Source organism: Streptomyces chryseus (assembly GCF_014650755.1).
GTDB lineage: Bacteria > Actinomycetota > Actinomycetes > Streptomycetales > Streptomycetaceae > Streptomyces > Streptomyces chryseus.
In genome coordinates this window covers 166,410-222,888 of sequence record NZ_BMVO01000008.1, presented here as the reverse complement: position 1 = coordinate 222,888, position 56,479 = coordinate 166,410, and the positions used below count along the sequence as shown (strand labels likewise).

Genomic DNA, 56,479 nt, shown 5'->3' with positions numbered 1-56,479 from the left:
AGTGCGCCATGGCGAGCGCCGGGCACCCCCCGCCCGCCCTGCTGGCCCCCGACGGGACCGCCCGGTACGTCGACGTCAGCCCCGGCCCGCCCTTGGGCGTCGGCGGACTGCCGTTCGAGCCCGTGGAGCTGGAGATCGAACCGGGCAGCGTACTGGCGCTCTACACCGACGGCCTGGTCGAACGGCCGCGGGCCGATCTCGACGAGGGAATGGCGGCGCTCAAGAAGCGGCTGACCACCGCGAACGCCCTGGACCGCCCGCTGCGGGACGTCGGCCGCGAGGTGGTGGCGGACCTGGCCCCGAGCCCGCTGTCGGACGACGTGACACTGCTGCTCGCCCGCACCCGGGCGGTGTCCGCGCAGGACAGTGCGCGGTGGGTCCTGGAGCCGGACCCCGCGGTGGTCGCCGACGCCCGCGCCCTCGTGGTGCGCCAGCTGTCCCGCTGGGGACTGGACGAACTCGCCTTCACCACCGAACTGGTGGCGAGCGAGCTGGTCACCAACGCCATCCGGTACGCGGGCGGCGGCCCGGTCGAACTCCGGCTCATCCGTACGTCGACACTCATCTGCGAGGTGTCCGACCCCAGTAGTACGCAGCCCAGGATGCGCCGCGCACGGGCCACGGAGGAGGGCGGACGCGGGCTCTTCCTCATCGCGCAGCTCACCGAGCGGTGGGGCAGCAGGTACACACGCCACGGGAAGACCATCTGGACGGAACAGCCGCTGCCGGGCTCCTCATGAGGGCGAAATGTCGGCGAAACAGTGTGGCGCCGTTACGGCCGGGTACCCAGATGCCCGGACAAGGAGCAGACACCCCGCGGGAAAGGAACAGCGCATGTCCGAGGAAGCCGCGCGCGGCGACGACGTGTACCAGCCCGAGAACTCCGACGCGCAGAACCGGCCGACCGACGACCTCGACCTCGAGAACGCGATCGGGGAACGCGACCTGGACGAGATGCTGGACGAGGGGTACTCGCCGCCCGAGCGTGCCCTGGGGGTGACGAAGCACGGCACCACGGGTGAGGAGCAGCGCGAGGGTGAGTCCCTCGACCAACGACTGGCCCAGGAGACCCCCGACGTACGCCCGCCGGACGGCGACGACGTGGGTGACCTGCCCGGGGGTGAGGGCGAACCCCTGGAGGAGCAGGCGGCCGACACCCGCGCCGGCCGCATCGCCCCGGTGGCGGAGGAGGCGCCGCGGCGCAACATCGGCGTACTGGGCCGGGACGTGGGCATCGACGGCGGCGCGGCGTCTGCCGAGGAGGCGGCGATGCACGTCGAGCCGCCGGCGGACGAGGACGAGGTGTTGTAGTCCGCCGGTCCGACGGCACGGCACAACAGGCGGTCCGACGCGCGGAGATGCCACGGCTGATGGCACTGCACCGAGTGAAACCGGGCGCCTTGCTCGACACCATACGCAGGGGTGATGTCGAATGGTGGCACGCACGTGGTTCTGCGTGGACGACAGATGTGAGTAGCATCCGCCCCCAACAGTCGTGCAAGGAAAGTGAGCTGTCATGGCAGAGGACAACCCCTCGCTGCAGTCCCAGTACGCCGGCCAGGTCGACGCCGACCTGGAGCGCAACACCGCCGAACAAGAACGCATCCGGTCCGAGGTGGACGCTCTGCGGAGCCGGCTCGAGGCGCTGGAGAAGGACCACGAACTGCTGGTGAGCATGCGCGCGGCCCTGGGCGCACCGGCGGCGAGGAAGACCAAGCAGGTCAGGCAGACCAGGACCGCCGCCCCGACGGTTCCCGGTGCCAGGCGCGCGAAGGCGGCGTCCACGGACGACAAGAGCGCCGCCAAGCGCACCGCCGAGCGCACCGGTGGGACGGCGCCGGCGAGCACCGTGGCGAAGGCGGGCCGTACCGCGCCCCCGCTGCGTGAACTCGTCGTAGCCGTCCTCGCCAAGCACGACGAACCGCGCTCGGCGGCCGAGGTCACCCAGGAACTGACCGAGGCACACCCCGGACGCACGCTCAGTGTCACCGTGGTGCGCAACGCGCTGGAGGCCTCGGTCGCCAAGAACCAGAGCGAGCGGACCAAGCAGCAGAAGTCCGTGTACTACCGGGCCGTCAGGAACGACGGTGCGAACGAGGAGGCGGCCGCCGCGCCGTCCGCCGTGGGCGCGTAACGGACCGCGCGAAGACCGGCAAGCCTCGAACACGCGCTGAACATGCCGCCCACACCGTGCGTACTACGGGCTACCTGCGCCCGAGCCAGGTGTGGCGAAACGTCTCTGTGTCGACGACAGGAGCGGACATGACTGATCGCGTGGAATCGATGATGCAAGGTCTCCCCGGCGGCGGCGCCGAGCTCTCGGTGGTGCTGACCCTGCGATGGGACGACGTGGCCGCGCTCGGCCGGGAGGCGAGCCGGCTGGCCGAGCAGCGCGGGGCGCCCGTGACGCTCGACGAGGCGGCCAGCCACCGGCTGCGTACCTGGTCGTCGGTCGCGAACGCGCCGGACGAGCGCAAGAGCACGGTGTCTCCACCGGGTCCGCCGCCCGCCGCGCTCACCGGCACTCCCGCCGCCGACCGGGCCAGGCCGCACGTGGGCCACCTGAGCGAGACCGCTCCGGTGGCCTCCATCCCGCAGCACGCCGCCCCGTCGTCGCACACCCCGGTGGGAGCGGGCACCGCCGCGCAGAGGTGAACACCGCCCACGTACAGGGCCGTGCGCCGGTGGTGGGGCGCCCCGCACCACCCGCGCGGACGGAAGGGGGCCGGCGTCCGTCCCGGGACGCCGGCCCCCTTCGTCGTGTGCGGTCGCGCGGGCGACCAGTGTGCCGCTGCCCGGCCTACCGGGCCGCGGCGGACGCCCCCGTGCCGGCACCGTCCGCTCCCGGCAGGGTCCCCGCCATGTACGACGACCACACCCGCAGCGGCAGGAAGTCCCCCCGCTCCACGCCCGGTCCGCCCGCTCCGGACAACGGGAGCAGGGCGGCCTCGCCCGGCCGGGTCCGGAAGACGGTCACGGCGGTCGACAGTTCCTCGGTGTAGCCGACGAACCACGCGGCCCGCAGCCGGTCGTCGTCGCCGGTCCGCCCGGCGGCCACCGGCCCCAGCGCGCGCAGTGTGCCGGGTTCCAGGGCGTCCACCGCGACGTCCCGCATCGCCCGCGACACCTCGCGGGCCACCTCCGTGTCGAGCACCTGCCGGCCGGGCGGCCGCTCCAGCCCCTCCAGGCGTGTGCCCCGGTAGGTGACCGACGTGACCGAGTACGGGTCCGTACGCTCGCCGTCCTGCGCGAAGGTGGCGTATGCGTCGGCCATCCGAACGGCGCTGGGCGTGGAGGTGCCGGCGGAGAACCGCCGCTCCAGGGGCGCCATGCTCTGCGGCAACAGGCCCGTGCTGACCGCGAGATCGCGTACCTTCGCCAGGCCGACGTCCTCGCCGAGGCGGCTGTAGACGCTGTCGCCGTCCCCCACCAGCGCCTCGCGCAGGGTGGGAAGACCGGTGGCGAAGGGCAGGACACCGCCCGGGAACGGGCCGGTGCCGGCGCCCGTCCGCTCCTGGGGCGACAACGGCGTCCCGGAAACCAGTGCCCCCGTCCCGTCGTAGAAACTGTCGGTGGACACCGGCGGCGGGGGCACGGCGTTCCCCGCCGACCGCACACCGTGCTGGAGCGCCGCCGCCAGGACGAACGGTTTGAAGGCCGGACCGACCGGCACGCCCGCCGTGTCGGCGTTGTTGGTGAAGTGCCGGGTCGCGTCGGGACCGCCGTACAGCGCCAGGACCGCTCCGTCGCCCGGGCGGACCGACGCGGCGCCGACCTGCACGTCGCGGTCGGTGCTCCGGCGTTCGGGGTCCAGTGTGCGTGCCGTGACACTGTCGACGGTCTGCCGCAGCCGCTCCACCTTGTCGCGGTCGAAGGTGGTACGGATCCGGTACCCGCCGCGCCCCAGGTCCTCGGCGGTCAGCCCGGTGCGTTGCGCGATGTACTTGTTCGCCACGTCCACCAGGTAACCGGTCTGCCCCGAGAGGCCGGTGGGAACGGACTGCCGGCGCGGCTCCGGGAACACGGTGTACTTGGCCCGCTCCTGCCGCGACATGTGACCGAGCTCCACCTGCCGGTCCAGGACGTAGCGCCAGCGCGCCTCCGCCCGGCGGTGGTTCGCCTCGCCCAGGGACGGGTCGTAGTCCTGCGCCCCCTTGAGCAGCGCCGCCAGCAGCGCGCCGCGGCCGGGGTCGAGGTCCCTGGCGTCCATGCCGTAGTACGCCCTCGCGGCTGCCTGCACCCCGTAGGCGTTGCGTCCGAACCAGCTGGTGTTGAGGTACCCCTGGAGGATCTCCGCCTTGGACAGGGAGCGGGAGAGTTTGACCGACAGGCACAGTTCGCGCAGCTTGCGGTCCACGGTCTGTTCCGGCGTCAGGTAGGTGTTCTTCACGTACTGCTGCGTGATGGTCGAGCCGCCCTGGACCTGCCCTCCGCGCGCCATGTTCACCACCGCCCGGCCCACGCCCGCGACGGAGAAACCCGGGTCGCTGTAGAAGTCCGCGTTCTCCGCCGCGATCACGGCGTTCTGCAGGGAGGGCGGGATGTCGGACAGCGGGACCGCCTGCCGGTTGACCGCCCCGACGACGGCCATCTGCGTGCCGTCGGCCCAGTAGTACACGGTGGCCTCGGCGCGTGCGGAGGCGTTCACGTCCTCGATGCGCACGGTGGAGTACACGTAGGCGACCAGGGTGGCGACCGTGCCGCAGCACAGCAGCAGCAGAGCGAGCAGCTGGCGCCCGGACGGGACCAGCCGTGCCAGGCCGCGACGGCCCCGGCGCGGGTAATCGACGCGCAACCGCCGGCCGATGCCGGAAAGCCGGCGCGGCGGCACCCCCACGTTCCGTCCCATTCGACGCATCACAGATGCTCGCCCCTTTTCTGTACGATCACGGTCACCCTGCCGCTCCCTACTACGCGGAAAGGCCACCCACCGTTCAGGAGGCCCCGGGGGCCGGCCGGGCCAGCCAGTCAGCCACGGCGCCCGCGATCGGCTGGCCGGTCTCCAGCTCCACGAAGCCGAACTGCCCGCCCTGGTTGCACTCCAGGAACCACCACACGTTCTCGGCGTCCTCGGCGAAGTCGAACGCGGCGAACGCGAGCCCCGCCAGGTCGGTGTACTCACGTACGGCCCGGGCGATGCGGTCGGGCACACCGACGGGCTCCCAGGCGCTGCCGGTGTCGCCGTAGCGCCCGTCGACCTGCCCGGCCGCCGCGGCCTTCCGGGCGGCGAACATCCGGCCGCCGACGCTCGTCAGCCGGATGTCGGCGCGCTTGGGCACGTACCGCTGCAGCAGCGTGGGGCAGGCCGTGACGCCGCCGAAGTCCGTGCCGGGCTCGACGAGGGCGGTGGGCAGGGCGATCGCGCGGTCGCCGCGCGGGGGCCCCGAGAGGGACTTCACCACGACCGTGCCGTACTGCGCGGCGAACTGCTCGGCCACGCGCGGGAAGGTCGTGACGACGGTGGGCGGCACGGCGAAGCCGCTCTGGTGGGCGAACCGCAACTGCCAGGGCTTGAGCCGGGCCTGTTCCGCCTGGCGGGGGTGGTTCATCCACCGCGCGGTGGTGGAGTACAGCACGCCGTACAGCGCCTGGCCGGTCTCGGCGGTGAGCCAGCGCGACGGCTCATCGGCGTGCGCCGCGGGCTCGCCGGGCCGCCGTACCCAGATGGAGCGCAGCGCCTCGGAGCTGACCACCCGCCCGTCGACCGACAGGTGGCAGTGGAAGTCGCCCCGTACGTACTCGGCCGACAGACCGGCGTCGCCGGGCAGACCGGCGGGGTCCAGGCGCACCAGCGGGACTCCCCGTTCGTGCAGTCCGGCCACCACCATGTCCGTCGTGACGTCCTGGTGGCACGTCAGGATCAGTACGGTCATCGCGGAACGCGCCGGACGGTCAGTCGTCGAAGTGCGTCTGGGAGCCCGCCGTCGACGTGGTGGTGCCGACGGACAGGAGGAGGGCCCGGTCGCTGATGGCGGGACGCCCGTCGGGCAGCAGGTTGAGCTGGAGCGCGCTGCTGTAGTCGTACGGAACCGGTACGTCCGGCACCGTGTTCTGCTGGGCGTAGTGCAACACGAACGGTCGCATGGAACGGGCTCCTCGTCGCCTGATCATCGAGCGGTGTACAGAGGGCTGTACGCACGGGCAAGGCCGAGGATTCAGCATCGGCGATGTGATCCGCGTCAGTACGCCGCCCTACGCCGCCCTACGAAACCCTGCGATCCGCCGCGGGCGGCCGCAGCCTGAGGAAACCTTCGGGGCCGGGCTCGGGCTCCAGGCACGTCCCGAACGGCTGCCCCGCCCTCGTCAGGGCCTCGCACAGCCAGTCGGCGTCGGCCGCCGGCGCGCGGCGCAGTGTCAACCGGCGGGCCAGCAGCGGGGCGACGCGCAGACCGGTCAGCTCGCCCGTCCGCGCGTCGAGCGACGGGAAGTACAGCAGACGCAGGTCGTCCCGGTACCGCTCGTAGCCCCTGATGCCCTCGTAGTCGTCGACGAGGTCTCCGCAGCCGTACAGCACGAGCCTGCCCCGGTAGACCTCGATCGGGCGCGGATGGTGCGAGGAATGGCCGTGGACGACGTCCACGCCGCCGTCGACGAGCCGTCGGGCGAAGGCGGTCTGGGAGGGCGGCACGGCGTACCCCCAGTTCGACCCCCAGTGGATCGAGACGACCGTCAGATCGCCGTCCCGCCGCACGGCCCGCAGCCGCCGTACGAGGGCGTCCGCGGTGCGCCGGGAGAGGTCGGGCAGGAAGTCGACGCCCGGCCGGTCCGTCCCGGCCGCCCACCGCGCCGGAATCCCGCTGGAGGCCGTCCCGCACGACAGCACGAGCACCCGTCCGCCACCCCGCGTGGCGACGGCCGCCGGCCGCCGTGCCCCGGCCGCGTCCCGTCCCGCCCCGGCGGAGGTGAGACCGGCGGCGCGCAGGACGTCCAGGGTCTCCTCCAGGCCGCGGCGGCCGAAGTCCAGGACGTGGTTGTTGGCGAGCACGCACACATCGGGCCGCGCCGCCGTCAGACACGGGACGTTGTCCGGGTGCATCCGGTAGTTGACGGCCTTGCCGGGGGCGAAATCGTCGCTCGTCGTGACACTCGTCTCCAGGTTCACGACGCGGGCGTCCGGCGCCACGGCGTCCATCACGTCCAGCGCCGCGCCCCACGGCCAGGTGAAGTCCACCGGCCGCCCGGGGACCGTGCCGTGGGCGGCCTCGGCGAGTGCGACGTAGTCACGGGCGTCGCGGATGTACCCCTCCCGCAGCGCAGGGTCGCCGGGGTGCGGAAGGATCTGGTCCACGCCCCGGCCCGTCATCACGTCGCCGCTCAGCGCGAGCGTCACGGGAGTACGGCCCACGCGGCCCATTCTCGCACCGCGGGGCCCGTCCTCACCGGGCCGCTCGCCCCCGCCTCACTGCCCCGGGTAGGGAGGCTGCTGCGCGTACGGATGGGGCTGGTACGGCGGCTGGTCGGGCTGGTTCTGCGGAGCCTGGGGGTAGGGCGGGCCCGGTTGCGCCCGCTGCGCCGGATGCTGGTGCTGGTACCCGCCGTACACGGGTGCCGGAGCGGCGTTCCTGCGGTTGCGTGCTACCAGGATCACCGTGACGACGAGGCCGAGGACCACTACGGCCAAGATGCCCGCACCGATGGCAATCAGCATTCCCATGGACTGTTTCCATCCTGAAGTCGCTGGTGAGAGGGGTGGCCGGGGTGGCGGTGCCGACCCGGCGCCCGGCTCAGCGTACGTGATCGTCCTCCACCGGCCGGCCGGGCCCGGTGCCTCAGCGCCGGTAGCGGCCGACCAGGGTGCCCTCGGCCAGCTGCCGCCCGTCCACCGCCGCGTGCACGTCCTCGGCGCCCACCTCGTCGGCCAGCTCGACGGGCTCCGGGAGCGCGTACACACGGAAGACGTAGCGGTGCGCGTCGTCGCCGGGAGGGGGCAGTGGACCGCCCCAGCCCGACTCGCCGAAACCGTTCATCAGGGGCTGCCCGCCCTCCGGCGTCCGCCCTTCCGCCACGCCGCCGGACGCCGGGTCGATGCCCGTGACGATCCAGTGCACGAAGGTGCCCGACGGCGCGTCGGGGTCCTCGCACAGCAACAACAGCTCCGCCGTGCCCTGCGGCACGCCGGACCACGACAGGTCGGGGGAGACGTCGTCACCTTCCTTGGCGTAGCGGCGCGGGATGAACGCACCGTCGTCGAACGCGGAACTCCTGAGCTCGATACCGGCCATGCCCGAAGTGCTACCCCGCCCCGGCGCCCCACCGGCGAGCCCGTCCGCAAGATGCACCGGGTGGCGCAGCGACGGCTCTACCCCGGTGGCCCTGCCGCCCCGGGCGGGCCCGCGAGGGGTTCGGCGACCGCTGTCTGAGCGGGCCGCAGCAGGTGGCCGCCGACCCGGTAGCCCGGCCGGAGAACCGCGGTGCAGGTCGGCTGTTCGACGGTGTCGGTACGCCGGTACGAGACGGCCTCGTGCACGGAAGGATCGAAGGGATCGCCCGCCGCACCGAACGACTCCAGCCCCAGGGCCGCCAGTTCCGCCCGCAGCGCCCGGTCGACGCGCGCGAGGCCGTCGGTCACCTCGCCCTGCTCGGCGGCCCCGGCGAGGGCGTCGAGCACCGGCAGGAGCCGGCCGAGCACGTTGGCCACGGCGATCTCGCGGACGGCGAGCCGGTCGCGGCGCACCCGCTTGCGGTAGTTGTCGTACTCGGCCTTCAGCCGTTGCAGGTCGGCGGTGCGCTCCCGCAGTTCGGCGTCGAGCGCCTCCTCGCGGGAGGGCCGCGGCGCGTCGCCCGGGCCAGGTCCGGCCGGCCCGCCGGCGGCCCGCCGGGCCGGTTCCTCCGGCCGCGCGGCGTGCTTCGGCAACGCGCCGGGGGAGCCGCCACTGTGCCGCCCGTCCCGGACGAGCTCCAGCGACGGCGCCCGGTGGCCGGCCCTGCCGGTCGGGCGGTTCATCCCGCGCCTCCCTGCTGCTTGTCGTCGTCGACGATCTCCGCGTCGACGACCTCGTCCTCGCCCCGCGCCCGCGCTCCGCCGTCGCCCGGCCCCGTGGCCCCCTCGGCCCCCCGGGCGGGGCCCTGGGCCTGGGCGTCGGCGTACATCGCCTGGCCGAGTTTCTGGGAGACGGCCGCGACCTTCTCGGCCGCCGTACGGATCTCCGCTGTGCTGTCGCCCTCGGCGGACTCGCTCTTGAGCCTCTCCTTCAGTTCGCCGACCGCGGTCTCCACCTCGCTCCTCACGTCACCCGGAACCTTGTCCTCGTTGTCCTTGAGGAACTTCTCCGTCTGGTAGACGAGCTGCTCGGCCCGGTTCCGCGTCTCGGCGGCCTCGCGGCGCCTGTGGTCCTCCTCCGCGTACTGCTCGGCGTCACGGACCATCCGCTCGATGTCGTCCCTCGGCAGCGACGAACCGCCGGTGACGGTCATCCGCTGCTCCCTGCCCGTCCCCAGATCCTTGGCCGTCACGTGCATGATGCCGTTGGCGTCGATGTCGAAGGCGACCTCGATCTGCGGGAGACCGCGCGGGGCCGGCGGCAGACCGGTCAGCTCGAACACGCCGAGCTTCTTGTTGTACGCCGCGATCTCGCGCTCGCCCTGGAAGACCTGGATCTGCACCGACGGCTGGTTGTCCTCGGCCGTCGTGAAGACCTCCGAGCGCTTCGTCGGGATCGTCGTGTTGCGCTCGATGAGCTTCGTCATGATGCCGCCCTTGGTCTCGATACCGAGGGACAGCGGCGTGACGTCGAGGAGCAGGACGTCCTTGACCTCGCCCTTGAGCACACCGGCCTGCAGCGCGGCCCCCATCGCGACGACCTCGTCGGGATTGACGCCCTTGTGCGGTTCCTTGCCGGTGAGCTCCTTCACCAGCTCGGTCACGGCCGGCATCCGGGTCGAGCCGCCCACGAGGATCACGTGGTCGATGGCGGAGAGCTCGATCCGCGCGTCCTTGACCGCGTTGTGGAACGGCGCCTCGCACCGTTCCAGGAGGTCGGCGGTCAGCCGCTGGAACTGCGAGCGCGTGAGCTTCTCGTCCAGGTGCAGCGGCCCTTCGGCCGACGCGCTCAGGTACGGCAGGTTGATGTTGGTCTCGGTCGCGGCCGACAACTCGATCTTGGCCCGCTCGGCGGCCTCCCGCAGCCGCTGGGTGGCCATCTTGTCCTGGGAGAGATCGATGCCGTACGCGTTCTTGAACTGCTTGGCCAGGTGATCCACGATCCGCTGGTCCCAGTCGTCCCCGCCCAGGTGCGTGTCGCCGTTGGTCGCCTTCACCTCGACCACGCCCTCACCGATCTCCAGCAGCGAGACGTCGAACGTGCCGCCGCCGAGGTCGAACACGAGGATGGTCTGGTCGTTCTCCTTGTCCAGGCCGTAGGCGAGCGCCGCGGCCGTCGGCTCGTTGATGATCCGCAGCACCTTCAGGCCCGCGATCTCCCCGGCCTCCTTGGTCGCGGTGCGCTGGGAGTCGTTGAAGTACGCCGGAACCGTGATGACGGCGTCCGTCACGTCCTCGCCCAGGTAGCTCTCCGCGTCCCGCTTGAGCTTCTGGAGCACGCGTGCGGAGATCTCCTGGGCGGTGTAGCGCTTGCCGTCGATGTCGCCGCGCTCCGGGAAACGCCACTGCGCCTCGCCCATGTGGCGCTTGACCGACCGCGCCGTGCGCTCGATGTTCGTGACGGCCTGCCGCTTGGCGATCTCACCCACGAGGACGTCGCCGCTCTTCGCGAAACCGACCACCGAAGGCGTCGTCCGGGCCCCCTCGGTGTTGGTGATGACCGTGGGCTCGCCGCCCTCCAGGACGCAGACCACCGAGTTCGTCGTACCAAGGTCGATACCCACTGCACGTGCCATTGCCTTCTCCTCACCCTGCTCATCCGCTCACCCCGCGCTCCACCGGGTGGGGCCCACTCGCAGCGGAGGCTCGTCGTACCGGGGCGCAGGAGCGGGGCGCAGCCTCACTCGCACCGGGCGCGCGCCCCCGCCGCGGCCAGGACCGAGCCGGGCGTCGTCGTACGCCGCGCGCAGGACGGGGTCGTGCAGAGTCGTGTACGCCGCCACGACGTCCCTGAACCGTTCGCCCGCCTCCGAGTCGGCCGGACCGGCGTCGGGGTGCAGCGCGCGCACGAGCCCGCGGTACGCCGAGGTGATCTGCCCGGCCGAAGCGGTCGGCTCCACGCCCAGTACCGCGTAGGGGCCGGGTGCGCGGCCGGACGGGCCCAGCCCTGCCACTGCCCTCACCTCCCCCGCTCTGACCTGCGGAGATGGAGGAAACCCTCTTCAGAATCCTGGATAGAACGTGCCGACCCGCTTGTCAAGGCGTACGACGGGTGGACAGTGCGCCCGGTCGGGCGTTCCCTGGAGACAGGCCCACCGGTCCACCCCGCATCGTGAGCGAAGGGGGCGCCGTGAACGACACGTTCCTGGTCGGTGTTCACGCCACCGGCCCCGACAGCTGCCGGATCACCCTGGCGGGGGACCTCGACGTCGTCAGCGCGCCGGATCTCAGGCAGGCCGTGCAGGCGGCCGTGGCCGGCCATCGCAGCGTCCTCGTGGACTGCCGGGGCCTGACGTTCTGCGACTGCTCGGGGCTCAACGCGCTGCTGGGTGCGGCCCGGGCGGCCAAGGCCGGCGGAGCCGACCTGCGGCTGTGCGCCGTCCCGCGCGCCGTGGCCCGGCTCCTGCGGCTGTCCCACACCGGGGGCGCGTTCACGATCGAGCCCGAGCGGGCCGAGGCCCGGTAGGCGGGCGGCGGCGCCTCGCCGGACTCCGGCGAGGCGCCGCCGCTGCCGGGCGGGCGATCTGTCAGAAAGCGCCGTAGTTGACCTGCCACGTGGGCAGTCCCATGCGGCGCCACAGGGCGACCACACGGTCGCGGTCGTCCAGAGACACCCGCACCGCGTACCGATGACGCACGTGCCGGTCGAACAGCTCGGCCTTCACCACGTCGTCGCGGCGCCCGTCGCCCGCCGGGCGCATCCACAGCTCGTCGTACGGCACGTCGTACCGCCGCAGCCACGACTCGGTCTGTGCGCGGTACTCCTCACCGCGCCCGGACAGCAGCACGATCACGTCGTTGTCGGCGCGCCGGAACGCGTGCAGCGCCCGCCGTACCGCGTCGTTGAGCAGGTCGACCTCGCACCGGGTGAAGTCGTACGGCCCGCGGTCCCCGGTCAGGGCGAGCGTGCCGTCGATGTCGCACATCACCGCGGCCGGCAGCGACGGGTCGGGCACGTACGGCTCGACGGGCGCCTCGTCGTTCAGCCACGCGTCGGTGAGCCGCCATCCGCCCCGCCTGACCTGCGCGTGCTTGTCGGCCAGGATCCGGATGACCTCCTCGCCGACGCGCTTGTCCCGCTCGGCGTCGCGGCGTACGCACTCCTCGACCGGTACGTCCGTGAAGTCGTGAACGGTGAACGTGGCCAGGCCCGCGACCGCCGCTTTCAGCCGCTTGGGGATGTGCGGCGTCATGTGGGTGTTGTCGACCACCACGTCGAAACCGCCGTCGACGGCCGCCCGCACCGCGGCGTCCTGGATCGCCAGCACCGTCTGCTCGTGCGCCCACGACCTGCGCTCGGCCGCGGGAAGGTCGAGCATCGCCCGCAGGTCGTCGAGGTTCACCCGGCGCATCCGGCCGTCGGCCTCGGCCTGGAGCTCGCGCGCGGCGGTCGTCTTGCCCGACGCGGGCAGCCCCGTCATGACATGTACTACGGGCACGGGTCAGTTCTCCTCGTCGGTCTTGAACGGGTCGGCCGCCTCAGGCCGCACGGCACGCCACACGACAAGGTCCGTCGGGCGTCCGTCGAGCCGCAGGAACAGGGCGGCCCGGATCCGCGCGTCGGGCAGTTCCTTGACGGCGCGGGCGAAAGCGGCCCGGTCGCCGGTCAGAGCGGCGAGCTCGCGGAACGCCTCGTCGATGGCGGCTTCGAGCGCCGCCGCCTGGGCCTCCAGGCGCGCGATCACCCCGCGCACCCAGGCGTCGAACTCGTCCGGCACCTGTTCCAGCAGGGCGTCCAGCGGCCGTCCGCCCGCCGCCGTGATGCCCCCGAGCTCGGCGCGCGAGCAGCCCAGGCCCTGGGCCAGCCGTTTCGCGGACATCCCCGCGAACCGCTGGATGCCGTGGCCGCGCCAGATGTCCCGCTCGGTGACGCCTGTCATCACCTTGTGGAGCCGTACGTACTCGGACAGCTTGGCCTTCGCCCGCACCCCGGAGGCGAAGCGCAGCACGAAGCCCTCGGCGTCGGTCCCCGTCGCGGACCGGCCGCCGGGCAGCGTGTTCGCCTCGGCCAGCGCGATCAGGTCGGCGAGGGGCACGGCGGGCCACACCGTGACCACCGACCCGACGCCCTTCCATGCCGCGCCGGCCTCCGCGACGGGTATCTCCGTGCCGTCCCGGCCGAACGCCGCGAGGAGCACGAGGTCCCTGCGGTCGCCGTAGTCGACGACGACGCGGTTCTCCGGGTACACGATCTCCGCGAGGTACGTCACGCCCGGCGACAGCGCCGACGTGTCCTGGGCGTCGAGCCGGCGCTGCGCCCACCTCGCCTGGGCGCTGATGAAGGAACCCTTGGACGCGACCCGCCAGCGGCCGGCGTAGTGGAAGACCACCGCGAGGCTGCCGTCGACCTTGTCGTACACCTCGAACGGCTCGTCCGGCAGAGCGGGCGCGTACGGCTGACCGGCCTCGTGCTCACCGACGTTGAAGAACTTCGGCAGCGGCAGCGCGACGATCTCGCCCGTGGCGTCGTCGGCCACGAGCCCGCGGCACCGCGTCGTCACCTCGTTCCAGATCCGCTCGTACTGACACGTCCGCGTGTAGGTGTAGATCGACAGCGGCAGCTCGGGGTGCGGCTTGCGGGTGACGTGCCCGGCGTCGAGCGCGGCCGCCAACGCGGCCGGCGGCAGCAGTTCTTGCAGAGTCAGGTACGCCTGGCTCATGGTCCCTCCCGGTTTCTGATGCTCCATTCTTTCGTGGGGGAGGGACCGGCCGACACCGAATAAGTGCGGGCCGCCGATGGGCCGCGCAGGTCAGAGGGGGGGCGGAGGGGACGGTGCTACGAGGGCCCGGGCCGGGACGGAGGCCGCGGGCGGCGCGGCCGGCCCCGCAGCGCCCGGTCACGCAGCGGCCGCAGAGCCGACGCGAACCGGTCGGCGTACGCGGGCCGGTGGCGGCCGCCCCGCGTCCACAGGATGACGCCCGCCGTCAGGCACGCCGCGCCGACGAGGGAGCCCAGCCAGGAGTACGCCATGCCCGAGCCGGTCTCCTCCCGGTGCAGCGCGGCCGCCTGCGCGGCCGGCGCCGGTGTGGCCGGCGGGTCCTGGGGTACGGCCGACGGCTGCAGCGATCCGACCGGGTGGACCCGCCCGGCGGCGGCGAAGCCCCAGTCGAGCAGGGACCGGGCCTCCTCGTACACGGCACGGCCGCCGCCCCGTCGCGGGTTCATCACCGTCACCAGCAGGCGGCGCCCGTCGCGTTGCGCTGCGGCGATCAGGGTGTGCCCCGCGCGGGTGGTGTAGCCGTTCTTGAGACCGATGATGCCGGGGTACCGCTTGACCCCGTCGCTGCCCGTCAGCAGCCGGTTGGTGTTGCGGATGCCGAACGTCCAGGTGGGCGTGCCGTCCCGGCGTGTGCCTCCGGGGAAGCGCGTGGCGGCGGTCGCGGCGTACTGGGCGAACTGCGGGTCGGCGAGCCCGGACCGCCCGAAGACGGCCAGGTCGTACGCCGAGGACACCTGGCCGGGGGCGTCGTACCCGTCCGGCGAGACCACATGGGTGTCCAGCGCGCCCAGGGAGCGGGCCTTGGCCTGCATCTGCGTCGCCGTGGCCTTCCAGCCGCCGTTCAGCTCCGCCAGCACGTGGACGGCGTCGTTGCCGGAACTCAGGAAGACGCCCCGCCACAGATCCGCGATCCGGTAGGTGTGTCCCGGATTCACGCCGACCAGGCTGCTGCCCTCGCCCACGGCGGCGAGTTCGGTAGGGGTGACCGTGTGCAGCGCCGTGCCGGAGAGCCGGGGGAGGGCGGTGAGCGCGAACAGGGTCTTGATGGTGCTGGCCGGCGGCAGCCGCCGGTGGGCGTCGTGGGCGGCCAGTACGTCGCCCGTGGTCACGTCCGCCACCAGCCACGACAAGGCGGACACCTCCCGGGGCAGCGCGGGCGCACCCGGCTTTGGGCGTACGTGGGTGCCCATCCGGTGCAACAGGGCCTTGCCGACGGACGCGGGCCGCGGCGGCGGCAGGGGATCGTCGAGGGGGGCGGCCGCGGCCGTTGGCGGCAGGAGGGCCAGGGCACCGAGAACGGACGCCGCACCGGTGAGAGCCCCGCGAACACTGGACAGGGTGATCATGTGACCAGCGTAAAAACGGACCGCCGCACGCGCAGGGCCGCTGGGCCGACCGGCCGAACCCGGCCGGCCCTCAGGTGGTGCCGGGGTGACGCCTCGCCACATAGACGGTGTTGGACGACGTTCCCCCGCGCAGCGGATTGGGGAAGTCGACGACGTGGGCCTCGGCCTCCGCGAAGACCTCGACGAGCGCGGAGTGGAACCCGTCGTCGGGCGGGTCGTTCGACCAGAGCGCGAAGACGCCGCCGGGGTGCAGACGGTCCGCCAGGGCGCGCAGCCCGTCCGGCCGGTAGAGCGCCGCGTGCCGGGGGTGCAGGACATGGCGCGGCGAATGGTCGACGTCCAGCAGGACGGCGTGGAACCGGCGGCCCGGCACCCGGGGGTCCAGGCCGCGTGGGTCCCCGGCCATGGCGAAGAAGTCGCCCTGGACCAGACGGCACCGGGGGTCCGCCGCCAGGCGGGAGCCCAGCGGTACGAGCCCCCGCCGATGCCAGTCGATCACTTCCCCCAGCGCGTCGACGACGACCAGCGCGCGCACGCGTGGGTCGTCCAGGGCCGCCTGGGCGGTGTACCCGAGGCCGAGCCCGCCCACGGCGACGTCGAGCCCGGTGTCCGGCAGCTTCGCCAGGCCGAGCCGGGTGAGTGCCGTCTCGCCGGCCGTGAACAGGCTGGACATCAGGAACTCGTCGCCGAGCTTCACCTCGTACACGTCGGTGCCCGACTCCGGATCGCGCCGCCTTCGCAGGCTGATCTCGCCGAGCGGGGTCGGGCGCCAGTCCAGCTCCTCGAAGCGCGCACCCATGCGTTTCCCCTTCCTCGGTTTCCTCGGGTCCGCTCCGGCACCCGGGACGCGAACGGCGGCGTCCCGGGTGCCGGAGCGGACCGCCCTGTCACGCGTCGATGATGACCGGGATGATGAGGGGCTTGCGGCGGTGGGTGCGGAACGCCCAGGACGCCACCGCGCGGGCGATGAGCTGTTCGAGCTGGTGGGCGTCTCCGACGCCTTCCTCGGCGGCCTTGGCCAGGACCTTCTCGATCACGGGAACGACCGGTTCGAACGTCGTGTCGTCGTGGACGAAGCCCCGGGCGAGGAAGTCCGGAACCTCGGCCAGCGCCCCCGTGTCGGCGTCGACGATCGCGACGACCGTGACGACGCCCTCCTCCGCGAGGGTGAGGCGGTCCTTGAGCGAGGCCTCGGTGGCGCCGCCGACCGTCATGCCGTCGACGTACACGTAACCGGCCGGCACCTTGCCCGTGATGGACGCGCGCCCGTCGACCAGGTCGACGACGACTCCGTCCTCGGCGATGACCACCCGGTCGGGGTCGACGCCGGTACGGATGGCCAGGTCGCCGTTGGCCCGCAGGTGGCGCCATTCGCCGTGCACGGGCATGACGTGCCGGGGCTTGACGATGTTGTAGCAGTAGACGAGCTCGCCGGCGCTTGCGTGCCCCGAGACGTGCACCTTGGCGTTGCCCTTGTGGACGACGTGGGCGCCCCACCGGGTCAGTCCGTTGATCACCCGGTAGATGGCGTTCTCGTTGCCCGGGATGAGGGAACTGGCGAGCAGGACCGTGTCGCCCTTGCCGATGCGGATCATGTGGTCGCGGTTGGCCATCCGGGACAGCGCGGCCATGGGCTCGCCCTGCGAACCGGTGCACACCAGGGTGATCTTGTTGTCGGGCAGCTTCTCCAGTTCCCGCAGGCTCACGATCAGCCCGGACGGCACCTTCAGGTACCCGAGTTCGCGGGCGATCCCCATGTTGCGGACCATCGACCGGCCCACGAAGGCGACCTTGCGGCCGTGCTGGTGAGCGGCGTCCAGCACCTGCTGGATGCGGTGCACGTGGCTGGCGAAGCTGGAGACGATGACCCGCCTCGGGGCCGTACGCATGACCTGCTCGATCGCGGGATTCAGGTCGCGCTCGGAGGTGGTGAAGCCGGGTACCTCGGCGTTCGTCGAGTCGGTGAGGAAGAGGTCGACACCCTCCTCGCCGAGCCGGGCGAAGGCCCGCAGATCGGTGATCCGCTCGTCCAGCGGGAACTGGTCCATCTTGAAGTCACCGGTGTGCAGCACCATCCCGGCGGGCGTTCGGATCGCGATGGCGAGACTGTCCGGGATGGAGTGGTTGACCGCCACGAACTCGCAGTCGAAGGGGCCGAACCCCCGCCGGTCGCCCTCACGCACGCGCACGGTGCGCGGCCTGATGCCGTGCTCCTTGAGCTTGGCTTCGAGGAACGCCAGCGTCAGCTTCGAGCCGACGACGGGAATGTCCGACCGTTCGCGCAGCAGGTAGGGGACAGCGCCGATGTGGTCTTCGTGGCCGTGTGTCAGCACGACTGCCACGACGTCGTCCAGACGGTCGCGGATCGAGGTGAAGTCGGGGAGGATCACGTCCACCCCGGGCTGGGTCTCCTCGGGGAACAGCACGCCGCAGTCCACGATGAGCAGCTTGCCGGCGTGCTCAAAGACGGTCATGTTGCGGCCGATCTCCCCCAGACCGCCCAGGGCGACGACCCTCAGCCCTCCGGCGGGCAGGGGAGGGGCGGCTTTGAGTTCGGGATGCGGATGGCTCATAGCTTGTGACGTTACCCGAGGCCGCGCCGCAGATCCTTTACGGGTTGACCCAGCAGGTTCACCGGAACACCCGAGTGGGTTGCCGTGCCGCTGCGTAACCATGCGGTCCGCGGTTGTCACCCGTCTGTGACGACGGCCTCAGTTCCTGAACGCGATCACGGGGCAGGTTCAGTGGGGGGACAGGCCGTCGTTCACCTCGCCGGTCGATCGATCGAGTGATGGCGGTGACCCTGCTTTCCTTGTACGAGCGTCCCGTGCTTATATTTGCCACACGGCAACAATCGGACGGAGCTAGATCACCCCGGCCGGCTGCGAGGCCAGGCGTCGTCGGTGGGGGTCGTGAAGGGATTTCTGGTGAGCAGCAGCGAGGCCGTGGCCCGAAAGCGCGTCGCCGACGCCATGCGCGGACGTGTCGAGGAGATAGCCGACCGGTGGGTGCGGCTGCAGGTGCAGCAGGCAGCCCTGAGCGGCGGAACGAGCGAGAGCGAGCTGCGCGAGGAGGCGGACACGCTGGTCGCCGCCCTCGTCACCGGTCTCGACAGCGCCCTGCCGATCGACCGCGTCGCGAGCTCGCACACCGAACTCCGCCGCGCGGTGACCGATCTCTCCATGAACAGGGCGCGGGGAGGCGAGTCCCCGACCGCCACGGCGCTGGCCGTTCTCGCCCTCAAGGAGGCGCTCCTGGAGGCCGTGCAGGAGAGCACGCAGGACAGCGGTGAGCTGTTCTCGGCGGCATTGCTGATCAACAGGCTGCTGGACGGGGCCGGAGCGCTGTCGTTCGACACGTACGTCGAGGGGCGCGAGGAGATCATCCGCCGGCAGAGCAGGCAGCTGCTGGAGGTGTCCACTCCGGTGGTCCGGCTCTGGCGCCAGGTGCTCGGCGTGCCGCTGATCGGGACGCTGGACACGGCGCGTACGCAGGTGGTGATGGAGAACCTGCTCCAGGCGATCCAGGACCAGGAGGCGACGGTCGCCATCATCGACATCACCGGTGTGCCGACGGTGGACACGGCGGTGGCCCAGCACCTGATGCAGACGGTCAACGCGGTCCGGCTGATGGGGGCGGACTGCATCATCAGCGGAATCCGTCCGCCGATCGCGCAGACCATCGCGCAGCTCGGTATCGACCTGTCGACCATCATGACGCGGGCGACTCTGTCCGACGCGCTGTCCGAGGCCATCAAACTCACCGCTGGACCCCTGCCCACCCCCGACGCGCCGGCAGTGCGATGAGCGGCCCCACGTCCACCGGCGTCCCCATCCTGCGCCTCGGCGACGTCCTGATCACCGGGCTGCTCAACGAGCTGGACGACAAGGCGGCGCTCGCCTTCACCCACGAGCTGACGGAGCGCATCTCGGCGGACCGGGTGCGCGGCGTGCTGATCGACATCTCCCGCCTGGAGATCATCGACTCCTTCGTCGCCCGTACGCTGATGGAGCTGACCATGATGGCCAAGCTGCTGGGAGCGCGGGTGATCGTCGCCGGAATGCGGCCGCCCGTCGCCATCACGCTGGTCGAACTGGGCATCGAGCTCGTCGGCGTGGAGACCGCCCTGAACGCGGAACAAGGCATGGCCGCCCTGGGCTGGCACCAAAGTCAGCAGCCCCCGGAAGGGGCCCACCGTGACTCAACTCGCTAACACCTCCACCACCTCGCGCGCCGCCCGCACCGACACCCCGGACGGCGACGCCGCCGCGGAGCCCGGCACGACGCGGGTGGTACTGACCACGGAGGAGGACCTGCTGACGGTCCGCCACGCGGTGCGTGCGGCCACTCTCGCGGTCGGTTTCGGCATCGTGGACCAGACCCGGGTGGTGACCGCCGCCAGTGAGCTGGCGCGCAACGCCTACATCCACGGCGGGGGAGGGGTGCTCACCATCGAGTACCCGCGTCGCCACGGCGTCAGGGGACTGCGGCTGACGATACGTGACGAGGGCCCCGGCATCACCGACGTGGACGCGGCGCTGGTGGACGGCTTCACCACCGGCGCGGGTCTGGGGCACGGACTGGGCGGTGCGCGTCGTCTGATGGACGAGTTCGAGGTACGGACCGTTCCGGGCGGTGGTACGACGGTCGTCGCCACCCGGTGGGTGCCGCGTTGACCCGTCGGGTCGTGCCGCCCACCGTCCTGGTGCGCATCGATCACTACAGCGCTGTCCACCTGGCGGCGGCGACGGCCCGCTCGGTCGCCCAGGAGTGCGGACTTCCCGGTGCGATGCCGGACCGGGCCGCCGTACTGGCTTCGGAACTGGCCAGCAACGTGGACAAGCACGCCAAGGACGGCGCACTGTACATCCAGCCGCTGCCCCTGGGAGTGGGGCTGGAGATCCAGGCGGCTGATCGTGGTCCCGGCATGCCCGAGCTCCAGCGGTGTCTGGCCGACGGCTACACGACGACCGGCACGCTGGGCGCCGGCCTGGGGGCGGTGAGCCGCATCGCGTCGGATTTCACCATTCGCACCCAGGTCGGCGTCGGCACCCTGGTCTGCGCCCGCCTGGCGCTGCCCGGCCAGCCGCAGCACCTCTGCCAGGGCGCGGGACTCGTCTGCCTGCCCGCCGAGGGCGAGGCGGACTGCGGGGACGCCGCCGCCCTCGTGGAGCACGACGGGGTCCGTACCGCGATCGTCATAGACGGTCTGGGGCACGGGCCGCACGCGGCCGAGGCCGCCCAGACCGCCCTGCGGGCCTTCGGCGCCGCCGCGGACCGGCCGCTGTCCGGGATCATCACCGCCCTGCACCGGGCGCTGCGCCACACCCGGGGCGCGGCCGTCGGACTTCTGCGACCGCGTCCGGACCACGCGGAGTACTGCGGGATCGGCAACGTCCGCGCCCTGGCGCTCTCCCCCGACGGCGTCCACCACCGGCTGACCGGCCAGCCCGGCGTCGTCGGCTGGAGAATGCCCACACCCCAGTCACGCATGATTCCTCTGACCCAGGGAACAACAGCCGTACTCCACAGCGACGGCATCAACCACCAGTGGGCCCACGCCCCTTCCCCGTTCCAGCTACGCCTTCCACCGCCCCTGCTCGCCACAGCCGTCGCCCATGGACACCGTTCCGGCCGCGACGACGCAACCGTGCTTGCCGTCAAGCCTCACCTAGGGCCCCGATGACCGACAGTCTCTACCGCACTCTGCCGCCGTTGCGCCGGGCCGTGCGCCGCCTCGCACGCCAGCACCGCCTGCCCGCCGACGTCAGGGCCCGCCTCGTGCTGTCCGTGACCGACCTGGCCGACGGCGAACTGCGCGCCGGCCGGCCCGTCGCCCTGAGCGCCGCGCACGAGGCGATCCCCGCCCGCACGGGCACGGGAGCGGGCGGGGACACGGGCACGGACATGGCCACCGGCGCGGAGGCCCACTCCCACCTGCTCGCCGTCACGCTGCACTTCCCCGAGGTGCCCGGCCCGCTCACCGCGGCAGACCTCCCGCTGCCGGCGGCCGAGCCGTCGCGGGACTCCGTCACCTGGCGGATCCCCGTCTCCGAGCGGGAGGACGGCACTCTTCCGGCCGGACTCCCCGACGGCGGCGGCGGACACTGGACGGAGATGCGGGCCGTGGAGGAGGAGCTGCGCGCGGCGTTCGCCCGCACGGACGGGCTCGTCGCCGAGCACCGGCGTCTCAAGCACGAACTGGCCGAGACCAACGCCGGCGTCCTGGCCCTGTACGTACAGCTGGAGGAGCGCGACGAGCAGCTGCGCAAGGCACACGGCCAGATCCTCCAGGAGCTCGAAGACGCCCTGCGCCCGCAGCCGCTCACCATCGAGGGCCTGGAACTGGCGGTCCACTACGCACCGGCCGACCCCAACGCCCCCACCGGCGGCGACCACTACGACTGGTTCCAGCTCCCCGACGGCACTCTGCACATCACCGTCGTCGACGCCCTGGGACACGGCGTACGCAGCACCCGCAGCGCCCTCAACGTCACCCATGCCGTACGCACCCTCGCCCTCGAAGGCCACCCCCTCAAGTCGATCCTCGCGCGCACCCACGAGATCCTCATGCCGCTGGACCCGGAACTCATGGCCACGGTCCTGCTGGCCCGCCTCGACCCGGCCACCGGCGAATTGCGCCTGGCCAACGGCAGCCACCCTCCCGCCCTGCTGCTCCAGGCCGACGGCGCCGCCCGCTACCTGGAACTGCGCGGCAGAGGCATCGGCTACCCCCTGCCCGGCAGCGAGGAGATTCTGCACACCGACATCGACGCGGGCGACCTCCTCATCCTCTACACCGACGGCCTGACCGAGAGCCGCAGAGACCCGACCGAGGGCGAGCTGCGGCTCATCGAGGCGGCGCGCCGCCACGCGGCGAAACCGGTGACCGAGATCCCCGCGGCCATCGCCGCCGACATGCACACCGTCGTACTCCACCCCGACGACACCCTCGCCCTGGCGATCCGCTTCACCGGGCCCTCTCATGCGGGGGTGCCCGCGGCGCGAGCCGGAACCTGAGCGACCTCGGCCCGGACGGCGGGCGCCCGAACGACCATCCTTGCCCGGCCACCCCCACGGCCGGGCCCTGCTGCGATTGCGACACGTTCCTTGCCTGCACGCTCGATGCCACCGGAGAGCTCCCCGGCGGGCGCCCCGGGTCCCACGGATCACGCCGCCCCCGGCATGGCGCCCACGCCGCTGACCGACCACGAGATAGCCCTGGTACGCGCCGGGTTGACCGTGGTCGAACCCTACGCGGCCGACCTGACGGTGTACTTCTACACCATCCTCTTCGCCCGCTACCCGCAGGTGCGAGAGCTCTTCCCGGACGACATGGACGTCCAGCGCGACCGGCTCCTGCGCGGCCTGCTGCGCATCGTCGACCTGGTCGGCGACCCGGAGAACCTCGTGCGCTTCTGCACGCTGCTGGGGCGCGACCACCGCAAGTTCGGCGCCCTGGAAGCGCACTACCCCGCGGTCGGCGAATGCCTCCTGGCGTCCCTGGCCCGCTACGCCGGCGCCGCCTGGACCCCGGACGTCGAAGCGGCCTGGACCCGCGCCTACACCACGGCGGCCCGGGTGATGATCCTGGCGGCCGCCGACGACACCCGGCTGCGCCCCGCCACCTGGGCGGCGCAGATCGTCCGGCACGAACACCGCGGCCACGGCATCGCGGAGATAACCGTCCGCACGGAAACGCCCTATCCGTACGAGGCCGGCCAGTACGTCAGCATGCAGACGCCCTGGCAGCGCAAGGCGTGGCGCCAGTACTCACCCGCCAACGCCCCCCGCGCGGACTCCACCCTCACCTTCCACATCCGTGCCGTGCCCGGCGGCCGGGTCAGCAACGCCCTGGTCCACCGCGCGGCCCCAGGCGACATCGTCACGCTCGGGCCGCCGCAGGGCGACATGACGCTGGCCGCCGCCGGGGACCGCGACCTGGTGTGCGTCGCCGGCGGCACCGGCCTCGCACCGATCCGCGCCCTCCTCGAACAGGCCGCCCTCGGCGACATGCGACGCTACGTCGACCTCTTCGTGGGAGCCCGCACCGCCGAGGAGCTGTACGGCCTGGACGACATGCTGAGGATGGCGCAGCGTCAGCACTGGCTCTCCGTACGGGCCGCCGTGTCGCACCAGCACATCGCCGGCCGCGAGGGGACCCTGCCGCAGGTGTTGCGCGAATTCGGACCCTGGGGGCAGCATGAGGCCTTCCTGTGCGGGCCGCCCGGCATGGTCACCGCCGCTGCCCGGATCCTGCGCAACGAAGGCGTCCCGGCTGCCCGGATCCACCACGACCCGCTCAGCGATCCCGTCCTGACCACGCCCCTCGCACCGTCCAGACACGAGCCCGAGAGCGAATACCTGTGAACAGCCACGACGCCGCGCCCTCGCGCGGGGAGCGCATGCTGCAAGACCATCTCGGCACCGTGCAGCGAGCCGACGCCTTCTACGACCGGCAGGTTCACCCCCGTCTCACCGAGACGATGCGTGACTTCATCGGCCGGCAGTCGATGCTCTTCCTCTCCACGGCCGACGCCCGAGGCCACTGCGACGCAAGTTTCCGCGCGGGGCCGCCGGGATTCGTCACCGTCCTCGACGACCGCACCCTCGCCTACCCCGAGTACCGGGGGAACGGCGTCATGGCCAGCGCCGGCAACATGGCGGAGAACCCGCACGCCGGGCTGCTGTTCCTCGACTTCACCCACCACCACATCGGCCTGCACGTCAACGGGACGGCCCGGCTGCTGGACGAGCGGGAACTGCGCGGGGCCAACCTCCTCATACCGGTCGACCCGGCCCCCGGGCGCCAGCCCGAGTTCTGGGTCCACATCAGCGTCGTCGAGGCGTACATCCACTGTTCCAAGCACATACCCCACCTCGAACCGGCCCGCCGCCCCCAGGGCCCGTCGCTCAAGCGCCCGAAGGACGCGGACTACTTCGTCGCGGCGCCGGCCGACCGCCTCGTCGCGGACCGGTAGCCCCGTACCGGCGGCGCCCGGCCGGAAAGGGGGCGGCTGACAATCGCTCCCCGGAATGAGAGAGTGGTGGGATGCTCCGCACCTTGCACTCCACCGGTCATCAGCAGGTGGCCCACGACGCATGCGCGGCATTGGAGCTGCTCCAGCTGCTGTGGGGCCGTGGCCAGGAAGCCGCCCCCTCGGGCCCCGTCTCGCCCTCGCAACTGCGCGCGCTGACCGCGCTGGAAGGCCAGGAGGGCGTCAACCTCCGCGCGCTGGGAGAAGCGCTCGGATCGCGGCCCTCGTCCGTGAGCCGACTGTGCGACCGCCTGGAGGCCGCCGGCCTCGTCGAGCGGTTCCCCAGCGCGACCAGCCGCCGTGAGATCGAGGTCCGGCTGAGCCGGCGCGGACACGCCGTACTCGCCGACTTCCGTACGTTCCGCGTACGCGAGCTGGAGGCGGTGCTGCGCGAGATGGCGCCGGCGAAACTGGCCGCGCTGGCCGAGGGGCTCGAAGCGTTCCACTTCGCTGCCGCCGCCCGCGTCGGTCCCGGCGGCGCGTCCGACGGCGCCGGGCGCCCGGCGGACATCGCCTGACGCCACGGCCGCCGAGCATGCCCGGCCGTCGGCAGGGCAGGATGAACCCGCGTACGGCGCGGTGAGGAAACCGCGGGGCTCTGTCGCCGTCCATGCGGGATCGTCACGGACCTCGAGGGAAGAAACCATGACCAACCAGCCCGGTCGATGGCTCGGTGCGGCAGAGAGCGCGTTGCGGGCGGCGCCGCCCACCGCTCTGCTGTCCACCGCACACGCGTTGCTCGCCCGCCACGTCGACGCCCGCTCCGTGACGGTCCTCCTGGCCGACTACGGCCTGGCGGTGCTCCAGCCGGTGACGCGTCTGCCCCACACGGGCGAATCGGTCCCGGTGCACGGCACCCACCCCGCCGGGCGCGCCTTCTCGACGCAGGCCGCGGTCATGGAGGTCACGGCGGAACCGGGCACGGTCACGGTGCATCTGCCCGTCACCGTACGCGGAGACCGGCTGGGCGTGCTGTCCGTACACCTGCCGGAGTCGGCGGCCGGGGCGCCGGGCATCCTGGAGCTGGCCGCCTTCGCCACGGCGGTCGGCCACGAACTGCTCGTCGCCGAACGCGACACCGACCTCTACCTCCAGACCCGCCGGCGCAAGCGCCTCACCCTGGCAGCCGAGATGCAGTGGCAGCTCCTGCCCGGCCGGGGGTTCGAAGCGGCCGAGTACGCCCTTGGCGCTCACCTGGAGCCGGCCTACGCCATCGGCGGTGACAACTTCGACTGGTCGCTCACCGACGACCATCTGACCGTCACCGTGTCGGACGGGAAGGGGCAGGGCATCCAGGCCGCGCTGCTGACGAACCTCACCGTCAGCGCCCTGCGCAACGCGCGCCGTGCGGGAGTCTCCCTGGCCGACCAGGCCTGCCTCGCCGATCAGGCCATCTACGGAGAGTACGCCGGAGCCCAGTACTCGGCGACGCTCCTGCTGCGTTTCGACCTGGCCACCGGCCACGTGCGGGCGGTCGACGCGGGCTCCCCCCGGCTGTACCGCCGGCGACGGGAGAGCGTGGAGCGGCTGGAGCTGGACACCCAGGCGCCGCTGGGCATGTTCGAGGAGACGGAGTACCACGAGGAGTCGTTCCACCTGGAGCGCGGCGACCGCCTCGTCGTGGTGAGCAGCGGTGTGCACAGCGCGCAGTCGAGGACGAAGGCCGGCGTCTTCGGCGAGGACGCCCTGCGCGAGACCATCGCGGCGACGGGCGGCTCGACGACGCACGAGACGGCCCGTGCCGTCGTCGAGGCGCTGATGCAGTACCACGGCAGTCACGACCTGCCCCACGACGCCGCCGTCGTCTGCCTGGACTGGCGCGGCAGGACCGGCTAGCCCGGCAGTTCCCGGTCGGCGTCGACGCCGCCGGGCCGGGCCGCCGCCCGGGCGAAGGCCAGCAGACCCGACAGAAGCTGCCGGCGTTCGGCGGGCCGCATCCGGCTGAGGACGGCGGCGAACATCTCGTGGCGGCGGGCGAACAGGGCGTCGATCAGCTCGTTCCCCTGGAGCGTCAGGACCAGCCCGATCTCCCGACGGCTGGTGGGCGCCGGTTCGCGGCGCAGCAGTCCGGCCGCTTCGAGCCGGTCGCACAGCCGGCTGACCGCCGGCGGGGCGGCCCCGACCTCTTCGGCCAGCCCGGTGAGGTTGATGCCCGGCCAGCGCCGGACGATCAGCAGTGCTTCCAGCTGGAGCGCGGACAGGCGCGGGGAGGCGGTGCGCGTGGCCTGTGTCCAGGTGGCCACCACCGCTTCGGCCGCCGCGGTCAGCTGGGAGGCGAGATCGCCCGCAGAGTCGTCCGGTGGTCCCGCACGCTCCATACGGCCGTCACTCCCATGAACATCCGCGCACCGCCTTCAGGAGGCCGACGCTGTCGTCGCACGCATTCCAGACTCTATTACGGGTCATCTGCCCGCTCTGTCGAAAGTATCCCTGCACGGGCGTCTTTCCCTCGCGCCGCGACAGACGGCTGCGCGGTTGCTCGGGACCGCGTCGGACGACGGGCACACCACGCACAAGCGGCCCACCCGCTACGCCGGACACAGCCGCCCCCGGTGAGAGGGCCCACCGGAGCGCGACACCCGTCGCGCCCCGCCCCGGGACCGCCGCCCGTACCGGGGCAGACGCCGACCGCGCGGCCGGACGAACCGTTACCTTCGAACGTCAGTTGGCCACTGGCGCAGGCCACCACCCGGTGACGTCAGCCCGTGGCCGCCATGGTCTTCCTGGCCAGCTCGTACGCCGGGAGCATCTGCTCGTGCTCCTGGGTGTCCAGGCCGCCCAGGTGCAGTACCACCGTGCCGCCGGGGGCTCCGACGGCGAGCGCCCGCTCCTTCTTCGGCTCGTCGAGGAGTTCGCTGGTGATCAGGTAGGTGACCTCGACGGCAGGGAGCTCACCGGCCTCGGTCTCCCGGTAGCGGATCGTCCCCGCGTTCTTCTCGTCGGCCATGAAACCTTCGAGCACCTCGCGCGGCGAGCCGCCGCCCTCGCCGGTCCACACCCGCAGATAGCCGATGTTCCCGGCCGGCTTGGCGTCGATCTCGCAGACGAGCTTGACGGGACCCTGCCGCGCGAGGGAGCTGAACACGTCGTCCTCGTCGCCCGCCGTCACCTTCTCCGCCGTCCAGTCGGCAGCGGTCCTGAAGGTCACGGGCAGGGCGCACGCCGTCCCGCTCCCGCCGAGGGCCGCGCCCTCGGCGTCGTCCCGCGTCCCGGCCGGTGCGCTGCCGCCCGGCTTCTTGGCCGGCTGGTCCCGGGCGGCCGCGCCGCCGTCCGGCGCCGACGAACAGCCGGCCAGCATCAGCACCGCCACCGCCACCGCCGCCACGGGCCCGATGCCCCGCGCCACGTTCTGCCCCATGAAGAACCCCACCCCTGAGCTTGATCGATCGCCGCAGGCTATCCCAGCGTCCGCGCACGCATCCGTGCGGTGGTCCGCCAGCGGGGCCAGGACGGTCCTGCCCCTTCGGGCCGGACGCCGCCCGCCCCCCGTGCGACCGGCGCGTTGCGTGGCAGCGGGCCTGCGCCCGCGTGCGCGACCCGCCGCGCGTGGCCTGACTCACGCCGAGCACCCGGCGCGTCCCGGGGCGGGGGCCGCATGGTTTCGGCCGGACGGGGCAACTGGTGTGCTGGAGCCCTGGAGGATGCCATGACCATGACCGGACAGCGGGCCGAGCCGAGCCCGGGAGAAGCCGCCTGCGACGGATGCAGAGCCGACGACCGCCCCGAACCCCGCGACGCCGAGCAGGAAACCGCGCGTGAGCGGGTCAACCGGCGGTGGAACGAGATCCTGCAGGAGACCCGGGTCGCGCAGACGGGTGTGCAGATCCTCTTCGGCTTCCTGCTCAGCGTCGCCTTCACCCCGCTCTTCCACGACCTGGGCACCTTCGACCGGACCGTCTACGTCATCACCGTGGTGTGCGGCGCGTCGGCCACCGGATCGCTGATAGCCCCCGTCTCCATCCACCGTTTCCTGTCGGGGCAGCGGATGAAGGACGACGTGGTGGAGGTCGCCGGCCGTCTCATGATGTGTGGCATGGTGTTCCTCGCCCTGACCATCGGCTGCACGCTCCTGCTCATCCTGCGGGTCGCGATCCCGGACTTCCTCGGCGGGGCGCTGGCCGGCGCGGTCATGCTGTGGTTCGGTCTGTGCTGGTACGCGCTGCCGCTGTGGCTCAGGCGGCGCGCCGCCCGGCGTCCGGACGGCGACGCCCTCTAGGGCGTTCCCGCAGCAAGGGCCGGGGCGCAGTGCTCCGGCCGTACCTTCAGGGCTTCGGCAGAGTACCGCCGCCCGACCCCACCCGTACCAAGGAGCCGTCGCAGATGACCTCTCACACTCTGGAAGCGCAAGCCGCCCCGCCCGGTGAGGACCGGAGCGCGCGGATACGCCGGCGTCTGGAGCGGCTGATAGGCATCGCGGCCACCGAGGGCAACGCCGTCCTCCCGTTGCGCAACGGCGACGAGATCTTCACCGCGATGCTGGAGGGCATCCGCTCGGCCCGGCACACCGTGGACATGATGACGTTCGTGTACTGGAAGGGCGACATCGCCCTCCAGTTCGCCGAGGCGCTCGCCGAGCGGGCGAGCGCGGGGGTACGGGTCCGGCTCCTGTTGGACGGCTTCGGCAGCCGGCTCATCGAGACCGACCAGCTGGACACCATGGAGCGGGCCGGGGTCCAGGTGATGTGGTTCCGCAAGCCGTTGCGGCTCTCGCCCTTCAAGCAGAACCACCGCTGCCACCGCAAGGTCCTCGTCGTCGACGAGCAGACCGCGTTCACCGGCGGGGTGGGGATCGCCGAGGAGTGGTGCGGCGACGCCCGCGGCCCCGGCGAGTGGCGCGACACCCACGTGCAGGTCCGCGGCCCCGCGGTGGACGGCATCGCCGCCGCGTTCGCGCAGAACTGGGCGGAGTGCCACGACGAACTCTTCGACGACCGCGACCGGTTCGTCGAGCACAGCCCGCAGGGCGACGCGGTGATCCAGGTGGTCAGAGGCTCGGCCAGTTTCGGCTGGCAGGACATGCAGACCCTCATGCGGGTCATGCTGGAGTCGGCCGAGGAACGCTTCCGGCTGGCCACCGCCTACTTCTCACCGGACGCCTTCTTCGTCGAGCTGCTCTGCGCCACCGCACGCCGCGGCGTGGAGGTGGAGATCCTGCTGCCCGGCCCGCACACCGACAAGCGGGTGTGCAAGCTGGCCGGCCAGCACTTCTACGAGGAGCTGACCGCCTGCGGCGTGAAGATCTACCAGTACCAGCCGACGATGATGCACGCGAAGGTGATCACGGTCGACCGTACGGCGGCGCTGATCGGCTCCACGAACTTCAACCGCCGCTCGCTCGACCACGACGAGGAGGTCATGCTCGCCGTCCTGGACGAAGAGTTCACCGCGACGCTCGACTCCCACTTCGACGACGACGTGGCCCTGAGCGATCGGATCAGCGAGGGCCGCTGGAAGCGCCGCTCACTCACCCAGCGGGCCCGCGAACTCGCGGTGCAGCCCATACGCCGCTTCCTGTGACGGCGCCGGCCCCGGCCGGCGGACCGGGGCCGCGCACGACTACGGACGGTACGCCGGCACAGGGCTCGCCTCAGCCCTCCAGGTGCCCCAGCACGGACCGCACCGCGAGGTCCACCGCCCGGCGCGCCTCCTCGCTCCGGTCGGTCGTCTCGAACGCGTGCCGGCCGGTGGGCAGGTCGACCACCTCGACAGCGGCCCCGCAGTCCCCGGCGGCGTCGAGGAACTCCTCGACCGTCGCGGCGATCTCCGGGCGTTCGAGCCCCACCCGCGTCACTACCACCGGCAGCCGCCCCGCCGTCCGCACTGCCTCGGCCGGCCGGAACCGGGAATCGGCGAGCCCCCAGTTCGGCAGCGGCGCGAGGACGGGGTAGGTCGCCGCGAGGCACCGCAGCCACGGCGGCGGCGCCGCGAGCCAGTCCGCCGACAGCAGCCCGCCGCCGGAGAAGAACCACAGCGCGACGCGTTCGCCGTCGACCCGCGGATCGGCCCGTACGGCCTCGACCGCGTCGGCGACGTCCTCGGCCGCACGGGCGTAGTCGGCGAGGTCGTGCAGCCGGTGATCCACCGTCACACCGACCGTCCCCAGGCTCGCCACGTACTGGGCGTAGCCCACCAGGGCCGGCCAGTCGCGCGGGGTGGGCCGCGCGTCGGCGGGGACCGGCCCGCCGTGGACGAACACCACGGCCGGGCGGGGCTCCTCGGTGCCGGGCAGGTGGAGGTCGACCCGGCCCACCCGCTCGCGGCGCTGCCCGGGCACGTCCAGGAGGAACGGCCGCAGGTGTGCGGGCGGCTCGCCGGGCTTCGCGGTCAGGCGGTGTCCTTCCCCCGCCGCGGCCCGGAGCAGCACGCCGGCCAGCTCCTCGGGGCAGGACAGCATCGGCCAGTGCCCGGTGCCGAGTTCGAAAAAGGTCACGCGCGGGTCGGTGAGGGCCTGGAGGCGCGGGTCGCCGAAGCCCACGAGCATCTCCACCCCTTCGATGCTCGCCCCGCTCGCGGTGCACAGGACCCCCGTCATCGGCAGCCGCGACACCTCCTCCGCCAGCCGCAGCGGCTGGGTGAGCGTGCCGACGGGCTGCGGTGCGGCGAGCCGGCTGAGCCGCTCCAGCGCGTCGGCGGGGACGCCCTCGGTACTGCCCCAGCGCTGCCACCCGTTCAGCGGCGGCGGGGAGAGCGGCCCGCCGCCGGTCCACCCGGCCGGATCGAGCAGCCGTTCGCGGACCGCCTGGTCGGCCACCAGCTTGGCGGCCGTGTCGCCGTCCTGGGGCATGCCCGCGTCCACGAAGACGATCCGGGAGACCCGCTCCGGGCGCAGGCCGGCCGCCCCGAGCACCGGGTGGACGCCGTAGCCGTGACCCACGAGGACCACCTGCGGCTCCTTGACACCGTCGATCAGCCGCACCACGTCCCGGACATGCGTCTCCAGGTCGGTGTCCGGCCCGGCCGGCGCACGGCTGTCGCCCAGGCCGGTCGGCGTCGCGGGACACACCTGCGCCCCGGCCTCCCGCAGCCGCCCGGCCACCTCGTCCCATATCCAGCCGCCGGTGAAGATGTCCGACACCAGGACGAATGCCGTCATGAGCCCCTCCTCGTACGCCGTGGTCCGCGGGACCCGTCCGTACGGGCCGCTCCGCGCTCACCGCGACGTTAGGAACTCCCCCTGCGGGAGATTCAAGTCACCGCAGATGCACACCGATCAGGCACGTGTCGTCGTCGGTGTCCGAGCGGCTGTGGGTCAGCAGCTCGTCCAGGTACTTGTCGAGCTCCTCGGCCTCCGTGGCCGGCCCCTGGGCGATCGACAACAGGTGCTCCAGCGACTGCTGCACCGAGAGGTCGCGCCGCTCGATCAGCCCGTCGGTGTACATGAGCAGCCGGTCCTCCGCCTTCAGCGTGACGAGGTGTTCCTCGTACGGCGCCTCCGGCATGGCCCCGAGCAGGATGCCGCCCGGCAGCGGCAGCGCGGTGGCCTCGCCGTCGCGCACCAGTACGGGCGGCGGATGCCCGGCGCGCGCCCACCGCAACTGCCGCGTGTCGGGGTCGTAGATGCCGCAGATCGCCGTGGCCGTCACCTGGTCGGTCAGGTGATGGGCCACGGAGTTCAGCCAGCCGAGCAGCTGCGCCGGCCCGGCGCCCGTCGCGGCGAGGCCCCGCAGGGCGTTGCGCAGTACGACCATGCCGGTCGCCGCCTTGATGCCGTGCCCGGCGACGTCGCCCACCGCCAGCATCACCATCTTGGAGGGCAGCACGACCGCGTCGTACCAGTCGCCGCCCACCAGGTGGCCCTCCTCGGCCGGCCGGTAGCGCACGGCGACCCGCAGTCCGGACGTGTCGACCGCCGGGGGAGAGGGCGGCATGATCGCCTGCTGCAACTGCAGGGCGAGACGGTTGCGTTCGGCGGACTGCTGCTCCGAGTCGGCGAGCCGGTCACGGGTGGCGGCCAGCGCGACCTCTGTCCAGTGCTGGGAGGAGACGTCCTGGTACGCCCCGCGGACGGCGACCAGCTGCCCGACAGGTCCGGTGACGGGTTCGGCGACGATACGGATGTGGCGCACCACACCGTCCGCGCGCTGCAGCCGGAAGGCGGTGGAGGCGGAGTGCCGGTGGTGCATCAGGGTGCGCAGGAAGCGGCCGATGGCCACCGAGTCGTCCGGGTGGGCGTGCTTGTGCAGCCGTTCCAGAGGCACGGGGGAGGAGGTCGGCGGCAGTCCGAACAGGGAGAACAGCTGGCTGTTCCATATGACCTGACGGTTGACGAGGTTCTCCTCGAAACCCCCGATCCGTCCCAGCCGCTGCGCGTGCTGGAGCAGTTCGGCCAGCCGCGTCGTCTCGCTCTCGACACGCCAGGTCAGCAGTACGCCATCGCCGAACCGGGCCATCCCCACCGAGGCGACCGTGCTGAGCGGCACGTCGGCCACCAGCGTGCCCAGCGCCATCCGCTGGGAGCGAAACGGTTCCCCCGTGGCGTGGACCCGCACCACGTGTTCGTACAGGCCGCCCTCGCGGGCGGTCAGCGGGTACGCCTCCAGCAGGCTCATGCCGGTGACCGCGCTGCGCGGACGTCCCGCCAGGTCGGTGAAGTGGGCGTTGGTGTGCGCGATGCGGAAGTCCGACACCGCGTCCTGGCCGTCGATCAGCGGAAGGAGCACCAGGGCGGGGTCGAGCAGCCCGTCCGCGAGCTCGCCCAGCGCGTTCACGGCGTCGTCGGGGCGCTGGTCCGTGGCGTTTCCGTCCATGTCCGCGCCCGGCAGCGTGTGCGCGCACAGGCCGGCCAGCGCGTCGAGCTGCCGGGTGGTGGCGGGCGTGAGCGGAGGCTGCGGGTGCGGCCAGCAGATCTCCAGTACGCCGAGGATGCGGCCGGCGCTCTCGGCGGGCAGGACGGCCCGGGCCCCGGCGGTGCGCCCGCCGATGCCGAGCGTGCCGGCGGGCAGGCTGCCGTACCACTGCGGCTTGCGTTCGCCCAGCACCCGCTGCGCGAGCGTTCCGACGCCCGGCGGGACGTACCGCCACCGCTCGGCCTCCCCGCGCGGGAAGCCGGCGTGGCCCGCCAGGACCAGGGCGCCGTCCTGCCCCGCCGCCCACAGCGCCAGCGCGTCCGCGCCGAGCGGGGCCAGCGCCTGGTCGAGCAGCGACTCCGCGGCGGACTGCGGATCGCTGGACAGCGATCCGGCCTCCGCGGCCCGCAGCCGCAGCACCGCCCCGGGTGCCCCCCGCCTGTCGGCGTTGCGCGCGGTCGGCGGCAGCACGTCGGTGACTGCGTCACCGGACGCGGCGTTGACCACGTCCGCCGCGAGTTCCAGCAGCGGCAGCCGGGCGGCTTCCGCCAGCGTCTCCAGGTGCTGCGCGGCCTCCGTCGGCCCGCCGTGACCGCGCTCGACGAGGATGCCGGTCGCGATCCCGATCAGGGCTCGGGCGTCGGTGGACTCCTGCGCCAGGGCGAGGTCCTGGCGCAGTTGCTCCACCGTGGCGGCGAGCGCGTCGAGCCGCTGGTTGTGCCGCGTCACCGGTTGAGCCAGCGGAGCATGCAGGCCACGAGCACGTCGGCGTCGACCGGCTTGGTGATGTAGTCGTTCGCCCCGGCGGCCAGGCTCTTCTCGCGGTCGCCCTCCATGGCCTTGGCCGTCACGGCGATGATCGGCAGGTCGGCGTGCTCGGGCATGGCACGGATCGCGGCAGTCGCGGCGTAACCGTCCATCTCGGGCATCATCACGTCCATGAGGATCAGCTCGACCTGGCCGTGCCGGGAGAGTGTCTCCAGACCCTTGCGGCCGTTGTCGGCGTGCAGCACCTGCATGCCGTGCATCTCCAGGATCCCCGTCAGCGCGTAGACGTTGCGGGCGTCGTCGTCGACGACCAGGACCACGCGGCCCGCCAACTGGCCGTCCGGGCTCTCGTCCAGCTCCAGCGGGGAGGCCGTCAGCGCCGCGGAGTCCGCCGATCTGGCCAGCGGCAGCACGTCGGACGGCCGCTCGGCCGTCAGGTGCAGCGCGATGCGCTCCCGCAGCTCGTCGAGGCTGGGCAGCAGTTCCAGGGGCTTCATACGGGCCAGTTCCAGCAGCCGCCGTTCCTGCTGCTGGTCCAGGCGGCGCGTGTGGTGGGCGAGCACCGGCACCTGACGCAGCGCGGGATCGCCGTTCAGCGCCTCCAGCAGCTGCATGGCGGCGCCACCGGCCATGTCGAGCCCCAGGACCACGCAGTGGCACGGCTCCGCGGCGAGCGCGGCGGCGGCCTCCTCCGGTCCCACGGCGGTACGCAGCCGCACCGGCCCGCGGGCGTCCACGAGGCTCTGGTTCTCGGCCAGTTCGGCGACGGCGCTCTCGGCGACGAGGGAGAGCAGACCCCGCGGCCTGTCCTCTATCACGAGCAGTCGGCGCTGGGCGGGGATGAGATGCGGCGCGGACACCGCCAGCGGCTGCTGCGCGTCCTCGTCCGTGACCGAGGGCTCGCGCTCCTCGAACCTCGCCACCGGGAGGTGGAGGGTGAACGTGCTGCCCTCGCCGAGGACGCTGGTCGCCTGGATGGCTCCGCCGAGGAGGTGCGCGATCTCCCGGCTGATCGACAGGCCGAGGCCCGTACCGCCGTACTTGCGGCTGGTCGTGCCGTCCGCCTGCTGGAAGGCGCCGAAGATCGCTTCGAGTTGCGGCTCGGCGATGCCGATGCCGGTGTCCAGGACACGGAAGGACAGGGCCGGACCGTGCTCGCGCACCTGCGTGGGCACGTCCGGCTCGGCGGCCGGGGCGATCCGCAGTTCGACAGCCCCCTCCTCGGTGAACTTGACCGCGTTGGAAAGCAGGTTGCGCAGGACCTGCCGCAGCCGGGAGTCGTCCGTGATCAGGTCGGTGGGGACACCGGGCGCGACGCTGATACGGAAGTCGAGCCCCTTCTGGGCCGTCATCGGCCGGAAGGTCGCTTCCACGTAGTCCAGCAGGCGGCGCAGCGAGACGCGTTCCGGACTGATGTCCATCTTCCCGGCCTCGACCTTCGACAGGTCCAGGATGTCGTTGATCAGCTGGAGCAGGTCCGAACCGGCCGAGTGGATGATGCCCGCGTACTCCACCTGCTTGGGCGTGAGGTTGCGGGCCGGGTTCTGCGACAGGAGCTGGGCGAGGATCAGCAGGCTGTTGAGCGGGGTGCGCAGCTCGTGGCTCATGTTGGCCAGGAACTCCGACTTGTACTTGGAGGCCAGCGACAACTGCCGCGCGCGCTCCTCCAGTTCCTGGCGCGCCTGCTCGATCTCCAGGTTCTTCGTCTCGATGTCACGGTTCTGCGAGGCGAGGAGGGCGGCCTTCTCCTCCAGCTCCGCGTTGGAGTTCTGGAGCTCCTCCTGGCGCACCTGGAGCTCCCCGGAGCGGGCCTGGAGTTCCGCGGCGAGGCGCTGGGACTCGCCGAGCAGCTCGTCGGTGCGGGCATTCGCCACGATGGTGTTGACGTTGACCCCGACGGTCTCCATCAGCTGGTCCAGGAAGTCGCGGTGCACCTGGGTGAACGCGGTGACCGAGGCCAGCTCGATCACGCCCAGGACCTGGCCCTCGACCACGATGGGCAGCACGATCAGGCTCGCGGGATCGGTGGACCCGAGCCCCGAGGAGATCGTGATGTAACCGGCCGGCAGATCGTCGATCGCGATCGTACGGCGGCTGCGCGCCGCCTGCCCGACCAGCGACTGCCCGAACCGGAAGCGCACCGGGCGCGGGGTGTCCGAGGCGTCGCCGGGATGACCGTACGAGCCGATGAGTTCCAGCTCGCTGACGCCGCCCCGCTCCTGGGCGAGGTAGAAGCCGCCGTACTGCGCGCCGACGAGCGGGGTGAGCTCGTCCATGATGAGCTCGGCCACGACCTTGAGGTCGCGCCGGCCCTGCATCAGCCCCGACATGCGCGCGAGGTTGGTCTTGAGCCAGTCCTGTTCCTGGTTGGCCCGGGTGGTCTCGCGCAGCGACTCCACCATGGAGTTGATGTTGTCCTTGAGCTCGGACACCTCACCGGACGCGTCCACCGTGATGGAACGGGTGAGGTCGCCCTCGGCCACGGCGCCGGTGACCTCGGCGATGGCACGCACCTGCCGGGTGAGGTTGCCCGCCAGCTCGTTCACGTTCTCCGTCAGGCGCTTCCACGTGCCGGACACGCCCTCGACCTCGGCCTGGCCGCCGAGGCGGCCCTCGCTGCCGACCTCGCGGGCCACGCGGGTGACCTCGGCGGCGAAGGAGGAGAGCTGGTCGACCATGGTGTTGATGGTCGTCTTGAGTTCGAGGATCTCGCCGCGCGCGTCGACGTCGATCTTGCGGGTGAGGTCGCCCTGGGCGACGGCGGTGGTCACCTGCGCGATGTTGCGGACCTGGTCGGTGAGGTTGTTCGCCATCGAGTTGACGTTCTCGGTCAGGTCCTTCCAGGTGCCCGCGACGTTGGGTACCTGCGCCTGACCGCCGAGGATGCCCTCGGTGCCCACCTCGCGCGCCACCCGGGTCACCTCGTCCGCGAACGCGGAGAGCGTGGTCACCATGGTGTTGATCACACCGGCGAGCGCGGCGACCTCGCCCTTCGCCTCGACGGTGATCTTCTGGGAGAGGTCGCCGCGGGCCACGGCGGTGGCGACCTGGGCGATGGACCGCACCTGGCTGGTGAGGTTGGACGCCATGACGTTGACGTTGTCCGTGAGGTCCTTCCAGGTGCCCGAGACACCCCGCACGGTGGCCTGGCCGCCCAGGTTCCCCTCGGTGCCCACCTCGCGCGCGACCCTGGTGACCTCGTCCGCGAACGCCGAGAGCTGGTCGACCATCGTGTTGATGGTCTCCTTCAGCTCCAGGATCTCGCCGCGCGCGTCCACCCGGATCTTCTGGGAGAGGTCGCCCTGGGCGACGGCGGTCGTGACCTGGGCGATGGACCGCACCTGTGCGGTCAGGTTGTCGCCCATCACGTTCACGGACTCGGTGAGGTCCTTCCACGTGCCCGAGACGCCCTTGACGTCCGCCTGGCCGCCGAGCCGCCCCTCCGTGCCGACCTCGCGGGCCACGCGGGTCACCTCGGCGGCGAACGCGGAGAGCTGGTCGACCATGGTGTTGATGGTCGTCTTGAGTTCGAGGATCTCGCCGCGCGCGTCGACGTCGATCTTGCGGGTGAGGTCGCCCTGGGCGACGGCGGTGGCGACCTGGGCGATGGACCGTACCTGCGCCGTGAGGTTCCCGGCCATGAAGTTCACCGAATCGGTGAGGTCGCGCCAGGTTCCGCCGACCCCGGGCACCTGCGCCTGGCCGCCGAGCCGGCCGTCGGTTCCGACCTCGCGGGCCACCCGGGTCACCTCGTCGGCGAACGCGGACAGCTCGTCGACCATGGTGTTGATGGTCTTCTTCAGCGCGTGGATCTCGCCGCGCGCGTCCACCGTGATCTTCTGGGACAGGTCGCCCCGGGCGACGGCGGTCGCGACCTGCGCGATGTCCCGCACCTGGGTCGTCAGGTTCCCCGCCATGGCGTTGACGGAGTCCGTGAGGTCCTTCCACGTACCGTCCACGCCCGGCACGTGCGCCTGGCCGCCGAGCCGGCCGTCGGTGCCGACCTCGCGGGCCACCCGCGTCACCTCGAAGGTGAAGAGCGACAGCTGGTCGACCATGCCGTTGAAGACGGTGGCGATCTCCCCGAGGAGCCCCTCGCTGTCGGCGGGCAGCCGGGTGCCGAAGTCGCCGTCGCGCACGGCGGTGAGCCCGGCGAGCAGCTGACGCAGCTCCGGTTCGCCCACGGCCCCTGCCGCGCTGCCCCGCTCGGCGTCGCGCACCCGCACCGCGGCGCGCTTCCCCTGCCCCTGGCCCACAGTCATTCTGTTTCCCGCCCCTCGTTCTGCAAGTCCCCGTGGACCGACCGACATGGGGCCGGTCGTGCGCATCGCGGCCGAATGGTCCGGATGTACGGCCAGGCTAATCCTGCCACAGTTGCTGTGCGGCAAGCATTCTGGTGCGCCGCCGGTCCCGAAGTGGTTTCTGTACGTCCGGGAGCCGGCCAAAACCCCGCGACGAGGAGTCCTTCGCGGGCCTTGGGGCGACCTGTGGGACGGACGGCGCCCGGCGGACCTGGCGTAGGGTCTCCGTGTCGTCGGGCGTACGGAGGCCGGCGGAACGGGAAGAGCTTCAGGATGCCAGCATCGGTACCGGCGCCTTCGCCGGGAGCGGCGGCGGTACCCGGGCCCTCCCCGGCCGGCCCGGAGCGGGAGGCGGCCCGGCGGGAGGCGGCCCGCCTGGAGGCGGTACGGCGCTACGACATCCTCGACACCCCGCCCGAGGGGGCGTTCGACCGGGTGGCGGCGCTGGCGTCCCGGCTCTTCGACGTCCCGGTGGCGACGGTTGCCATCGTCGACAGCGACCGCATCTGGTTCAAGGCCGCCAGCGGACTCGACGGGGTGCGGCAGATCGGGCGCGACCCCGGACTGTGCGCCTCGGCGATCCTCAAGGACGGCACGACGGTGATCCCCGACACGCTCGCCGACCCCGTGGCGTGCTCCAACCCGCTCGTCGCGGGCGCGATGGGGGTGCGCTTCTACGCCGCGGCTCCGATCACCACGCCCGACGGCCACCGCCTGGGCACCGTGAACATCCTGGACACCCGGCCCCGGGTGATCAGCGACGACGACATGGCGACCTTGGCGGATCTGGCCGCGATCGTCCTCGGCGAGATGGAACTGAGGCTCTCGGCGCTGCGCGCGGTACGCGTGGAACAGGACCGGCGCAGGGTCGAACAGGCGGCCCGCACGCGCGCCGAGCGGGACAAGGCGGCCCTCGCGGACTTCGCCTCGACGCTGCAGCGGACCCTGCTGCCTCCGGCGCTGCCGACGGTTCCCGGGCTCGAACTGGCCTGCCACTATCAGACGGCCTCCCCGCAGGACGTCGGCGGCGACTTCTACGACGTCTTCCCGCTGAGCCGGGAGCGCTGGGCGTTCTTCCTCGGCGACGTGTGCGGCAAGGGTGCCGAGGCCGCCGTAGTCACCTCCCTGACGCGCTACACGCTGCGCGCGGCCGCCCAGCACCACGACGACCCGGAAGCGGTACTGTCCGCGCTGAACGCGGCCCTGCTGCTCGACGCCTCCATCGGCAGCCGGTTCTGCACCTGCCTGTTCGGATTCCTCGAACCGGCGGCCGGCGCGGGATTCGACGTCACCATGGCGTCCGGCGGGCACCCGCCCGCCTACCACGTACGGGCACGACCGGGCGGCGGGGTGCGCGTCGACCCGGTACACCTCAGGGGAGGGATGCTGGTCGGCGCCTTCGAGCAGGCGGCCTTCGCCTCGCGCACCGTCCACCTGGAGCCCGGCCAGGGGCTGCTGCTCTACACCGACGGGCTCACCGAAGCCCGCCTGGCCGACGGAACGATGCTCGGAGAGAGCGGCGTGGCCGACTTCCTCTCCCGCCGCACCGGCCCCGCCGACGCCACCGCGCTGGTCGAGGACGCCGTCGCCCTCATCCAGGAACTCCCGCAGGACGCCGGAGACGATGTCGCTCTGCTCGCCCTGTCCGTACCCCCGCAGGACGCGGGCGGGCCCGGTGTGAGCGTGAGCGCGCGCACCTCGGCCCGGCCGCTGCCCGCCGACGACGCCGGCGCGGCCGGCCGGAAGGACTGACGTGGTGCCTCGCAGCCTCAGCTTCGCCGTCCAGCAGTTCGACGGCGCCCTCGCCCTGCTCACCGTGACGGGCGAGATCGACTTCACCACGGCCCCGGAGCTGCGCGACCGCGCCCTGGAACTCAGCCGCCAGGGCAACCTCCACCTGATCCTCGACCTGGCGCCGGTCGCCTTCTGCGACTCTTCGGGCCTCAACGCGCTGATCGGCATTCTGCGCTGCACGAAGGAGACCGGCGGGTCCCTCGCCCTCGCCGCGGTTCCCGACCGGCTGGCCCGGCTCCTGGACCTGACGGGCGTCAGCCGGCTGCTGCCCGCCCACGCGGACGCCGCCGCGGCCATGAGCGCACACGGTGCGGCTCATGGCGCGGCGGCGGATCCTCCGTCCGGACGGCACCTGCGGGCCGTGGCCGCCCCGCAGGAGGGCCCGTAGGAGCCCGGGGCGCCGTCGCCCCGCGCGGGGCGGGCAGTCAGGCGAACATGCCTGCCCGGAGCTTGGCGAGCGTGCGGCTGAGGAGGCGTGAGACCTGCATCTGCGAGACGCCGAGCTGCTCGCCGATCTGGGACTGTGTCAGCTCCTGGCCGAAGCGCATCTCGATGAGGCGACGCTCCCGGTCGTCGAGCTGGTCCAGGAGAGGGGCCAGCGTGTGCAGGTCCTCGATCGTCTCCATGGCGGGGTCCGGCTCGCCCAGGACGTCGGCGACGCTGCGCGCCCCGTCGCCGCTGTCCCCGCCGTCATTGGGGGTCTCCAGGGAGCCCGCCATGTAGCCGTTCGAGGCGACGATGCCCTCGATGACCTCTTCCTCGCTGAGGTTCAGGTGCTCGGCGAGCTGCTTGACGGTCGGCTCACGGCCGAGGTCGACGGCGAGACGCTCCTTGGCCTTGGCGAGCTCGACCCGCAGTTCCTGCAGTCGCCGGGGCACGTGCACGGCCCACGACGTGTCGCGGAAGAAGCGCTTGATCTCCCCGATGATGTAGGGGAGCGCGAAGCTCGTGAACTCGACCTCGCGCGACAGGTCGAACCGGTCGATGGCCTTGATCAGACCGATCGTCCCGACCTGGATGATGTCCTCCATCTCACCGCTGCCCCGGTTGCGGAACCGGCGCGCGGAGAAATGTACGAGGGAGAGGTTCATCTCGATCAGGGTGTTGCGCGCGTACTGGTACTCGTGCGTGCCCTCTTCAAGGACTTGGAGCCGCTCGAAGAACAGCTTCGACAGTGCTCGAGCGTCCTTCGGGGCGACCTTCCCCGCGTCCTCTATCCAAGGCAACTCCTCGGCACCGGCCGGTGAGCCGACATCGGAGGGGGCCGCGGCCTCCATCCGATCGGTGTCGGCGGCCTGGGCGGAAGTCGCTGTCATGTCTGTGTCCTCCCCTGGTAGTGCTTGTTTCCCACGACGGTGTGCCCTTGCTTCGATTTTGTATTCATTCCGTTCGGCATGGGATCAGGGGCAGTTTCCCGACGGAGCGCTCACCTCCGCCTCCCAGGGGGCGAAACCCGTGCCGTCGGTCCAGGCCACGAGCCCCGCGTGGTCGACACAGAGGATCCCGCACTGCTCGGCGTACTCGGCGGCGGGCTGGGTGAATTCGCCGGTGGTCACGACGGCCGCCACGTGCGCCTCGTGGACCGCGAAGCACGTGCCGCCGAAGCGCTGGACGTCCTGGGAGCCGACCTTGTTCATGGGGCCGTAGCGCTTGCACTGGATGACGACGCGCCGTCCGTCGGGCGTGGTGCCCACCACATCGGCGCCGAGATCCCCCGCTCCGCCCACGACGCGGACGTCCCGGCAGCCGTCCCGCTCACAGAGCGCGGCGACGGCCTGCTCGAACTCCACCGGGTCCATGGCGGCGTAGTCCGTGGCCGCGAAGGTCTCGACGGGGACCTCCATGTCGGCCGTCCCGGCCTCCGTGATCACGGCGGCCGCGGGATCGCCCTGCCGCTCCTCCTGGACCGGCGCGCTCCCGGCGATCTCGTACGTGGCCTCGACGACGGCGTCGGTGACGCGGGCCGCCCTGCGGCGCCCGCGCACGTTCCGCAGGGCCGCCACCGCGCCGGCCAGGACGACGGCGATCACGACGGCGAACAGCGGGCGGCTGTCGGCCGTGCGTATGGCGAGCCTCAGCGTGAGGCCCGCGCCGCACAGCACGATGGCGACGAGGCCGAAGCACAGGATCGTCTGCCGGAGGCTGAAGGCCGCTCTCCGCCGGATCCGCCCCGGCCTGCGCACCGATGTGGTCATATGCGACGGTCCCCCCTGGTTGCGCCGATGTGAAGATCATTCATGGCTGCCGTGTGCCCCGGCCCGCCCGTTTCAACAGTCGGACGCCCGACCGCCCCCGGGCGCGGGCGAGTTGGCGAGGCGGCAGGGGCAAGGGAGCCGGGGAAAGGGGCGGCGAAAGGCGGGTGTGAGGTGGGCGCCGCGAGAACCTGACGGGATCAGCCGTCGATCCCGTAGCCTTTGACCGACAATCCGAGTTCGGCCGAGGGGCCCATGGGCGTGATCACTTCCAGACGGACATGCGAGAGCGATGTCTGACGCCGCCGCCGGCCATGGCTGGTGCATCGCCCAGGGGCCGGGCGCCTTCGGTCACGCCCGGGATCTCGCCCGGGAGGCGCTGGAGTCGTGGAGCTGGCCGCCCGAACGCGTCGAGGTCGTGGTTCTCCTCGTCTCCGAGCTGGTCACCAACGCCCATCGGCACGCCGGTACGGACGCCTGGCTCCGGCTCGACCCGACCTCGGAAGGCGTCCGCCTGACCGTCCGTGACGCCAGTCCGAACCCGCCCGAACCCCGCGTTCCCGACCCCGAGGCCGCAGCGGGCGGGTTCGGGCTGCACATACTGGACCGACTGGCCTCCCGATGGGGCGTCGAGACGCACGCGGACGGCAAGCACGTCTGGGCCCTGGTGCCCGCCACCGTCACCGAGCCGCCGAACTGAACGCCCCCGTCCCGTCACGCCGCCAAGACGAGACGGCGGTGTCGCGTTTGTGTCGTTCTGTGCGAGCGTCCGCGCCGGACCGTCTGGCCGAGCCCGGCCATGGTTACCGAACTGTCTCCTTTCCGCGTGCAACTGCGGCCGCTTTTCCGCCGTCTATTAGGCGAAACGTGAAGCGCACGGGTGCACAAGGAGGGGCAGCAGTGAGGGACATACGCCGAAGAGGAATGGTCGCAGCCGGAATTACCGCGCTGGTGGCCCCGCTCACCGTAGCCATGGGCAGTACGCCTGCCCAGGCCGCCTCGTGCACGACACAGACCGGCGCCTATCAGAAGCAGGTCGAGAAGTTCCTCGGCCGCCCGGTGGACGGGCGGCAGTCGGCAGCCGACTGCAGGGCGATCCAAGCATTCCAGACGAAGCACTCGATCAGTCCGAACGCCGGATTCGCGGGCCCCGTCACCTGGGGCGTCATGGACCTCATGAACAAGCAGAAGGCCGTCGGGACGAACCCGAACCGGGCCGGCAAGTGCCCGACGAACAAGGGCCGCATCGCCTGCGTCGACCTGACCCTCCAGCTCAGCTGGATCCAGGACGGCAGGGAGCTGAAGTACGGACCGGTTCCTGTGCGCACCGGCCGCGACGGGTACGAGACCAGGACCGGTCCGAAGAAGATCTACTGGCGCAACATCGACCACGTCTCCAGCATCTACGACGTGCCGATGCCGTACAGCCAGTTCTTCGACGGCGGCCAGGCGTTCCACTCCGTCGGCATCAGCGTCTGGGCGCCCCCCGGCTCACACGGGTGCGTGAACATGACCAAGAAGGACGCCTCGAAGTACTGGAGCATGCTCCGCAACGGCGACGACGTCTTCGTCTACGGGCGCAAGCCCGGCACCTGAGCGACCCGTTTCCCGGCGAGCGTGCGGGGCACCCGCGAGGAGAAACTGCGTCGAGGCAGGGAGTGCTCTCCATGTGCCGATGGCTTGCCTACTCCGGAACACCCGTTCTCCTCGGTGACATCCTGTACAAGCCCGCTCACTCCTTGATCGACCAGAGCCTCCATTCGCGGCTGGGCGTGGAGACGACCAACGGCGACGGATTCGGTATCGGCTGGTACGGATCCGGCGCCGGCACGCCCGCCATCGTCCGGGACACGGGCCCGGCCTGGAACAACCGCAACCTTCAGGAGATCGCGGACCACGTCCGCTCACCGCTGTTCTTCGCCCACGTACGCGCCTCGACCGGCACGGCCGTGCAGCAGACGAACTGCCACCCCTTCCGGCACGGCCGGTGGATGTGGATGCACAACGGTGCCATCACCGACTTCCACCGGATACGGCGCGACCTGTCCATGGCCATCGACCCGGCGCTGTTCTCCTCGCTCGAAGGCTCGACGGACTCGGAGGTGATGTTCTACCTGGCCATCACCCTCGGCCTGGACCAGGACGCCCCGGGCGCCGTCGCGCGGATGGCCGGGCTGGTCGAGGGGATGGGCCGGGAGCACGGGGTGGAGTTCCCGCTCCAGATGACGATCGCGGTGACCGACAGTGAGCGACTGTGGGCGTTCCGGTACTCGAGCCGGCAGCCGTCGCGGTCGCTGTTCTACAGCACCCGCGAGGCCACCGTACGGGCGCTCCACCCCGACCTCGCGTTCCTCAAGGACGTCTCTCCCGAGACGCGCCTCATCGTCTCGGAGCCACTGGGCGACCTGCCGGGCGCGTGGAACGAACTGCCCGAGGGCAGCTGCGCCGTCGTCCAGCCCGGCGAGGACGTGCTGATGTCCTTCGCCCCCGAGCCGGTGTGACGGGCACTGACGGCGCCGCTCCCCGCACATCCCGGGCTGTCCTACTGGAATTCCATTAACCCCAACGGGTGGTGCCAATTCAGATTTTCGGCCGTGGCCCACAAGAATACGAATCTCTCCCACGGCCGGAGGTTCTGTGTCCCGCCCTGTCACATCCCCATCGACCATGATGACGCTCGGCTGCGCGCTGTTCGCCACCCGATGGCTCCAAGCCCCGCTGTATTTCGGTCTGGTGGCCGCTCAGGGGGTCTACGTCTACAAGTTCTTCAACGAGTTGTGGCATCTCATCGACCACGTCGTCAGCGGGCGGGCCGACGAGACCCATGTCATGCTCGCCGTCCTCAAACTCGTCGATGTCGTGATGATCGCCAATCTGCTGATCATGGTGATCGTCGGAGGGTACGAGACCTTCGTCTCCCGGATCGGGCTCCAGGGCCACCGCGACCAGCCGGAGTGGCTCTCGCACGTCAACTCCAACGTCCTGAAGGTGAAGCTGGCCACCGCCATCGTCGGCATCTCGTCGGTGCACCTGCTGCAGATGTTCGTGGACGTCCACCACACACCCCAGCACGACCTGCTCTGGGGCACCGTGATCCACATGGCCTTCATCGCCTCGGCGGCGATCCTCGCCTACATGTCCGGCCCCATGGCCTCGCACGAGCACCGGGGGCAGGCCGCCCCCGCGCCGCAACCGGTCGTCCTGCCCCGGCAGCGGGACCACACGCCGGACGAAGCGGGTTCCGCGGCCGAAGCGCGGATCGAGGCGGCCGGGTTCCCCGCGCGCAAGACCCTGGAGATGTTCGACGACGGTCTCCTGCGGTCGCCGGGCCCGCAGACCCTCGCCCGGCTGGGCAAGGCCGACTTCGTCGCCGGCCACCGCAATGTGGTGCTTCTCGGCGCTCCCGGCACCGGTAAGACACACCTGGCCGTCGCGCTGGGCCTGCGGGCGTGCCAGGCCGGACACCCGGTGCTGTTCGCCACGGCGGCCGAGTGGGCCGCCCGCCTCGGCGAGGCGAAGGCCGCGGGCCGCCTCGCGAAGGAGTTCGCACGGCTGGACGAGTATCCGGTGCTGATCGTGGACGAAGTCGGTTACGCGCCCCTGGACGACGAGGCGCCCCACCTCCTCTTCCAGCTCGTCTCGCACCGCTACGAGCGGGCCTCGCTGATCGTCACCAGCGACCGGCCGTTCGGCCGCTGGGAGGAGGTCTTCGGTGACGCGGGGATCGCGTCGGCGGCGGTCGACCGCCTGGCCCATCACGCCGAGGTGGTCACCCTCGACGCCGACAGCTACCGCACCCGGGGGCTCGCCGCCGCCGTCGCGGGTCGCGAGGGGACGGTTCTCTGACGGCACGGGTGCACTGGCGGGCGTTCACCGGTGGGCGGCGGCCCGTACGAGAACGGTTCCCCGGCGGGCCGGCCGGGGCGTCACCCGTTCTCCCCGGCGGACGTGCCGCGCGGGCCGGTGGCGTCTTCACTGTGGGCAGTACGGTGCGTCGCTCGCCAGGAGCCGCGTACGCGGCACGGACCGCGCCGGCAGCGACGGCGGTCGACGGGAGAACGTATGCCATCGTCCCACTCGGCGGCCGACAGCCCCGAGCAGCGCCCCGCCGCACCGCGCTCCCGGGGCGTGCTGCGGCGCCTCGGCGAGTGGTGTGCCCGCCACTGCGTGACCGTCGTCGTGCTCTGGCTGGCCGCGCTCGTCGGCCTGCAGGTGCTGGAGCGGTCGCACGGCGGCTCGTACTCCGACAACTTCTCCCTGCCCGGTTCCCAGTCGCAGGACGGTCTCGACGTCCTGCGGGCGCACGACCCCGCCGCCGGAGGTTACGGCGCGCAGATCGTGCTCCACGCCCCGAAGGCGCTCACCGGCGTCAGCAGTCAGATGGCGACCGTGGCGGCGGACCTGGAGAAGCTGCCCCACGTGCTCAGCGTCCAGAACCCCCTGCCGGCGCCCGGCACCACCCCTCCCACCGGCGGCCGGAACTTCGGCCCCTACTCCAGCGACGGGAAGACGGCGTACATCACCGTCCGGTTCGACGTCCAGCCCTCCACCCTGGGGTCCTCCTACCTCGACGGTGTGGACCAGGCGGTGCAGCCGCTGCGCGCGGCCGACGTGACGGTCGAGTACGGCGGACCGCTGGGCGAACTGGCCCGGCCCGAGGCGGACGACCGCACCAGCGAGGCCATCGGGTTCGCGGTGGCGATCGTGGTGCTCCTGATCGGCTTCGGCAGCGTCCTCGCGGCGGGCCTTCCGCTGGTGACCGCGCTGATCGCCGTGGTCTGCGGACTGGCCCTCCTCGGCTTCCTGGCCGCCGCGTTCACCTTCGCCACCGTCTCACCGACGCTCGCCACGATGATCGGCCTCGGCGTGGGCATCGACTACGCGCTCTTCCTCATCACGCGCCACCGCCAGAACCTGATGAACGGGCAGCATCCCGTGACGGCGGCCGGGATGGCGGCGGCGACCAGTGGCCGGGCCGTACTGGTCTCCGGCTGCACGGTGGTCATCGCCCTGTCGGGCCTGTGGGTCTCCGGGATCGGCTTCATCGGGAAGCTGGGCCTCGCCGCGGCGGTCACCGTGGTCACGGCCGTGCTCGGCGCCCTCACCCTCGTCCCGGCCGTGCTGGGGCTGGCCGGCCGGCGGATCGACAAGCTCCGCGTCCGCAGACCCGTCGCCGAGACCGGCGCGGAGCCGGGCGAGGAGGCGCACGGCACCTGGCACCGGTACGCCCAGCGGGTGGAGCGCCGCCCGTGGTGGTTCATGGCGTCCGGCGTCGTGGTCCTGGCCGTCCTCGCGATTCCGCTGCTGTTCATCCAGCTGGGGCACATCGGCGACGGGGCCGACCCGAAGTCGTTCACCGACCGGCGCGCCTACGACCTGATGTCGTCGGCGTTCGGGCCCGGTTCGAACGGCCCGATGACGCTCGTCATCGATCAGTCCGCCGTCCCGCAGGCCGACCGGCCCTCGCTCGCCGACGCGGCGAAGAGCGCCCTGAGCAACGTGCCCGACGCCGCGGTCATCACCCCGCTCCAGCCCACCTCGGACGGCGACGTGCTGATCGGCACGGCGTACTCGGTGGCCGCTCCGCAGGACGAGAGGACCACCGCACTGGTCAACCGTCTGGTGGACGACGTCCTGCCGCAGGCGGTCTCCGGCACCGACGCCAAGACGTACGTGACGGGCACGACCGCCGCCCAGGTGGACTTCCTCGACATCGTCTCCAGCCGGCTGCCGCTGATCATCGCCGTGGTCGTCGGTCTCGCGTTCCTCGTCATCCTGGTCGTCTTCCGCGGCGTGCTCGTCGCGGTCAAGGCGGCCGTGCTCAACGTCCTGTCGATCGCGGCCTCCTACGGCGTCGTGGTGGCGGTCTTCCAGTGGGGCTGGGGCGGTCCCGCGCTCGGCGTCTCGGGCGAGGTGCCCATCGAGAGCTACGTACCGATGATGATGTTCGCCATCGTCTTCGGTCTCAGCATGGACTACGAGATCTTCCTGCTGTCCCGCGTCCACGAGGCGTGGCTGCGCACCGGTGACCCCGGGGCGAGTGTCGCGCACGCGCTGGAGATCACCGCGCGGGTCATCACCTGCGCGGCGCTGATCATGGTCAGTGTGTTCGCGGCCTTCATCGTCAGCGACAACATCGTGGTGAAGATGCTCGGCCTCGGGCTGGCGGCCAGCGTCCTCATCGACGCCACGGTCGTGCGCCTGCTGCTGGTGCCCGCCGCGATGACGCTGCTGGGCAAGGCCGCCTGGTGGACGCCCCGTTGGCTGGACCGGGTGCTGCCGCACGTCAACGCCGAGGGGGAGCCGCCGCCCGCGCCGGGGCCGGTGCGAAAACCGGTGTGACCTCGCGGCGCCGGCCGCCATCATGGCGGGCATGAACGATGACGTGAATCCCGTAGAGGCCCTGCTCGTTGTGGACGTCCAGTCGGCGTTCGTCCGCGGTGACGGAGCCGTACCCGACGCGGCCCGCCTCCTGGACCGTACGGCGGACCTGATCGCACGGGCGCGGCGGAGCGGGGCGCTCGTCGTCCACGTCCAGAACGACGGCGCGCCCGGAGCGGACGACGAGCCCCGTACGCCGGGGTGGGAGTTGCACCACCCGATCGTGCCGGGACCCACGGAGGTGGTGATACGCAAGGCCGAGGACGACGGTTTCGAAGGGACGTCGCTGGCGAACCTCCTGACGGACGCGGGGGTACGGGCCCTGGCCGTCTGCGGGATGATGTCGGAGATGTGCGTACTGGCCACGGCCCGCACGGCCCTGGCGCTCGGGTTCCGGGTCGTCATGCCGCACGACGCCCACGCCACGCAGAACATCCCGGCGGCGCCGGGCATCAGCGACGCCGTCCCGGCTGCCACGGTCTCGCGGGTGGCCGAATGGGCTCTGGGCGACGAGGTCGAGATAGTCCCTCGCGCCACGGACGTCACCTTCACGGCCCTTCCCTCGCCGCCCGTCCGCTGACACGGCGACGGACGACGCCAAGGTCCTGTGAGCGACTGTGAACAGTTGTGATCTTGAATTGTGGTTGTTGCGTGGATGTCATCCGAAGTTGCCCGTGGCGTGGAAGGGTCCGACCACCGTCGTGATCGCCCGCCCCATCGGGCATCCATGAGAGGACACCATCCCCATGTCCCGTCGTATCAGCCTGAGATGGGCCGCCGCCCTGGTCGCGGCCGGCTCCATAGGCATGGTCGCAGCATCCCCCACGCAGGCCGGCCCCGCCGTGAACACCGACCACGCGACCACCGCCGTCGCCGCGGCCCCGGACCCCGGCTCCTACTACGCGGCCGCGGCAGGCAAGACCGGAGCCGCGCTCAAGAGCACGCTGCACACGATCGTCAGCTCGCAGTCGACCGTCTCGTACGACCAGGTCTGGACGGCGCTGAAGAACACCGACCAGGACCCCGCCAACTCGGCCAACGTCATCGAGCTGTACACGGGCAAGTCCATCGCCAAGACCCGCAACGGCGGCAACACCGGCGACTGGAACCGCGAGCACGTCTGGGCCAAGTCCCACGGCGACTTCGGCACCTCCACCGGCCCCGGCACCGACCTGCACCACCTGCGGCCCGAGGACGTCACCGTCAACAGCATCCGCGGCAACAAGGACTTCGACAACGGCGGCGGCGCCGTGTCCGGCGCGACGGGCAACTACACCGACGCCGACAGCTTCGAGCCGCGCAACGCCGTCAAGGGCGACGTAGCCCGCATGATCCTCTACATGGCGGTACGGTACGACGGCGGCGACGGCTACGCCGACCTCGAACCCAACGACCGGGTCGGCAACGGCTCCCTGCCGGCGATCGGCCGCCTCAGCGTCCTGAAGCAGTGGTCGCTGCAGGACCCGCCGGACGCGTTCGAGCAGCGCCGCAACGAGGTCATCTTCAGCACCTACCAGCACAACAGGAACCCGTTCATCGACCATCCCGAGTGGGTCGAGTCCATCTGGTAGTCCGGCCGTCGCGCCGGGGCCGCCGGGCCCGCTCCATGCAGTGGGTCCGGCCGCCGGGACCGCCCCCGTGGCACGCCTCGCTGCGGCCCGGAAGCGCGCGGTCAGGCGGGATGGCCCGGCGTCAGGTCGGTGACGTCGGTGAAGGCGAGCAGCTGAGGACGGCCGTGCGGGCGCGGAGAGCAGGCCACCGGCTCCAGCAGGAAACCCACGTGGTCCCCGCCGTCGAAATGCTCACGTACGCGTCCGACGAACCACGCGCACGCTTCGTCGAGCACCGGTGTGCCGCCGGCCTCCGGCCGCCACGCGGCGCGCGCGAACTTGTCGACGCTGTCGCCCGTCTCGCCGCCGAACAGCGCGGCCGGCGCCTTGTCCTCGCGCCGCAGCAGGTGGACGCCCAGATGCGAGGCCCGGCGTGCCACGCGGTACGTGTGATTGGCCCTGGACAGCCACACCACGAACCGGGGCGGGTCGATCGAACTCTGGGAGGCGAACCCCACCAGGCATCCCGCCCGCTCGTCCGCCGTCGCGGCGGTGACCAGGTACATGGGGTAGTCGAGCAGATCGGTGAACGTGTCGAACTCCACGGGGGGAGGCTATCGCGTCCAGCAGCCGCTGTCCCCGGGCGGGCCACGGGGACTCCACCCCGCCGCAGGCGGCACCGGCGACGGACGGCGGTGACCGGCGGACCCGGCACCGGCAGCCCGCGACGGGCACCCGGCGACCGGCGCATTCCTCCGCACGAGCGGTGCGAAGGAATGCCTCCGTGCGCCCCCGGCGCACTTCCGGCCCGCCGGACCGGCCTGCCGTCCGCGGCGGGTGCGCGCCATAGGTTGGTGACGGCTCGACAGCCGGACGCCTCCGGGCCCGGCCGCACGTGATCGCCCCTGCTCACCGCTTCCGGCCGGTTCACGCCCCGGCAAGGGGGACGGCGGCCCGACCCTGAGGTGGGTCGTCAGCGGGGAGGGGGCACCTTACACCAAAGGGTCGCTGCGGAACCGATAAACCACCCGGTAGTGACCACTCATATGCCTCCCAATCACCCAGATGCCGCGCATCCTGCCTAACGCCATCACCGTTGGGCGGAATATGACGAAAGCAAAGCGGGCCGACATGCCCGTGCCGCGCTTGATCAGTTCCAGGAGTGATGTCGGCGCCCCCGCCGTTCGGATGGGGGAGTGGGTCTTCACACCCCCCGTACGCCTTCGCTTCGCGCAGGAAGCGAACGCGACGTTGCACGACAAGGACCGTTGTATCGACCTGCGGTACTCGTCCCCGCTCCTCGAACACCTCCTGGCGGAGCTGGGGCGCATCGAGGCCGAATTCGCCACGCTGTCGGGCGCCGCCGAAGCCCCGGGCGGGCATCGCGGTCAGCCGGGCGGGCAGCGTCATGCATGACGGGCGCGGCCGCCACAGCCGCGTGGGACCGCCCGACGGTCCAGGGTCCACTGCCGCCTGGTCGAAGCCGGCCGATGGATATCCGCAGGCCGGATTCTGGAACGAGCAGCCTGCCCCGCTCGATCCTCTCGGCCCCCTCGACATGCCCTGGGACCCGGCGGAAGAACTCGCCCACCTCCTCCAGGAGGCCATCCAGAGCGACCACGACCCGAGCGGCCACGCCCCGTCCGCCGACCCCGACGCGCCGCCGGTCGCCGACGCCGACGCTCCCCTCGAAGGTCTGACGCGGATCACGGCCGAGCTGCCCGCCGTGCGGTCCGCGCCCCGCCGGCGTCGCCGCGCCCTGTCACGAAAACGCACGGCCGGCGCCCTGCGGACGATCAGCTTCTTCCTCGCCGCGCTCGCCGCCGTCATCGTCTCCATGGTGTGCGTGTTCGGCGGCATGGTGACGTACGATCCCCTGCGCCATCTCGCCCGGTACCGCACCGCCAAGGACGCGGTCACGTGGTGGCCGGTGCTGGTCTACGGGCCCTGGATGGTCGCGTCCCTGTCCATCCTGCGCGCCGCGCTGCACCAGCGCCGCGCCGTGCACTCGTGGACCGTCGTACTCCTCTTCTCCACGGTCTCGATACTCCTGTGCGTCTCCCAGGCGCCTCGAACCGTCGTGGACGTGGCGGCGGCCGCCCTCCCGTCACTCGCCGCCCTCGCCTGCTTCCAGCAGCTCGTCCGGCAGATCACCCTCACCAGGCCACCCCGGCAAGCCGCCCCCCGCCACCGCAGCCCCACGTCCGCGCCCCAGCGCTCCGCCGGCCAGAACCGGCCGCCGACGTAGCGGCGGGGCACACGGGGGACAGCCGCTCAGCGGCCGTGACTGCGGACCGCCGAGCTGAACGCGGTCATGCAGGAGGGGCAGTAGCGTTCCGCCGCCGCCTCGATCTGGGCGAGCAGCGCCGTCGGGGAGACCTGCGCCAGGAAGCGCCCGCACAGAGCGCTGGGGGCCACATCCTTGCGGATGACGTGCCAGATCAGTTCGCCTCTGCCGACTGTCGACTCGGCGCGCATCTCGTACATCGGCGTGCCTTTCTGCACTCACGGCGAGCGGGACCGGCCCGCTCGCTGTCTCCATGAGAAGCGGTCGCGTCTGAAGGGGCGAATCGGCGTAGGCCACCCGGACGAAAACCGGAAGTCGGAGGTTTACGGCCTGCCTGCGGGTCCCGGCGCGACAGGGGAGGGACGTCGCCGGCGCATTGCTGGGGACGGCTCCGCTCAGACGACCGGCTCGCCGATGCCGAGCAGGTTCCCCTCGCTGTCACGGAACCAGGCGGCACGCTCCCTCCGGGCGCCCTTGCTCCGGTAGTTCCCGTCGATCTCGGCGATCCCGCCCTGCGTACGGAGGCCGGGCACGTCGACCTCTTCGAACACCACGCCACGCTGTCCGAGCACTGCCACCACGGTCTCGATGTCGTCGACCTGCCATCCCATCTGCGTGAAGGTGCCGGGCGAGGCCCCCGTCGAATCGAACAGCGCGAACTCCGTGCCTCCGCACCGGTACAGCAGCCCGCCGGGCCGCTCGTCGACGGGCTCAAGTCCGAGCCGTTCGGCGTAGAAGCGCCGTGCCCGGTCCAGGTCCTGCGCCGGCAGCCTGGTCGCCACGCGTCCCCTGGCCAGGATGTTCGGGTCGTCTGTATTCATACTTCCACTGTGCCGTGACCGTCGATCGAGGCATGGGCAACGGGCGCTCCGGCCGACGCCTGGCCACCCCTAAGCCCCTTTTTTCACCCCGGTGGGGGCATTCTGTGGCGGTGTTCGCCGCACGCGCGCGGATGCCACCTGACGCCGCACCGGGCCGCGGCACCCACCGGCCGCCGCACACTGCCGCCGGGGGCTGACGGAATCTCACGGTCAGGTGTGTGTGAGGCTGGCACGGACTCGTACCTGCGGTGACCGATGACGCCGCGCCGAAGCTGGGGGGAAAGATGCGCGTAGGGGTATATCTCGCACATCCACGACAAGGAAGCTTCAACCACGCGCTGTTCGACGCCGTGGTGGAGGAACTGCGCCGACGGGGATCCGACGTACTGGCGCACGACCTCTGCGCCGAAGGGTTCGTACCGCTGCTGTCCGCCGACGAGACGGGAACGGTCGAAGAGGCGACTCGCGCCTACGAGGCTCAGATGGCCCTGCACCGGACGGAGGTCGCCACCCTGGACGCCATGGTGTTCGTCCACCCGAACTGGTGGGGCATGCCGCCCGCCGTCCTCACGGGCTGGGTCCAGCGCGTACTCGCGCCCGGCGTCGCCTACAAGCTGGGCACCGCGGCGGGCGAACCCGCCGGCCTCCTGAAGGCGGGCAGGGCGCTGGTGCTGAACACCTCCGACACTCCCGCCGACCGGGAAGAGCGCGAGTTCGGTGACCCGTTGCAGAGCATCTGGTCGGCATGCGTCCTGCCGTACGTCGGAGTCTCCGATGTGCGCCGCGTCGTCTTCCGCACCGTCACCGACTCGACCGAAGAGGAACGCGCGGCCTGGCTGGACCAGGCACGCCTGCAGGCAGCCGCGCTCCTGGCATGACACGCGGTGTGGCGCGGCCGGGCGCACGCGCGGGGGGCGGGCTTTTGCCGGGCGCCGTGGAGCGGGCGGAGGCCGGCCGCGCCGTACGCTGCCCGGCGCTCCGTGCGGCGCACATGTCCCGGGGCGCGGGCGGACCGTGTCGCCGGGACGGTCGCTGATGTCACACGTTTTCCAGGTGTGATCACGGAGATGCCGGTGATCAGAGAAGCGTGAGCGCCGCTGTCCCGGTCGGCGCCTGACGCGGGAGTATCCATGTCCGACGCCGGTTCCACCGCTCCACCGCCCTGCCGTGAACTCACGTGGAGCACCACGACGCGCCAGCTCACGGGCGTTTGCCCGCTCTCGCTCGCCACGACCTTCCGCTACCGGCCGCAAGAACCCTTCACCGCCCGGATCGACTTCCGTCTCCCGCAGGCTCCGACGGTGACCTGGTGCCTGGACCGCGACATGCTCATGGCGGGTACGCAGTCCCCGACCGGGATCGGTGACGTCCGCATCGGCCCCGCGCCCAGCCCCCACCACGCCGACCTCGTGCTGCTCCACCTGGGCACCCCCGAGGAGAACGCCACGGTGAGCATCGAGCGCAAGCCGCTGGTCCACTGGCTGCACACGACGTACGCGCAGGTCCCGGCCGGAAGCGAGAGCGAGCACCTCGACTGGCAGCCGTTCCGCGACGCCCTGGCCGGCTGATCACGGCGCGGCACCGACGCGACCGGGCAGCGGCCCGCGATCCAACGGTCGGCATGCGGCAGGCCGGCCCGAGGGCCGCGCATGCCCGCGTGACCGACCTGCGGAGCTGCCCCTTGACGCCGCACTGCTGCCCCCCCCGGGGCGAGGCGGTGGCAGCGACCCGGCCCGGCACCGTCGTACCTCACCGCTCGCCGGCAGGGCGCGGGCAAGATCACCGTTACCGTTTGCACCGGTTCGTCGTTCTTGAAGCGCGGTACTGCCCGCAGGGCGTCCTCTTCTCGCGCGCTGAGCCGAAGAGCGCCCCTCACTCGCGTGAACATGGGGTGCTTCGCTTCTGGTGAGCGGCTGGGTCACTGTCGGTCTCGGAGCCGCGGCCCTGTGCCCTCTGCCCGGCCTCTCCGTCACGGCCGTCGTCGCCGACCACATGTCCGTGGCCGTGCGCATCGTGATGTGCGCCCCCGGGGCGTCGGCGGAGTCCGGCCCCGCCCAGCCCGACGCCGTGCTCCCACCGCCGGCAACCGCTCCCGCGCCGCCCGCGCCCCCACCACCGTCCTCGGCCCCGCAGGCATCTCCCGCCCCAGCGGCCTCCGAACCAACGGCACCGCACCGCACGGCGTCCCAGGCACCCCGCCGCGCGGCGCCCGTCGCGCCGCCGTCGGCAGCGGCGACGCCCGCGCCCGGGCCACCACCGGTTCACCGCGCGGCGCCGGCCCGGCCCACCCCACCGAAGGCGGGCGCCCCCGCCCCACGGAAGGCCGCTGCTTTCCGCTGGGTGCCGCGTCGTCACTACACCGGCGGCGTACGGCGTCCCGCGCCGGCCGGCCTGTCGACGGTGACCACGATGACCGTCATCACCACACCGGCCGTCCTGGCCGCTGCCGCCCTGCGGCCCGGGTCGCGGCGACGCAGCCGCGGCTGACCGCCGACCCGACCGCCCCCCACCTACCGCCCTGGAGCCCCGCCGTGCCGGAATGGCTGATCTACACCCTGGTCTCCGTCCTGGTGTGCGCGCTGGTCATCGCCGTCACCGTGATGCGCCACCGCCGCCTCGCCGATGAGGACACGTCCCAGACGCCGGACGTACTGGAATACATGGTGATGATGGTCGGCGTCGTCTACGCCATCGTGCTGGGCCTCGCCATCGCCGGCGTGTGGGAGGCCCGCAACGCCGCCGAGGACACCGTCCAGCGCGAAGCCCAGGCCCTGTACGAGATCAACCAGCGCCTGGACGTCTACCCGGCGGCCTTCCGCACCCAGGTACGCGCCCACATCGACGGCTACGCCCGCCACGCCGTCACCGCTGAGTGGCCGGCCATGGAAGACGACGAGCAGGCCGGAGCCGAAGGCGCCCGACTGCTGAGCCGCATCCGCAGCGACATCGCGCACCGCACTCCCGCCGACGAACTGCAGGCCCAGGCGTACCAGCCGCTGCTGGACCAGGTCGCCGCCGCGGACGATGCCCGCCACCAGCGACTCGACAGCGCCGGCACCACCCTGCCCGGGGTGGTCTGGTTCGGCCTGATCGCCGGCGGAGCCGTCACCCTCGGTCTGCTCTACACCCTGCAGATCCGCCATTCACCACGCGAACTGCTCCTGGCCACCACCTTCAGCGCTCTGGTGGTGCTCCTGCTGTTCATGGTGTGGAGCTTCGACGCCCCCTTCGGCCA

At 72.0% G+C, this 56,479-nt stretch carries 55 protein-coding genes (2 of these 55 only partly in view); 31 read left to right on the top strand and 24 right to left on the bottom strand.

The window, feature by feature from the left end; translation table 11 throughout:
- The 4 genes from IE185_RS15805 to IE185_RS33160 all read left to right on the top strand — a co-directional run.
- A protein-coding gene (locus tag IE185_RS15805) for an ATP-binding SpoIIE family protein phosphatase (protein WP_229843536.1) crosses the window boundary here: on the top strand, positions 1-740 show its 3' end. The gene continues 1,687 nt to the left of window position 1, outside the view; only the last 740 of its 2,427 coding nucleotides appear in the window; its start codon lies beyond the left edge, outside the window; the stop codon is at positions 738-740.
- A 94-nt stretch (positions 741-834) separates the two neighbouring features.
- Entirely contained in the window at positions 835-1,311 is a 477-nt protein-coding gene (locus IE185_RS15800) for a DUF5709 domain-containing protein (RefSeq protein ID WP_138896849.1), read from the top strand.
- Positions 1,312-1,516: 205 nt separating this feature from the next.
- A complete protein-coding gene (locus tag IE185_RS15795) occupies positions 1,517-2,134 on the top strand; it encodes a hypothetical protein (RefSeq protein ID WP_138896850.1) in 618 nt (205 codons plus the stop codon).
- A 128-nt stretch (positions 2,135-2,262) separates the two neighbouring features.
- Entirely contained in the window at positions 2,263-2,655 is a 393-nt protein-coding gene (locus IE185_RS33160; protein WP_229843535.1) for a hypothetical protein, read from the top strand.
- Between the two features lie 145 nt (positions 2,656-2,800).
- On the opposite strand, the gene IE185_RS15785 is transcribed toward IE185_RS33160, so the two are convergent.
- The 9 genes from IE185_RS15785 to IE185_RS15745 form a co-directional block, all read right to left on the bottom strand.
- Positions 2,801-4,849, bottom strand: coding sequence for a transglycosylase domain-containing protein (locus IE185_RS15785; protein WP_138896851.1), 2,049 nt, complete (start codon positions 4,847-4,849; stop codon positions 2,801-2,803).
- A gap of 85 nt (positions 4,850-4,934) precedes the next feature.
- Complete coding sequence (gene tgmB / locus IE185_RS15780; RefSeq protein ID WP_138896852.1) at positions 4,935-5,873, bottom strand: ATP-grasp ribosomal peptide maturase; 939 nt, start codon at positions 5,871-5,873, stop codon at positions 4,935-4,937.
- A gap of 19 nt (positions 5,874-5,892) precedes the next feature.
- The gene (gene tgmA, locus IE185_RS15775) at positions 5,893-6,084 is read right to left on the bottom strand and encodes a putative ATP-grasp-modified RiPP (RefSeq protein ID WP_138896853.1); all 192 of its coding nucleotides are present in this window, start codon (positions 6,082-6,084) and stop codon (positions 5,893-5,895) included.
- Between the two features lie 118 nt (positions 6,085-6,202).
- Positions 6,203-7,354 (bottom strand): CapA family protein, encoded by a 1,152-nt coding sequence (locus IE185_RS15770; protein ID WP_138896854.1) that lies wholly within the window; start codon positions 7,352-7,354, stop codon positions 6,203-6,205.
- A 45-nt stretch (positions 7,355-7,399) separates the two neighbouring features.
- Entirely contained in the window at positions 7,400-7,654 is a 255-nt protein-coding gene (locus IE185_RS15765; RefSeq protein WP_138896855.1) for a hypothetical protein, read from the bottom strand.
- 115 nt (positions 7,655-7,769) lie between these two features.
- The gene (locus IE185_RS15760) at positions 7,770-8,222 is read right to left on the bottom strand and encodes a YbhB/YbcL family Raf kinase inhibitor-like protein (protein ID WP_138896856.1); all 453 of its coding nucleotides are present in this window, start codon (positions 8,220-8,222) and stop codon (positions 7,770-7,772) included.
- Positions 8,223-8,299: 77 nt separating this feature from the next.
- On the bottom strand, positions 8,300-8,944 hold the full coding sequence (gene grpE, locus IE185_RS15755; protein ID WP_138896857.1) for a nucleotide exchange factor GrpE: 645 nt from the start codon (positions 8,942-8,944) through the stop codon (positions 8,300-8,302).
- A complete protein-coding gene (gene dnaK / locus IE185_RS15750; protein WP_189715351.1) occupies positions 8,941-10,836 on the bottom strand; it encodes a molecular chaperone DnaK in 1,896 nt (631 codons plus the stop codon). The genes grpE and dnaK overlap by 4 nt, the downstream gene beginning before the upstream one ends.
- A 27-nt stretch (positions 10,837-10,863) precedes the next feature.
- On the bottom strand, positions 10,864-11,214 hold the full coding sequence (locus tag IE185_RS15745; protein ID WP_229843533.1) for a J domain-containing protein: 351 nt from the start codon (positions 11,212-11,214) through the stop codon (positions 10,864-10,866).
- Positions 11,215-11,390: 176 nt separating this feature from the next.
- Here IE185_RS15745 and IE185_RS15740 point away from each other — a divergent pair, with 176 nt between their 5' ends.
- Positions 11,391-11,726, top strand: a complete 336-nt coding sequence (locus IE185_RS15740; protein WP_167518841.1) for an STAS domain-containing protein — start codon at positions 11,391-11,393, stop codon at positions 11,724-11,726.
- A gap of 61 nt (positions 11,727-11,787) precedes the next feature.
- Here IE185_RS15740 and IE185_RS15735 read toward each other — a convergent pair whose 3' ends face one another.
- The 5 genes from IE185_RS15735 to IE185_RS15715 form a co-directional block, all read right to left on the bottom strand.
- On the bottom strand, positions 11,788-12,699 hold the full coding sequence (locus IE185_RS15735; RefSeq protein ID WP_229843532.1) for a phosphatase domain-containing protein: 912 nt from the start codon (positions 12,697-12,699) through the stop codon (positions 11,788-11,790).
- 3 nt (positions 12,700-12,702) lie between these two features.
- Complete coding sequence (locus IE185_RS15730; protein ID WP_138893847.1) at positions 12,703-13,920, bottom strand: RNA ligase; 1,218 nt, start codon at positions 13,918-13,920, stop codon at positions 12,703-12,705.
- A 116-nt stretch (positions 13,921-14,036) separates the two neighbouring features.
- A complete protein-coding gene (locus tag IE185_RS15725; protein ID WP_138893848.1) occupies positions 14,037-15,326 on the bottom strand; it encodes a D-alanyl-D-alanine carboxypeptidase family protein in 1,290 nt (429 codons plus the stop codon).
- A 70-nt stretch (positions 15,327-15,396) separates the two neighbouring features.
- Entirely contained in the window at positions 15,397-16,125 is a 729-nt protein-coding gene (locus tag IE185_RS15720; protein ID WP_138893849.1) for a polyamine aminopropyltransferase, read from the bottom strand.
- Positions 16,126-16,213: 88 nt separating this feature from the next.
- Complete coding sequence (locus tag IE185_RS15715) at positions 16,214-17,899, bottom strand: ribonuclease J (RefSeq protein ID WP_138893850.1); 1,686 nt, start codon at positions 17,897-17,899, stop codon at positions 16,214-16,216.
- A 354-nt stretch (positions 17,900-18,253) separates the two neighbouring features.
- On the opposite strand from IE185_RS15715, the gene IE185_RS15710 reads away from it, so the two are divergent.
- The 9 genes from IE185_RS15710 to IE185_RS15670 all read left to right on the top strand — a co-directional run bounded on the left by IE185_RS15710 (position 18,254) and on the right by IE185_RS15670 (position 26,200).
- Positions 18,254-19,132: an STAS domain-containing protein gene (locus IE185_RS15710; protein WP_138893851.1), complete on the top strand. Its 879-nt coding sequence runs from the start codon at positions 18,254-18,256 to the stop codon at positions 19,130-19,132.
- Complete coding sequence (locus tag IE185_RS15705; RefSeq protein WP_138893852.1) at positions 19,129-19,539, top strand: STAS domain-containing protein; 411 nt, start codon at positions 19,129-19,131, stop codon at positions 19,537-19,539. The genes IE185_RS15710 and IE185_RS15705 overlap by 4 nt, the downstream gene beginning before the upstream one ends.
- Positions 19,540-19,615: 76 nt before the next feature.
- Positions 19,616-20,002: an ATP-binding protein gene (locus IE185_RS15700; protein ID WP_170198236.1), complete on the top strand. Its 387-nt coding sequence runs from the start codon at positions 19,616-19,618 to the stop codon at positions 20,000-20,002.
- A complete protein-coding gene (locus IE185_RS15695) occupies positions 19,999-21,012 on the top strand; it encodes a SpoIIE family protein phosphatase (protein WP_208766342.1) in 1,014 nt (337 codons plus the stop codon). The genes IE185_RS15700 and IE185_RS15695 overlap by 4 nt, the downstream gene beginning before the upstream one ends.
- Positions 21,009-22,346 (top strand): PP2C family protein-serine/threonine phosphatase, encoded by a 1,338-nt coding sequence (locus IE185_RS15690; RefSeq protein WP_138893854.1) that lies wholly within the window; start codon positions 21,009-21,011, stop codon positions 22,344-22,346. Before IE185_RS15695 ends, IE185_RS15690 begins: the two co-directional genes overlap by 4 nt.
- A gap of 165 nt (positions 22,347-22,511) precedes the next feature.
- Positions 22,512-23,696 (top strand): globin domain-containing protein, encoded by a 1,185-nt coding sequence (locus IE185_RS15685; RefSeq protein ID WP_138893855.1) that lies wholly within the window; start codon positions 22,512-22,514, stop codon positions 23,694-23,696.
- Positions 23,697-23,731: 35 nt separating this feature from the next.
- Entirely contained in the window at positions 23,732-24,307 is a 576-nt protein-coding gene (locus tag IE185_RS15680) for a pyridoxamine 5'-phosphate oxidase family protein (protein ID WP_138893856.1), read from the top strand.
- Between the two features lie 71 nt (positions 24,308-24,378).
- Positions 24,379-24,882: a MarR family winged helix-turn-helix transcriptional regulator gene (locus tag IE185_RS15675; protein ID WP_138893857.1), complete on the top strand. Its 504-nt coding sequence runs from the start codon at positions 24,379-24,381 to the stop codon at positions 24,880-24,882.
- 127 nt (positions 24,883-25,009) lie between these two features.
- The gene (locus IE185_RS15670) at positions 25,010-26,200 is read left to right on the top strand and encodes a PP2C family protein-serine/threonine phosphatase (protein ID WP_138893858.1); all 1,191 of its coding nucleotides are present in this window, start codon (positions 25,010-25,012) and stop codon (positions 26,198-26,200) included.
- On the opposite strand, the gene IE185_RS15665 is transcribed toward IE185_RS15670, so the two are convergent.
- Positions 26,197-26,682, bottom strand: coding sequence for a MarR family transcriptional regulator (locus IE185_RS15665; protein ID WP_138893859.1), 486 nt, complete (start codon positions 26,680-26,682; stop codon positions 26,197-26,199). The two genes, IE185_RS15670 and IE185_RS15665, sit on opposite strands and share 4 nt — an antisense overlap.
- Before the next feature lie 380 nt (positions 26,683-27,062).
- A complete protein-coding gene (locus IE185_RS15660) occupies positions 27,063-27,722 on the bottom strand; it encodes a lipoprotein (RefSeq protein WP_138893860.1) in 660 nt (219 codons plus the stop codon).
- 288 nt (positions 27,723-28,010) lie between these two features.
- Here IE185_RS15660 and IE185_RS15655 point away from each other — a divergent pair, with 288 nt between their 5' ends.
- Entirely contained in the window at positions 28,011-28,580 is a 570-nt protein-coding gene (locus IE185_RS15655; RefSeq protein WP_138893861.1) for a DUF6328 family protein, read from the top strand.
- A 104-nt stretch (positions 28,581-28,684) separates the two neighbouring features.
- The gene (locus IE185_RS15650) at positions 28,685-29,881 is read left to right on the top strand and encodes a phospholipase D-like domain-containing protein (RefSeq protein ID WP_138893862.1); all 1,197 of its coding nucleotides are present in this window, start codon (positions 28,685-28,687) and stop codon (positions 29,879-29,881) included.
- Between the two features lie 70 nt (positions 29,882-29,951).
- Here IE185_RS15650 and IE185_RS15645 read toward each other — a convergent pair whose 3' ends face one another.
- From IE185_RS15645 to IE185_RS15635, 3 genes are all read right to left on the bottom strand, one after another.
- Positions 29,952-31,457, bottom strand: a complete 1,506-nt coding sequence (locus IE185_RS15645; protein WP_138893863.1) for an alpha/beta hydrolase — start codon at positions 31,455-31,457, stop codon at positions 29,952-29,954.
- Positions 31,458-31,554: 97 nt separating this feature from the next.
- The gene (locus IE185_RS15640; RefSeq protein WP_138893864.1) at positions 31,555-33,879 is read right to left on the bottom strand and encodes a SpoIIE family protein phosphatase; all 2,325 of its coding nucleotides are present in this window, start codon (positions 33,877-33,879) and stop codon (positions 31,555-31,557) included.
- Positions 33,876-38,180 carry a HAMP domain-containing protein gene (locus IE185_RS15635; protein ID WP_138893865.1) on the bottom strand — a complete coding sequence of 1,435 codons (4,305 nt, stop codon included), beginning with the start codon at positions 38,178-38,180 and terminating at the stop codon, positions 33,876-33,878. Before IE185_RS15635 ends, IE185_RS15640 begins: the two co-directional genes overlap by 4 nt.
- Before the next feature lie 312 nt (positions 38,181-38,492).
- Between IE185_RS15635 and IE185_RS15630 the strand changes: the two genes are divergently transcribed.
- On the top strand, positions 38,493-39,971 hold the full coding sequence (locus tag IE185_RS15630; protein WP_138893866.1) for a PP2C family protein-serine/threonine phosphatase: 1,479 nt from the start codon (positions 38,493-38,495) through the stop codon (positions 39,969-39,971).
- A 4-nt stretch (positions 39,972-39,975) separates the two neighbouring features.
- Positions 39,976-40,401: an STAS domain-containing protein gene (locus IE185_RS15625; protein ID WP_138893867.1), complete on the top strand. Its 426-nt coding sequence runs from the start codon at positions 39,976-39,978 to the stop codon at positions 40,399-40,401.
- A 37-nt stretch (positions 40,402-40,438) separates the two neighbouring features.
- Here IE185_RS15625 and IE185_RS15620 read toward each other — a convergent pair whose 3' ends face one another.
- Positions 40,439-41,329, bottom strand: a complete 891-nt coding sequence (locus tag IE185_RS15620; RefSeq protein ID WP_138893868.1) for an RNA polymerase sigma factor SigF — start codon at positions 41,327-41,329, stop codon at positions 40,439-40,441.
- Positions 41,330-41,413: 84 nt separating this feature from the next.
- A complete protein-coding gene (locus IE185_RS15615) occupies positions 41,414-42,208 on the bottom strand; it encodes a restriction endonuclease (RefSeq protein ID WP_138893869.1) in 795 nt (264 codons plus the stop codon).
- A gap of 289 nt (positions 42,209-42,497) precedes the next feature.
- Between IE185_RS15615 and IE185_RS15610 the strand changes: the two genes are divergently transcribed.
- The 7 genes from IE185_RS15610 (at position 42,498) to IE185_RS15580 (ending at position 50,157) form a co-directional block, all read left to right on the top strand.
- Positions 42,498-42,905, top strand: coding sequence for an ATP-binding protein (locus IE185_RS15610; protein ID WP_138893870.1), 408 nt, complete (start codon positions 42,498-42,500; stop codon positions 42,903-42,905).
- Between the two features lie 200 nt (positions 42,906-43,105).
- Positions 43,106-43,801, top strand: coding sequence for a L,D-transpeptidase (locus IE185_RS15605; protein WP_138893871.1), 696 nt, complete (start codon positions 43,106-43,108; stop codon positions 43,799-43,801).
- A 71-nt stretch (positions 43,802-43,872) separates the two neighbouring features.
- Positions 43,873-44,706 carry a class II glutamine amidotransferase gene (locus IE185_RS15600; RefSeq protein WP_138893872.1) on the top strand — a complete coding sequence of 278 codons (834 nt, stop codon included), beginning with the start codon at positions 43,873-43,875 and terminating at the stop codon, positions 44,704-44,706.
- A gap of 166 nt (positions 44,707-44,872) precedes the next feature.
- On the top strand, positions 44,873-46,051 hold the full coding sequence (gene istB / locus IE185_RS15595; RefSeq protein WP_138893873.1) for an IS21-like element helper ATPase IstB: 1,179 nt from the start codon (positions 44,873-44,875) through the stop codon (positions 46,049-46,051).
- 216 nt (positions 46,052-46,267) lie between these two features.
- A complete protein-coding gene (locus IE185_RS15590) occupies positions 46,268-48,547 on the top strand; it encodes an MMPL family transporter (protein WP_138893874.1) in 2,280 nt (759 codons plus the stop codon).
- 31 nt (positions 48,548-48,578) lie between these two features.
- Positions 48,579-49,166: a cysteine hydrolase family protein gene (locus IE185_RS15585; protein WP_138893875.1), complete on the top strand. Its 588-nt coding sequence runs from the start codon at positions 48,579-48,581 to the stop codon at positions 49,164-49,166.
- Between the two features lie 166 nt (positions 49,167-49,332).
- The gene (locus IE185_RS15580; protein ID WP_138893876.1) at positions 49,333-50,157 is read left to right on the top strand and encodes an endonuclease I family protein; all 825 of its coding nucleotides are present in this window, start codon (positions 49,333-49,335) and stop codon (positions 50,155-50,157) included.
- A 101-nt stretch (positions 50,158-50,258) separates the two neighbouring features.
- Here IE185_RS15580 and IE185_RS15575 read toward each other — a convergent pair whose 3' ends face one another.
- Positions 50,259-50,702 carry a flavin reductase family protein gene (locus IE185_RS15575; protein ID WP_138893880.1) on the bottom strand — a complete coding sequence of 148 codons (444 nt, stop codon included), beginning with the start codon at positions 50,700-50,702 and terminating at the stop codon, positions 50,259-50,261.
- Between the two features lie 499 nt (positions 50,703-51,201).
- On the opposite strand from IE185_RS15575, the gene IE185_RS15570 reads away from it, so the two are divergent.
- The gene (locus tag IE185_RS15570) at positions 51,202-51,552 is read left to right on the top strand and encodes a hypothetical protein (protein ID WP_189715349.1); all 351 of its coding nucleotides are present in this window, start codon (positions 51,202-51,204) and stop codon (positions 51,550-51,552) included.
- Complete coding sequence (locus tag IE185_RS15565; protein WP_229843531.1) at positions 51,545-52,384, top strand: DUF2637 domain-containing protein; 840 nt, start codon at positions 51,545-51,547, stop codon at positions 52,382-52,384. Before IE185_RS15570 ends, IE185_RS15565 begins: the two co-directional genes overlap by 8 nt.
- Before the next feature lie 26 nt (positions 52,385-52,410).
- Here IE185_RS15565 and IE185_RS15560 read toward each other — a convergent pair whose 3' ends face one another.
- Positions 52,411-52,623 (bottom strand): hypothetical protein, encoded by a 213-nt coding sequence (locus IE185_RS15560; RefSeq protein ID WP_138899026.1) that lies wholly within the window; start codon positions 52,621-52,623, stop codon positions 52,411-52,413.
- Positions 52,624-52,818: 195 nt separating this feature from the next.
- Complete coding sequence (locus tag IE185_RS15555; RefSeq protein ID WP_138899027.1) at positions 52,819-53,244, bottom strand: VOC family protein; 426 nt, start codon at positions 53,242-53,244, stop codon at positions 52,819-52,821.
- Positions 53,245-53,528: 284 nt separating this feature from the next.
- On the opposite strand from IE185_RS15555, the gene IE185_RS15550 reads away from it, so the two are divergent.
- The 4 genes from IE185_RS15550 to IE185_RS15535 all read left to right on the top strand — a co-directional run.
- Positions 53,529-54,122 carry an NAD(P)H-dependent oxidoreductase gene (locus IE185_RS15550; RefSeq protein WP_138899028.1) on the top strand — a complete coding sequence of 198 codons (594 nt, stop codon included), beginning with the start codon at positions 53,529-53,531 and terminating at the stop codon, positions 54,120-54,122.
- 252 nt (positions 54,123-54,374) lie between these two features.
- Positions 54,375-54,812, top strand: coding sequence for an SsgA family sporulation/cell division regulator (locus IE185_RS15545; protein ID WP_138899029.1), 438 nt, complete (start codon positions 54,375-54,377; stop codon positions 54,810-54,812).
- Between the two features lie 772 nt (positions 54,813-55,584).
- On the top strand, positions 55,585-55,731 hold the full coding sequence (locus tag IE185_RS15540; protein ID WP_189715345.1) for a hypothetical protein: 147 nt from the start codon (positions 55,585-55,587) through the stop codon (positions 55,729-55,731).
- A 44-nt stretch (positions 55,732-55,775) separates the two neighbouring features.
- Positions 55,776-56,479 carry the 5' portion of a bestrophin-like domain gene (locus IE185_RS15535; protein WP_189715343.1) on the top strand. 55 nt of this gene lie beyond the right edge of the window, so the window shows 704 of its 759 coding nt (coding positions 1-704); the start codon lies at positions 55,776-55,778; its stop codon lies beyond the right edge, outside the window.

Bases quoted from the DNA above. Each gene is read 5' to 3' on its own strand.
- IE185_RS15590 (WP_138893874.1), top strand. From the start codon at position 46,268: ATGCCATCGTCCCACTCGGCGGCCGACAGCCCCGAGCAGCGCCCCGCC.
- IE185_RS15770 (WP_138896854.1), bottom strand. From the start codon at position 7,354: ATGGGCCGCGTGGGCCGTACTCCCGTGACGCTCGCGCTGAGCGGCGAC.
- istB (WP_138893873.1), top strand. From the start codon at position 44,873: ATGATGACGCTCGGCTGCGCGCTGTTCGCCACCCGATGGCTCCAAGCC.
- IE185_RS15705 (WP_138893852.1), top strand. From the start codon at position 19,129: ATGAGCGGCCCCACGTCCACCGGCGTCCCCATCCTGCGCCTCGGCGAC.
- IE185_RS15725 (WP_138893848.1), bottom strand. From the start codon at position 15,326: ATGATCACCCTGTCCAGTGTTCGCGGGGCTCTCACCGGTGCGGCGTCC.
- IE185_RS15555 (WP_138899027.1), bottom strand. From the start codon at position 53,244: ATGAATACAGACGACCCGAACATCCTGGCCAGGGGACGCGTGGCGACC.
- IE185_RS15560 (WP_138899026.1), bottom strand. From the start codon at position 52,623: ATGTACGAGATGCGCGCCGAGTCGACAGTCGGCAGAGGCGAACTGATC.
- IE185_RS15570 (WP_189715349.1), top strand. From the start codon at position 51,202: ATGCCGCGCATCCTGCCTAACGCCATCACCGTTGGGCGGAATATGACG.
- IE185_RS15585 (WP_138893875.1), top strand. From the start codon at position 48,579: ATGAACGATGACGTGAATCCCGTAGAGGCCCTGCTCGTTGTGGACGTC.
- IE185_RS15785 (WP_138896851.1), bottom strand. From the start codon at position 4,849: ATGGGACGGAACGTGGGGGTGCCGCCGCGCCGGCTTTCCGGCATCGGC.
- IE185_RS15795 (WP_138896850.1), top strand. From the start codon at position 1,517: ATGGCAGAGGACAACCCCTCGCTGCAGTCCCAGTACGCCGGCCAGGTC.
- IE185_RS15645 (WP_138893863.1), bottom strand. From the start codon at position 31,457: ATGACGGCATTCGTCCTGGTGTCGGACATCTTCACCGGCGGCTGGATA.
- IE185_RS15675 (WP_138893857.1), top strand. From the start codon at position 24,379: ATGCTCCGCACCTTGCACTCCACCGGTCATCAGCAGGTGGCCCACGAC.
- IE185_RS15715 (WP_138893850.1), bottom strand. From the start codon at position 17,899: ATGAGCCATCCGCATCCCGAACTCAAAGCCGCCCCTCCCCTGCCCGCC.
- IE185_RS15580 (WP_138893876.1), top strand. From the start codon at position 49,333: ATGTCCCGTCGTATCAGCCTGAGATGGGCCGCCGCCCTGGTCGCGGCC.
- IE185_RS15635 (WP_138893865.1), bottom strand. From the start codon at position 38,180: ATGACTGTGGGCCAGGGGCAGGGGAAGCGCGCCGCGGTGCGGGTGCGC.
- dnaK (WP_189715351.1), bottom strand. From the start codon at position 10,836: ATGGCACGTGCAGTGGGTATCGACCTTGGTACGACGAACTCGGTGGTC.
- IE185_RS15600 (WP_138893872.1), top strand. From the start codon at position 43,873: ATGTGCCGATGGCTTGCCTACTCCGGAACACCCGTTCTCCTCGGTGAC.
- tgmB (WP_138896852.1), bottom strand. From the start codon at position 5,873: ATGACCGTACTGATCCTGACGTGCCACCAGGACGTCACGACGGACATG.
- IE185_RS15730 (WP_138893847.1), bottom strand. From the start codon at position 13,920: ATGAGCCAGGCGTACCTGACTCTGCAAGAACTGCTGCCGCCGGCCGCG.
- IE185_RS15760 (WP_138896856.1), bottom strand. From the start codon at position 8,222: ATGGCCGGTATCGAGCTCAGGAGTTCCGCGTTCGACGACGGTGCGTTC.
- IE185_RS15655 (WP_138893861.1), top strand. From the start codon at position 28,011: ATGACCATGACCGGACAGCGGGCCGAGCCGAGCCCGGGAGAAGCCGCC.
- IE185_RS15685 (WP_138893855.1), top strand. From the start codon at position 22,512: ATGGCGCCCACGCCGCTGACCGACCACGAGATAGCCCTGGTACGCGCC.
- tgmA (WP_138896853.1), bottom strand. From the start codon at position 6,084: ATGCGACCGTTCGTGTTGCACTACGCCCAGCAGAACACGGTGCCGGAC.
- IE185_RS15720 (WP_138893849.1), bottom strand. From the start codon at position 16,125: ATGGGTGCGCGCTTCGAGGAGCTGGACTGGCGCCCGACCCCGCTCGGC.
- IE185_RS15620 (WP_138893868.1), bottom strand. From the start codon at position 41,329: ATGACAGCGACTTCCGCCCAGGCCGCCGACACCGATCGGATGGAGGCC.
- IE185_RS15630 (WP_138893866.1), top strand. From the start codon at position 38,493: ATGCCAGCATCGGTACCGGCGCCTTCGCCGGGAGCGGCGGCGGTACCC.
- IE185_RS15800 (WP_138896849.1), top strand. From the start codon at position 835: ATGTCCGAGGAAGCCGCGCGCGGCGACGACGTGTACCAGCCCGAGAAC.
- IE185_RS15575 (WP_138893880.1), bottom strand. From the start codon at position 50,702: ATGTACCTGGTCACCGCCGCGACGGCGGACGAGCGGGCGGGATGCCTG.
- IE185_RS15680 (WP_138893856.1), top strand. From the start codon at position 23,732: ATGCTGCAAGACCATCTCGGCACCGTGCAGCGAGCCGACGCCTTCTAC.
- IE185_RS15545 (WP_138899029.1), top strand. From the start codon at position 54,375: ATGTCCGACGCCGGTTCCACCGCTCCACCGCCCTGCCGTGAACTCACG.
- IE185_RS15615 (WP_138893869.1), bottom strand. From the start codon at position 42,208: ATGACCACATCGGTGCGCAGGCCGGGGCGGATCCGGCGGAGAGCGGCC.
- IE185_RS15550 (WP_138899028.1), top strand. From the start codon at position 53,529: ATGCGCGTAGGGGTATATCTCGCACATCCACGACAAGGAAGCTTCAAC.
- IE185_RS15610 (WP_138893870.1), top strand. From the start codon at position 42,498: ATGTCTGACGCCGCCGCCGGCCATGGCTGGTGCATCGCCCAGGGGCCG.
- IE185_RS15665 (WP_138893859.1), bottom strand. From the start codon at position 26,682: ATGGAGCGTGCGGGACCACCGGACGACTCTGCGGGCGATCTCGCCTCC.
- IE185_RS15670 (WP_138893858.1), top strand. From the start codon at position 25,010: ATGACCAACCAGCCCGGTCGATGGCTCGGTGCGGCAGAGAGCGCGTTG.
- IE185_RS15765 (WP_138896855.1), bottom strand. From the start codon at position 7,654: ATGGGAATGCTGATTGCCATCGGTGCGGGCATCTTGGCCGTAGTGGTC.
- grpE (WP_138896857.1), bottom strand. From the start codon at position 8,944: ATGAACCGCCCGACCGGCAGGGCCGGCCACCGGGCGCCGTCGCTGGAG.
- IE185_RS33160 (WP_229843535.1), top strand. From the start codon at position 2,263: ATGACTGATCGCGTGGAATCGATGATGCAAGGTCTCCCCGGCGGCGGC.
- IE185_RS15565 (WP_229843531.1), top strand. From the start codon at position 51,545: ATGCATGACGGGCGCGGCCGCCACAGCCGCGTGGGACCGCCCGACGGT.
- IE185_RS15650 (WP_138893862.1), top strand. From the start codon at position 28,685: ATGACCTCTCACACTCTGGAAGCGCAAGCCGCCCCGCCCGGTGAGGAC.
- IE185_RS15690 (WP_138893854.1), top strand. From the start codon at position 21,009: ATGACCGACAGTCTCTACCGCACTCTGCCGCCGTTGCGCCGGGCCGTG.
- IE185_RS15660 (WP_138893860.1), bottom strand. From the start codon at position 27,722: ATGGGGCAGAACGTGGCGCGGGGCATCGGGCCCGTGGCGGCGGTGGCG.